At 43.1% G+C, this 57671-nt stretch carries 41 protein-coding genes; 18 read left to right on the plus strand and 23 right to left on the minus strand.

Going from position 1 to position 57671, the window contains the following annotated elements:
• The first annotated feature begins 62 nt into the window (after positions 1–62).
• Complete coding sequence (locus B3Q63_RS01825; protein WP_296173064.1) at positions 63–614, plus strand: hypothetical protein; 552 nt, start codon at positions 63–65, stop codon at positions 612–614.
• A gap of 130 nt (positions 615–744) precedes the next feature.
• Here B3Q63_RS01825 and B3Q63_RS01830 read toward each other — a convergent pair whose 3' ends face one another.
• The 5 genes from B3Q63_RS01830 to B3Q63_RS01850 form a co-directional block, all read right to left on the minus strand.
• A complete protein-coding gene (locus tag B3Q63_RS01830; protein WP_296173067.1) occupies positions 745–1494 on the minus strand; it encodes a YsnF/AvaK domain-containing protein in 750 nt (249 codons plus the stop codon).
• A 175-nt stretch (positions 1495–1669) separates the two neighbouring features.
• A complete protein-coding gene (locus tag B3Q63_RS01835; RefSeq protein ID WP_201562382.1) occupies positions 1670–2518 on the minus strand; it encodes a DUF2382 domain-containing protein in 849 nt (282 codons plus the stop codon).
• Positions 2519–3024: 506 nt separating this feature from the next.
• Entirely contained in the window at positions 3025–4206 is a 1182-nt protein-coding gene (locus B3Q63_RS01840; protein ID WP_296173069.1) for a thiolase family protein, read from the minus strand.
• A gap of 138 nt (positions 4207–4344) precedes the next feature.
• Positions 4345–5694, minus strand: coding sequence for a homoserine dehydrogenase (locus B3Q63_RS01845; RefSeq protein WP_201624697.1), 1350 nt, complete (start codon positions 5692–5694; stop codon positions 4345–4347).
• A 240-nt stretch (positions 5695–5934) separates the two neighbouring features.
• Positions 5935–6795, minus strand: coding sequence for a DsbC family protein (locus tag B3Q63_RS01850; protein ID WP_296173074.1), 861 nt, complete (start codon positions 6793–6795; stop codon positions 5935–5937).
• A gap of 413 nt (positions 6796–7208) precedes the next feature.
• Here B3Q63_RS01850 and B3Q63_RS01855 point away from each other — a divergent pair, with 413 nt between their 5' ends.
• On the plus strand, positions 7209–8132 hold the full coding sequence (locus B3Q63_RS01855) for a DUF808 domain-containing protein (RefSeq protein ID WP_296173075.1): 924 nt from the start codon (positions 7209–7211) through the stop codon (positions 8130–8132).
• A gap of 183 nt (positions 8133–8315) precedes the next feature.
• On the opposite strand, the gene B3Q63_RS01860 is transcribed toward B3Q63_RS01855, so the two are convergent.
• Positions 8316–12743, minus strand: coding sequence for an Rne/Rng family ribonuclease (locus B3Q63_RS01860; protein WP_296173077.1), 4428 nt, complete (start codon positions 12741–12743; stop codon positions 8316–8318).
• A 1263-nt stretch (positions 12744–14006) separates the two neighbouring features.
• Here B3Q63_RS01860 and B3Q63_RS01865 point away from each other — a divergent pair.
• Complete coding sequence (locus tag B3Q63_RS01865) at positions 14007–15017, plus strand: RluA family pseudouridine synthase (RefSeq protein ID WP_296173079.1); 1011 nt, start codon at positions 14007–14009, stop codon at positions 15015–15017.
• Between the two features lie 154 nt (positions 15018–15171).
• Complete coding sequence (locus B3Q63_RS01870; RefSeq protein ID WP_296173081.1) at positions 15172–15885, plus strand: HAD family hydrolase; 714 nt, start codon at positions 15172–15174, stop codon at positions 15883–15885.
• Positions 15886–16042: 157 nt separating this feature from the next.
• On the opposite strand, the gene yihA is transcribed toward B3Q63_RS01870, so the two are convergent.
• A complete protein-coding gene (gene yihA, locus B3Q63_RS01875; protein ID WP_296173084.1) occupies positions 16043–16861 on the minus strand; it encodes a ribosome biogenesis GTP-binding protein YihA/YsxC in 819 nt (272 codons plus the stop codon).
• Positions 16862–17269: 408 nt separating this feature from the next.
• On the opposite strand from yihA, the gene B3Q63_RS01880 reads away from it, so the two are divergent.
• The 4 genes from B3Q63_RS01880 (at position 17270) to B3Q63_RS01895 (ending at position 20445) form a co-directional block, all read left to right on the plus strand.
• A complete protein-coding gene (locus tag B3Q63_RS01880) occupies positions 17270–17605 on the plus strand; it encodes a c-type cytochrome (RefSeq protein ID WP_201619096.1) in 336 nt (111 codons plus the stop codon).
• 357 nt (positions 17606–17962) lie between these two features.
• A complete protein-coding gene (locus B3Q63_RS01885) occupies positions 17963–18631 on the plus strand; it encodes a c-type cytochrome (protein ID WP_281490453.1) in 669 nt (222 codons plus the stop codon).
• Between the two features lie 255 nt (positions 18632–18886).
• Positions 18887–20029: a hypothetical protein gene (locus tag B3Q63_RS01890; protein ID WP_296173090.1), complete on the plus strand. Its 1143-nt coding sequence runs from the start codon at positions 18887–18889 to the stop codon at positions 20027–20029.
• Positions 20029–20445 carry an RnfH family protein gene (locus B3Q63_RS01895; protein WP_296173092.1) on the plus strand — a complete coding sequence of 139 codons (417 nt, stop codon included), beginning with the start codon at positions 20029–20031 and terminating at the stop codon, positions 20443–20445. Before B3Q63_RS01890 ends, B3Q63_RS01895 begins: the two co-directional genes overlap by 1 nt.
• Before the next feature lie 50 nt (positions 20446–20495).
• Here the strand turns inward: B3Q63_RS01895 and B3Q63_RS01900 are convergent, their stop codons facing one another.
• A complete protein-coding gene (locus B3Q63_RS01900) occupies positions 20496–20915 on the minus strand; it encodes an outer membrane protein assembly factor BamE (RefSeq protein WP_296173094.1) in 420 nt (139 codons plus the stop codon).
• 325 nt (positions 20916–21240) lie between these two features.
• On the opposite strand from B3Q63_RS01900, the gene fur reads away from it, so the two are divergent.
• Entirely contained in the window at positions 21241–21675 is a 435-nt protein-coding gene (fur, locus tag B3Q63_RS01905; protein ID WP_201562358.1) for a ferric iron uptake transcriptional regulator, read from the plus strand.
• Positions 21676–21802: 127 nt separating this feature from the next.
• Here fur and B3Q63_RS01910 read toward each other — a convergent pair whose 3' ends face one another.
• Positions 21803–22924, minus strand: a complete 1122-nt coding sequence (locus tag B3Q63_RS01910) for a PilT/PilU family type 4a pilus ATPase (RefSeq protein ID WP_201619098.1) — start codon at positions 22922–22924, stop codon at positions 21803–21805.
• A gap of 170 nt (positions 22925–23094) precedes the next feature.
• Positions 23095–24150, minus strand: a complete 1056-nt coding sequence (locus B3Q63_RS01915) for a type IV pilus twitching motility protein PilT (RefSeq protein ID WP_149490560.1) — start codon at positions 24148–24150, stop codon at positions 23095–23097.
• A 361-nt stretch (positions 24151–24511) separates the two neighbouring features.
• On the opposite strand from B3Q63_RS01915, the gene B3Q63_RS01920 reads away from it, so the two are divergent.
• Positions 24512–25291 (plus strand): YggS family pyridoxal phosphate-dependent enzyme, encoded by a 780-nt coding sequence (locus B3Q63_RS01920; protein WP_296173103.1) that lies wholly within the window; start codon positions 24512–24514, stop codon positions 25289–25291.
• Between the two features lie 84 nt (positions 25292–25375).
• Here B3Q63_RS01920 and B3Q63_RS01925 read toward each other — a convergent pair whose 3' ends face one another.
• Entirely contained in the window at positions 25376–26653 is a 1278-nt protein-coding gene (locus B3Q63_RS01925; RefSeq protein ID WP_201619100.1) for a hemolysin family protein, read from the minus strand.
• A 290-nt stretch (positions 26654–26943) separates the two neighbouring features.
• A complete protein-coding gene (locus B3Q63_RS01930; protein ID WP_296173111.1) occupies positions 26944–28647 on the minus strand; it encodes an NAD+ synthase in 1704 nt (567 codons plus the stop codon).
• 969 nt (positions 28648–29616) lie between these two features.
• On the opposite strand from B3Q63_RS01930, the gene B3Q63_RS01935 reads away from it, so the two are divergent.
• The 3 genes from B3Q63_RS01935 to epmA all read left to right on the plus strand — a co-directional run bounded on the left by B3Q63_RS01935 (position 29617) and on the right by epmA (position 33170).
• A complete protein-coding gene (locus B3Q63_RS01935; RefSeq protein WP_296173113.1) occupies positions 29617–30792 on the plus strand; it encodes an AI-2E family transporter in 1176 nt (391 codons plus the stop codon).
• Between the two features lie 132 nt (positions 30793–30924).
• Complete coding sequence (locus B3Q63_RS01940; RefSeq protein ID WP_296173342.1) at positions 30925–32037, plus strand: 4-phosphoerythronate dehydrogenase; 1113 nt, start codon at positions 30925–30927, stop codon at positions 32035–32037.
• Between the two features lie 107 nt (positions 32038–32144).
• Complete coding sequence (gene epmA / locus B3Q63_RS01945) at positions 32145–33170, plus strand: EF-P lysine aminoacylase EpmA (protein ID WP_296173114.1); 1026 nt, start codon at positions 32145–32147, stop codon at positions 33168–33170.
• Positions 33171–33307: 137 nt separating this feature from the next.
• Here epmA and B3Q63_RS01950 read toward each other — a convergent pair whose 3' ends face one another.
• From B3Q63_RS01950 to B3Q63_RS01975, 6 genes are all read right to left on the minus strand, one after another.
• Complete coding sequence (locus tag B3Q63_RS01950; RefSeq protein WP_296173116.1) at positions 33308–33946, minus strand: NAD(P)H-binding protein; 639 nt, start codon at positions 33944–33946, stop codon at positions 33308–33310.
• Positions 33947–34237: 291 nt separating this feature from the next.
• Entirely contained in the window at positions 34238–34687 is a 450-nt protein-coding gene (locus B3Q63_RS01955; protein ID WP_021814375.1) for a YaiI/YqxD family protein, read from the minus strand.
• Positions 34687–36066: a 5-(carboxyamino)imidazole ribonucleotide synthase gene (locus B3Q63_RS01960; RefSeq protein WP_296173122.1), complete on the minus strand. Its 1380-nt coding sequence runs from the start codon at positions 36064–36066 to the stop codon at positions 34687–34689. The genes B3Q63_RS01955 and B3Q63_RS01960 overlap by 1 nt, the downstream gene beginning before the upstream one ends.
• A gap of 298 nt (positions 36067–36364) precedes the next feature.
• Positions 36365–36925 (minus strand): 5-(carboxyamino)imidazole ribonucleotide mutase, encoded by a 561-nt coding sequence (gene purE, locus B3Q63_RS01965; RefSeq protein ID WP_296173125.1) that lies wholly within the window; start codon positions 36923–36925, stop codon positions 36365–36367.
• Positions 36926–37041: 116 nt separating this feature from the next.
• Positions 37042–38007: a metallophosphoesterase gene (locus B3Q63_RS01970; protein WP_296173127.1), complete on the minus strand. Its 966-nt coding sequence runs from the start codon at positions 38005–38007 to the stop codon at positions 37042–37044.
• Between the two features lie 195 nt (positions 38008–38202).
• Positions 38203–38811 (minus strand): rhomboid family intramembrane serine protease, encoded by a 609-nt coding sequence (locus tag B3Q63_RS01975; protein WP_296173129.1) that lies wholly within the window; start codon positions 38809–38811, stop codon positions 38203–38205.
• A 590-nt stretch (positions 38812–39401) separates the two neighbouring features.
• Here B3Q63_RS01975 and B3Q63_RS01980 point away from each other — a divergent pair.
• Both B3Q63_RS01980 and B3Q63_RS01985 read left to right on the plus strand, forming a co-directional pair.
• Positions 39402–41018, plus strand: coding sequence for a hypothetical protein (locus B3Q63_RS01980; RefSeq protein ID WP_296173131.1), 1617 nt, complete (start codon positions 39402–39404; stop codon positions 41016–41018).
• 633 nt (positions 41019–41651) lie between these two features.
• Complete coding sequence (locus B3Q63_RS01985) at positions 41652–43256, plus strand: OmpA family protein (RefSeq protein ID WP_296173133.1); 1605 nt, start codon at positions 41652–41654, stop codon at positions 43254–43256.
• Between the two features lie 125 nt (positions 43257–43381).
• Here B3Q63_RS01985 and nagZ read toward each other — a convergent pair whose 3' ends face one another.
• On the minus strand, positions 43382–44452 hold the full coding sequence (gene nagZ / locus B3Q63_RS01990; protein WP_296173135.1) for a beta-N-acetylhexosaminidase: 1071 nt from the start codon (positions 44450–44452) through the stop codon (positions 43382–43384).
• A gap of 555 nt (positions 44453–45007) precedes the next feature.
• Between nagZ and B3Q63_RS01995 the strand changes: the two genes are divergently transcribed.
• Entirely contained in the window at positions 45008–47218 is a 2211-nt protein-coding gene (locus tag B3Q63_RS01995) for a carboxy terminal-processing peptidase (protein ID WP_201562450.1), read from the plus strand.
• Between the two features lie 527 nt (positions 47219–47745).
• Here the strand turns inward: B3Q63_RS01995 and B3Q63_RS02000 are convergent.
• Positions 47746–48231 (minus strand): FKBP-type peptidyl-prolyl cis-trans isomerase, encoded by a 486-nt coding sequence (locus B3Q63_RS02000; protein ID WP_149490575.1) that lies wholly within the window; start codon positions 48229–48231, stop codon positions 47746–47748.
• Positions 48232–48639: 408 nt separating this feature from the next.
• On the opposite strand from B3Q63_RS02000, the gene B3Q63_RS02005 reads away from it, so the two are divergent.
• Positions 48640–50649 carry a M61 family metallopeptidase gene (locus tag B3Q63_RS02005; RefSeq protein ID WP_296173142.1) on the plus strand — a complete coding sequence of 670 codons (2010 nt, stop codon included), beginning with the start codon at positions 48640–48642 and terminating at the stop codon, positions 50647–50649.
• A gap of 157 nt (positions 50650–50806) precedes the next feature.
• Here the strand turns inward: B3Q63_RS02005 and copM are convergent, their stop codons facing one another.
• Both copM and B3Q63_RS02015 read right to left on the minus strand, forming a co-directional pair.
• The gene (gene copM / locus B3Q63_RS02010; protein ID WP_296173143.1) at positions 50807–51634 is read right to left on the minus strand and encodes a CopM family metallochaperone; all 828 of its coding nucleotides are present in this window, start codon (positions 51632–51634) and stop codon (positions 50807–50809) included.
• A 260-nt stretch (positions 51635–51894) separates the two neighbouring features.
• A complete protein-coding gene (locus B3Q63_RS02015; protein ID WP_296173145.1) occupies positions 51895–52521 on the minus strand; it encodes a pseudouridine synthase in 627 nt (208 codons plus the stop codon).
• 637 nt (positions 52522–53158) lie between these two features.
• Here B3Q63_RS02015 and icd point away from each other — a divergent pair.
• On the plus strand, positions 53159–54418 hold the full coding sequence (gene icd / locus B3Q63_RS02020) for an NADP-dependent isocitrate dehydrogenase (RefSeq protein ID WP_281490433.1): 1260 nt from the start codon (positions 53159–53161) through the stop codon (positions 54416–54418).
• Between the two features lie 218 nt (positions 54419–54636).
• Here icd and B3Q63_RS02025 read toward each other — a convergent pair whose 3' ends face one another.
• On the minus strand, positions 54637–56856 hold the full coding sequence (locus tag B3Q63_RS02025) for an NADP-dependent isocitrate dehydrogenase (protein ID WP_296173148.1): 2220 nt from the start codon (positions 56854–56856) through the stop codon (positions 54637–54639).
• Between the last annotated feature and the right edge of the window lie 815 nt (positions 56857–57671).

Below are 57671 nucleotides of genomic sequence, written 5' to 3' on the forward strand. Positions count from 1 at the left end.
CAACATAGGCGTGAATTTACGGGCGCGCTATAGTGTTTAACATCTTTATTTGGGAGAGTGTGATGAATGTAGAATTATTAAAAAAATTGCGTACCTCTGTTGTCCTAACCGGTTTACTGGCGGGTGCCATGACGCTTAGCGCTTGTCAACAACAGCAAGAGACAGAGCCAAGTCTAGAAGACAGTATCAGTGAAGAGCAGTCTGTACCCATGTCTGCTGATCCTGCCGAGCCTAGTGATGTGGTGGTAGATGCGCCTGCCAGCGACGTAGAAGATGATACGATTGCTTCTGTTAATACCGGCGTCAATCAAATAAGTTATTCATGTTCACCTGCGCTCGCCGTTGAAGCAACGTATAAAGATACTGATAATCAGGTCATTCTTGCAACTGCCCAAGGAACAGCGACTTTAACGAAAACCAACGATGCGACTAACCCTGAAGTGTTTGAAGCAAAAACTGCCATCGATGGTGGTGAAGGCTTTATACAGTGGCGCGTGGCTCATAAAGAGCGCGAAACAGGTGTGATGCGTACGGCGGGTGCAGATGCAACCAACGTCAGCACGTATGAGTGTAAGAAAGCCGAAGATGCTGCAACTGTAGAAGATGCCGTATAAAATAGATTCATAACTTCAAAGTTTATCGGACTAAACTTAGATATAGCCCCATAAAAAAGCAACGCGGACGTTGCTTTTTTTGGGTCTAACTTTTGAAGCTCTTAGAATAAATGCTCGATTTTATATAACTTTATTCTTTATACGATGTACTATGTTCACGTTCATGGGCTAAAAACCCTTCTTCGGTAACCTCTAGCTCTTCATGCTTAACTTCTACTTGAATACTGTCGGTATGCGTATGGGTGGTTTTATTAATCTCTACTTCTTGAATCACATGAGTATCTTTGGTAATCGTCGCCACTTGACGCGATAAAATAATCTCAATTGGCTCAGCGCCCATCTCAATCTGTTTGCCATTGATCGTTATAACAGCTCTGCTATCTAACGATGGCTCCACGTGACGTAATATGTCTTTATCATCGTACTTACCTGATAATAAATCCTGACTTTCTGCATCATAATAATCAGTGCGTACAGTAATATATTCTTCTACCAATTCAATAGGTACGTCGATGGTTTTTGTGCGCGTATGCTTAGTGACCGTTACTTTGCCGACATCCAAGCGTTCTTTGTTAATGACAGGGCGTTCTTCTAATAGTTCTAGATAACCACCGTTTTTTGTGTCTTCTAGATTATTTGACAGATTATTTGCTGAATTATTGGATAAACCATCTTGCCCACTGCCCATTAGTGCTTGCTGCTGATTGGGCTTAAAAGTAGGGGAGGAAGTCGATAGGTCCGATGCAGCTACATCAGGTGCGGGTAATTTATTCTCGCCACTATGGTTGGCTATTCTATCTAAAGAAGAAGCATTCGTTGTTGCTAAGTGTGCATCTTGCTTAATTTGCTGCTGTTTCATGTCATTGTCGTCGGCGTTCATGGTCATATTCCTTATGGGCAGATATAATAATTAGGTATAAAAAAAGACCAGAGGCGAGCTCTGGTCTTATTGACTGAGCATAACACTCAGCTGCTAATTACGGTCACATAGTATGTATTCATCTTATGAAGAATTGCTTATCAAAGATGGTGGAACTATGCGAAAGAATCGCTTATTACATACCACGAGCGCGGCGTACATCTTCAGCAGTGATATCATCGCGGTCAAAAAGATTGCCATCGCGGTCAACCACGTTACCATCACCATCGATATCTAACTCTTCACGTTGAATGGTTTCAGCAATCGTTTCAGTATGACGCTCAGTTGTCTTACCGACATTTACTTCTTCAGACACATAAGTTTCTTTATTAACGCGGGCACGTTCCGCTTCTAGCTCAACTTCCACGGTTTGGTTGCCATCAATATCACCGATACGGCGGTCTGTTGGGCGGTCTACATTGGTACGCTGGATATTAGCGTGCTCTTCTTCTAGCTCGACGTCAATATTACGCTCTTCAGTCACCACATGCTTGCCGACTTTAACCAAACCCGCTACGATACGATCTTTATTGACTGTCAAGCGCTCTTCTAGAAGCTCTAGCGTATTTGGGGCATTGTAGGCATGGTCTGCAATTTCCATACGCTCGGCTTCTGGAATGCTATCAGCCACAAAGGATTGGCGATCTTTTTCATACTGCTCTTTATAGCTGTATTGATAGTCGTGATCGTATACTTCCATCGCTTCGACTTGCGCTTGCGTTAGGCTATCGAAAAATACGTCATCACCAACGATACGCGCTAGACCTGCTGGTACCAATACTTCTTTTGAGCTAAACCAACCGCCTGCATCAACGATTAGATAACGAATGCGACCCGTGGTATCTTCTACTAAAGCGCCTTCGATTTTACCGATTTTTTCTTCATTGACGCCATATGCCGTTTTGCCTGTTGGATCATAATAGTCATCACCGATAAGGTCGCGGTGAGTCGCTTGAATATCTCTTAAACGAATTAGTTGGCTCATTATTATCTTCCTTTTATATGAGTAAATTTTATTTAAATAAATTAGTAATTATTTTTTTAAAATAAAATGCGATAAACAATCGCATTACTGAGAAACTGGTAAGTTGTTGTCTTAAGCCAAGACGGCTCTAGTGGATAGCTAAATTGTTAATTTAATTAATAACTTTAGTAAATAGCCTTTCCATCAACTTGTTAATATCGTAACAGTGCAGTTTTCAATGAGATATATGAGCAAGGTAGCAAAGTGTGCACTTGAGGTAATTGCGTGTAATAGGCTGTAAAACTCACTATCACTATATAAATTTAAGTTAAGGCTTTCTTACAGCAATAAACAAATTTTCGTGATTTGTAAATTTCACGCATAAAAAAACCGCACAACCAAATGCCATGCGGTTTTTAAATACTAAGAAAATCAGTCAACGCTTAGAATTATTAACTTAATATTAAGGTCTTAAAATTTTTTAAGGCGCTAAAATTTAAGAAGTTAAAAGTTCAAATAGCCTAAAATTAAGCCAGTTCAATTGCTACAGCAACAGCTTCACCACCACCGATACATAAGGTTGCGACGCCTTTTTTGCCGCCCGTACGTTTTAGCGAGTTGATAAGCGTCACTAAGATACGCGCACCTGAACAGCCGACTGGATGGCCAAGGGCACAAGCGCCGCCTTCAACGTTGACTTTAGCGTGCTCGATGTTGAGCTCATCCATCGCAGCCATCGTTACCATCGCAAATGCTTCGTTGATTTCCCATAGGTCGACATCAGCAACTGACCAGCCTGCTTTGTCCAATACTTTTTCAATCGCGCCAACTGGAGCAATGGTAAATTCGCTTGGATGACGTGAATTAGAAGCAGCGGCTACGATGCGTGCTTGATAATCTAAGCCTTCAGCTTTTGCTTGTGACTCTTTCATCATTACGACAGCGGCCGCGCCGTCTGAGATTGAGCTGGCGTTTGCCGCGGTAATCGTACCGTCTTTAGCAAAGGCAGGGCGTAGGGTAGGGATACGCTCCGCATTGGCAAGGGCTGGCTGCTCATCAGTATCGACGCTTTGCTCGCCTTTACGAGTTTTGAAAGTAACTGGCGTAACTTCATCTTTAAAGTGACCATCTTTAATGGCTGTCAACGCACGGTTAAGCGACTCAATGGCAAAATTATCCATTTGCTCACGGGTATAGCCTTTTCCATTGGCCATTTCTTGGGCAAATTGACCCATCAGCTTACCAGTTTCAGCGTCTTCTAGACCGTCTAAGAACATATGGTCTTTGACTTCTTTATGTCCCATGCGATAGCCGCCGCGCGACCCTGGCATAATATAAGGAGCGTTGGTCATTGATTCCATGCCACCTGCAACTGCCACGTTAAAGCTGCCCGCTTTAATACCATCGTGCGCTTGCATGACCGCTTTTAGACCTGAACCACAAAGTTTATTAATGGTAACGGCGCCCGTTGCATCATTTAGACCTGCTTTACGCATGGCTTGACGAGCAGGGCCTTGACCAAGACCGGCGGTCAAGATACAGCCCATGATGACTTCATCAATATTATCAACGCTTACGCCTGAACGCTCAACAGCGGCTTTAATAGCAGCAGCGCCCAATTCTGTGGCGCTCATGTCTTTAAGTGCGCCTTGAAAGCCACCCATTGGAGTACGTGCGCCGTTTAAAATTACAATTGCATCATTTGACATTATTCTTCTTCCCTTTTAGGTTTTGAAACGAAAGTGCTGTTTTTCATCATTAAAATAAAACAGTTAAGCTAAAGCCATCCGCTTAGGTACTAATAGCGGTCTGGCTTAATGAGTCATACAGCTTAAGCGCTGGATAAATTACGCCAGCTCATCTAAGCGGATACGCACTACTTTATCAGTAATAGTATCGAGCTTTTCGATTTTTTCAATGGCAATATTCATCTGACTTTCAACCACAGGCAGCGTCAAGATAATTACCGGCACTTGACCAAGTTTATGGGCAGGTTTTTGTAAAATGGCATCGATATTGATACCCGCGTCGCTTAAGATGCGCGTGATATCAGCCAATACCCCAGGATTGTCATGCGCATGCACACGCAGATAATAACCGGTAATCATTTGCTCAGCGCGCAAGATAGGCGTGTCTGATAATTGCTCTGGGATAAAGGCTAGATGTGGCACATGGTGACCATTCGTGCTTTCATTGTTGCTATCTTTACTACCAAGAACACGAACCAAATCCATCACATCAGCCATCACCGCAGAAGCGGTTGCACCGGCACCTGCGCCATCGCCGCAATAGAGCGTTTGTCCAAGCGGGTGAGAATTGACCAGTACCGCATTTTTTACGCCATTAACGTTGGCAAGTAGGGCATTTTGTGGAATAAGCGTCGGGTGGACGCGCAGCTCAATACCAGCCGTACTATTGTCACCTGAGCCATCGCCTTCACGGCGTACAGCAAAGCCTAGATGCTTGATACGATAGCCAAGCTCTTCAGCGTAGTTGACGTCCTGTAAAGTAATAGCGGTAATCCCTTCACAGTAAACTTTATCAAACTGTAGTGGAATACCAAAGGCAATAGAAGCAAGTAACGCTAGTTTATGAGCAGCATCAATGCCTTCGACGTCGAAAGTTGGATCGGCTTCAGCATAGCCAAGCTCTTGCGCCTCGGTCAATACATCGGCAAACGGGCGACCTTTATCGCGCATTTCGGTCATGATAAAGTTGCCAGTACCGTTAATGATACCCGCTAACCACTCAATCTTATTGGCAGCAAGGCCTTCGCGCATGACTTTAATAATTGGGATACCGCCTGCCACAGCTGCTTCATAAGCAACATGGACATTGTGGGCTTCCGCAAAGGCAAAAATCTCATTGCCGTGTTCAGCGAGCAGCGCTTTATTGGCGGTGACCACATGTTTGCCGTTTTTGATGGCATGCATAATCACGTCTTTAGCCAGCGTCGTACCGCCAATCACTTCGATGACAATATCGACATTGTCACTGGCAGCGGCTGCCATCAAGTCACTGTTTTGAATAATGTTCGGGTCGATATCATCGCGCTGACGACGGGTACCGACTTCGGTAATCACAATATCGCGTCCGCTACGGCGTTTTAACTCATCTAAATTATCATTGATTAGGTTGATCACGCCCGTTCCGACGGTGCCGAGACCAAGTATCGCTAGTTTGATGGATTTGCTCACAGTATCCTCAAGAGATTATAGAGTTGGATAAGAATGCTTCTATACAGGCTCTTACATAAAAACGCTGATATAAAAGGGTTGATATAAAGAGTGCTGATATAAAGAGTGCTGATATAAGGAAGAACGGTATAAAAATATACGACTAATATCGCCAAGCGCTTTATCGTATCATACCGACAAGCGCTTGTGGCGTCTACCCAAACTCACTGTCGCCAAAGTCAATAATATCAGGGCAAACGACTAGCTGGCATCAATCGCTGTTTGTGCCAATTGTGCAGCCGGTAAATAACCACCGATTTGTTGTCCAGACTCGGTAAAGATAGCGGGTGTACCACGGACGCCCAGTGCCATACCAAGCTCGATTTGCGATTTTACCGGACTATTACAGCTAGGGGCTTGGACGTTAGCGCCCATTTTTGCCTGATTCATGGCGGCAATACGATCTTCGCTACACCAGATGGCTTCCATTTTTGGAATACTGCCTTCGCTGCGCGGCCATGCCAAATAACGCACTTCAATACCACGCGCATTGATGTCATCTATCTCTTCATGAAGCTTGGTGCAATAAGGACAATCGGCATCAGTAAAGGAATACACGACAGATTTGGTTTCGCCTTTAGCAGGATAAATAATCATGTCTTTTTTGTCGACTGCTTTTAGCGCTTCTTGCGCGGTTTTGGCAACCAAAGCGCCACTGATATCAACCGGCGCTTCTGCGCCAACGGCGATAATTTGCCCTTGGATAATATGTTTACCAGATTTATCAGTAAAGAAAGACGGTAAGCCCGATGCCGTTACCCAGTAAATATCTTTCATGTCCGTTGGTACGGCTGAAAGAATGTTTTCTTCAATGCCTGAAGCTTTTAAGTTTGCTTGTAAGGCTTTTACCACTGCTGAATCACTATCGGCTGCCACCTGCGCGGTACTGACTTTGGCTTCTGCACTATTGACGATGCCTGTATTACTGGTTGCATCAGCCGCATTATTAGAGCAGCCCGCCGCAACCACAACTAGCAACGCACCCATCGTCATACGAGATAAAGGCTTGCGAGAAAATGCATCACGAGTAACAGTGGTTTTAGAAAAAGAAGGTAAAAACATAGGGTGTTTCCTTTAGGCAGTCGTGCCTAAGCAAGATATAGATATAAAAAAGAGGGTAGTAAAGGGCAGTAAAAAGTATGTAAACGCTTGCCGCATATTCACTAGATTTTGTTATCAGGGCGATATATTGCAATGGTGATATACAATTTATTGATAATAAAAGGTAAGTGGCAATCACTGTCATATTAGCATATTTTTATAAATAACCACTAAAGGTGAGTTTTAGCATTGTCAAATCTACAATTTATAGATAAATGTTACAAGAGGAGAAATAAAATACATTTGCACTATTTCATCTCGGCTTATGTCTAGGTAGGCTACTATTTATAACCGTTTCTTATAAGCTATCTCTCAATTAAACTATGTCTCAATTATTTACTAAAACAATTTTTCTAATTTTCTAAGGAGCCCGTATGGCAGGTGCCAGTTTATTAACCCTACTTGATGATATCAGTGTGATATTAGATGACGTGTCGGTCATGACTAAGGTCGCCGCCAAAAAAACCGCGGGGGTGTTGGGTGATGATTTGGCATTGAATGCTGAGCAGGTCACCGGCGTCAAAGCAAATCGTGAACTGCCCGTCGTTTGGGCGGTCGCCAAAGGCTCATTTATTAATAAGCTTATCTTGGTGCCAGTGGCAATTCTTATCAGTGCCATTTATCCGCCTTTAATTACCTTTTTGCTTATGTGTGGTGGTCTATTTTTAGTTTATGAGGGTGCTGAAAAGGTTATTCACCGCTTTTGGCCGCATGCCATACCTGATGATGAAGAACAAAATGCCCGTCGACAAGCCAATGCTGATGAAACGGTCGATTTGGTTGCCTTTGAAAAAGAAAAAATCAAAGGGGCGGTACGTACCGACTTTATTTTATCGGCAGAAATTATCGTCATTGCGCTAGGCGCGACGGCAACGGCTACTTTATTACAGCGCAGCTTGGTGCTGTCTATTTTAGCCATTGGTATTACCGTTGGTATTTATGGTTTGGTCGCTGGTATCGTTAAAATCGATGACGTGGGCCTACATATGATGGAGAAAGACGGCAAGTTTACTCAAAAAGTCGGCAAGGTTTTATTCGCGGCAGCGCCTAAATTGATGAAGTTTTTATCGATCGCTGGTACTTTGGCGATGTTCTTAGTCGGTGGTGGTATCTTGGTACACGGTATTAATTTTTTACACCATGAAGTTGAAGATATCGCCCATTTAACGGGCATTTTTGAGAGCTTTACCACGGCGTTATTAAATGGTGTTATCGGCTTTATTATCGGTGCGGCTATCGTTGCTCTATTGACGGTAATTAATAAAATACGCAATAAAGATGCGACTTCTGCACATTAATCTTATTCTCAAAAACGCTGAGTCTTCAAGGTTTTGACTACTAAAGGGTCGTATTTATAATAAGCACTGTTGATAAAAACCGCTATTGATAAAAAACTACATTGAACAAGATATAAAAAGCCCCAAAGTTGCTAAGAACTTTGGGGCTTTTACATTTTATAAAAGACTATTTATAAAAGGCGATTAGCTTTCGCTATCAGTATCATCAGATTCTAATTTTTCCGCCTGCGTTGGCTTCTTATGCTCAGTCTTCGGCTTACGCGTGCGCGCCTTAGGTACTTTTGGCGTGGTTAAATTAAACATGCCTTTTTGTGGCAACAACTGCTCAGCCACATTTTCAATCATGTTTTTATAACTGGCGATGGTTGTTTTTGACTTCGCCGCCTGAATTTCTTCTTTTGTTGCTGGCTCTGATACTTGTTCAGTTGGCTCAGGCGCTTGCTCAGTTTCGCTTTGCTCGACATCAGAAACGCTGGTTTCAGTATCAGCATCTTTAACCTCAGCATCTTTAACCTCAGCATCTGCTGTTTTGACTTCTTCCGCCTTCACTGCTTCAATATCAGATTGCGCTGCGTTTCCTTCTTCTAGTGCTTGCTCAACCTTTAACAGCTGCTCACTATCGGCGCTGACATCGTCTGTCTGACCCTGATTTGCAAGCGCATTTGCTTCTACTTTATGGGCATCTACATGAGCATCTACATGAACATCGACGTCGCTGTCGGCAGCTAAAGCGTCATCTGCAGGCGCTTCAGAAGTGGTAACTACAGCTACTTCCCGATAGTCAGGATGCTGACCGCGTGGGTCGTTGCTTGCCCGTTTGCTAATAGCGCGTGGTTCAACGGCTGTTTTACCTTGTGCGGCGGCAAACTGACTGACCGCTTGCGTCATCTTCTCAAAGCGGGCGATATAATCTGCTGCTAAAGGCTGATAACCATAGTTGCTAAAGTTAAAGTCTTGATTGGCAGCTTCGCCAGTCACTACTTTAGGCTCATTACTGCTATCGACTTTAACCTTGTCCTCGTCAGTAGTAGCGGCTTGCGCTTGCTCAACATGCAAGGCAATGGCTGCATTAAAGCAGTTGATAACGCCCTCTGCTGCTAAGCGCGCTTGCGCCTCTGGTAGCGTCGCACGGATAAACTCACCAACCGTACCACGGATAGCTGGCATATTTACAGCAGTTGGCTTGTCTTGCTGATTTGCCTGAGGTATTTCAGCGACCGATGTTTTAGTTATCGGTGTTTGAGCCTGCTGACGACGTACCACACGTGGGTCATTGCTGGCTTGACCAAACTTATTGGCCGTCACATAGCGCTTAGCAAACAAGGCGTCATGGTTAAGCTCAAACGCTGGTTGCTTGCTATTGCTGGCATCGTCAGCATTAGCATCAGTGGCAACATCAGAAGCAGTTTCCTGAGCTTTCTCTGTAGCTGCTTCATTTTCAGCAGTAGCATCTACTGGCTTTTGACTTTCCGCTAGCTTTTGGCTATCAGCTGGACGGTCAGTCTGGGCATCACTGCTATTAGACGTTGCTTGCTCATCTGCACCTGCTTCTTTAGCAGCAACTTTTTTAGCGGCGACTTTACTGTCGTCTACAGAATTAGTATCAGACATTTGCACTTTAGCTTCAGTAGCGCTTGGTTGTGCTTGGTCTGCTTTTGGCTCTGCTATTTTTGCTTCTTCTAGATGAACTGCATCACTGTTAACAGCTTCAGCTATATCAACTTGCTTACTGTTTTTTTCACTGTTATCAACCGAGTCATTACTGCTTTTAGCAGCTTGACTGTCAGTCTTTTGCTCAACGGCTTCCTGCTTATCCGCATTTTTCGGAGTACTGTCTTCTTGACTTGCTTTCTGCTTATCAGCTTCATTGCTAGCTTTCTCAGCGCTTTGCTTTTCAGGCGCTTGGCGAGTAGCTGCTACAGATTTACTGTCATCTAAAGATAAATGTACCACTTCTGGCGACTTGAGTTCCGTGGCTGCTTCATTGACCTGTAATATAACTTCGTTAGGGTCTTGGTTGCGGCGTGAGCTAGCTTGGTTTTTACCATTGCCACTATTAGCCTCTTTAGTGCTTAGCTGAGCATTTTGTTGTGCATTATCAGCGCTTAACGTCTCACCGCGCTCAAGTTTGCCGCGTGAGTGACGTTGGCTATTTGATTTACGCTTAGCACGAGTTTGCTCATCTGCAGCATTGGTATTTTTGTCGTCAGCGTCGGTGCGCTCATGACGCTCATTGCCTTTGCTATTTTCGTTGCTCTCATTACCATTGCGAGCGCTGTCTTGACGATTATTACGATTACGGTCGTTAGGGCGTCTGTTATCCTGCTGACGTTTATCTTGGCTGTTCGATTCTTTGTTATCAGCGCTACTTATGCTGCTGTCTGTCGTATCGCTAGCGACGTTATCACTCGTTTCATCTGACGGCTCTTTTCTTTGGCGCGTCTTAGAAGGGCGTGATTTACGTGGCTTACGTCTTCTTCTTTCTTCAGCATCGTTATTGTCATCAGCTGTGTTGTTAGACGTCTGCTGACGATTGGCGTTTGACGGCTGATTACTGGCTTGTTGATTGCTCTCTTGCGGCGCAGCTGTCGCTTGATTGTTATCAGTAAGCACACTGTTATCAACTTGCCCAAACGAGCCTAAGCTTTGCGCGCCAGTATTGACCAGTGCTTCAATGGCTTCAGCGGCATCACGACTACTGACGCTATGAGTGGTCTGTGCCTGCGGCGCTTGTGCAAATAAATTGGACAACCAAGCAACGGCTTGCGGTTGGGCAGCAGCAACAGGAGTTGTTTGGGTTACTACTGGCGCAGCTGTAGCCGCAACAGCCGGTGCACTTTGTGTCGGCGCTTGTGTCTGCGGCGCCCGTACTGATGAAATATTGCTAGCATTGGCATTGCTACGATGATCATTGCTATGACTGGTCGTATTCTGCTGCTGGCTCGGCGCACTCTGTTGGGTATTGGCGCTCGTATTCGCTTGACTGTTATTACCGTTATTATTACTGCTGTTATCGGCTATTTGGCGTGGCTGGCGCGTCGGCTGCTGCTCAGGACGCTCTTTTTCAGCGGTTTGCCAGTCAACTTCATAACCCAAATCGCTATGTTCTTGGGCTGTATCCGTAATACGCTCATAGCTTGATGGGGCAAAGCCGTCACGGTTAAAGTGTAGCTTAAAGTTTGGCGATTCTAAATGCGCGTGCGGCAAGATAGTAATACGCGTACCACTGTCTTGTTCCAGGTAAACCAAGGCATCGCGCTTTTCATTTAATAAGAAAGCAGCGATATCCGTTGGTACTTCTGCCTGTACTTCGCCTTGACGTTCTTTTAGGGCGATTTGCTCAATTTGACGCATAATAGATAGTGACAGCGAACGCAAATCACGAATCATGCCATTACCATGACAGCGTGGGCAAATATAACCAGTCGATTCTTCTAGTGATGGACGCAGACGCTGACGGCTCATTTCCATCAAACCAAATTTAGAGATATCACCGAACTGTACGCGAGCACGGTCATATTTGGTCGCATCGACTAGACGTTTTTCAACTTCTTTTTGGTGCTTATTGTCATTCATATCGATGAAATCAATGACAATCAAGCCGCCCATATCACGCAAGCGCAATTGACGGGCAATTTCATCGGCGGCTTCTAAATTGGTATGATAAGCAGTTTCAGCAACGTCTGAGCCTTTGGTCGACTTGGCTGAGTTAATATCGATAGACACCAAGGCTTCAGTCTGGTCAATAACGATTGAGCCACCTGATGGCAAACGTACTTCACGTTGATAGGCCGTTTCGATCTGTTTTTCGATATTAAAGCGCGAAAACATTGGCTCATAATCGGTATATTTACGTAGCTTTTCAGCTTGTTTTGGCATCACCGCGTCGATAAAACCTGCCGCTTCGATATAAGCGTTTTCGTTATCGATCCAAATCTCAGCAATATCATCGCGCAGATAGTCACGCACGGCACGCGTCACGACGCCTGCTTCTTGATGTACCAAACGCGGTGAAGGATATTTTTGATTTTGTTCTTGAATAGCTTGCCAGATATTAAGCAAGTGATTTAAATCGTGTTGCAAGTCTTCTTGGGTTTTGCCAATACCGGCGGTACGGATGATAACGCTCATGCCTTTTGGCAAATCTAAACTACCAAGCATACGCTTCATATCTTCGCGCAATTTACCCGAGATTTGACGTGAGATACCGCCGCCACGAGGATTGTTAGGCATTAACACCAAATAACGACCTGCTAGTGACACATAAGTTGATAAAGCCGCGCCTTTATTACCGCGCTCTTCTTTTTCAACTTGGACGATGAGCTCATCGCCTTCTTTGATCAGTTTTTTGATGTTTTCATCGCGTGGATTGCCGCTTAAATATTCAGCAGAAATTTCACGAATCGGTAAGAAGCCTTGACGCTGTGAGCCATATTCGACAAATACCGCTTCAAGCGATGGCTCGACGCGGGTCACATGACCTTTATAAATGTTAGATTTTTTTTGTTCGCGGGTACGGTTTTCTAAATCGAAATCATAAAGATGATTGCCTTTACAAAGGGCCACACGGATTTCTTCGTTTTGAGTAGCGTTGATTAAAATGCGTTTCATATTGGTATCCTATGAGTACGCAGAACAACGACGAGACAGGCTTTAGGGCAGGGTAGCAAGTGTGGCTAATAATACAATTAGCCTGGGCAGACGTTAATGAGCGGTAGAACGTAAAGCATAAATGCAGTTAAGCGCGCGGGCTTTTCGCAATCGCTTTTTGACCTAAAATGTATTAGCGATAAGGTATGCTAATGTCGGTAACATTCATATAGATAAGATAGGGTGTAAGGCTACTATCTATAGAGTTATTATGAATAGGCTTGTTCTAATGATTAATGCAGGAGCAAGTCAGTGGTCTTTTATTAGCAGTCGTCTTATCCAGTTTGAGGGTCAGCGCACGTTGTAAGGGTGGCGGTGGATAATGACTGAGAGTCAAGAGGTCACAGGTACTAAAAAAGCATCGTGCTGTCACAGTAATCAATCAAGGTCTAGCAATAATATCGCTGTCATTAAGGACTATTATATAAGTGTTATCGTATAAAATAGTGCCGTGCAGCGGTTATCCTTTTAGGTGAAGCAATTGGTCATTCTTTATTTATCGTTCTTTTGGGTATAACGTCAATATATCTGGGGTATCTCAAAGCTAGGTGGCGCTGCTTTCGTCATCAGCGGGGCGTACTTGGCAAACAGAATAAATGACCGGCTTATCGGCACGGTGTCTCTTGTCTATTCTACTTATCGTCCTCTGTTTGACCACCAATACTCAGGCAGCTATCGACAATCAGTTAATGATACTCGATTCTGGCTCTAAACGACCCATACTTGCTCATCTGCGCGCCTAAAGGACTGGATGATAAATAATTATGTATGATCATAAATAGTTATCAAGGCAAGTCGTGGTTATGCGGTAGTGAGTAAATGTTATGTTGTTATCGTTTGATAAAATTGTTTTAAAAATCTATCAAAGCGATGTTGTCTAATGTCACAATATTCTGTAATGATAAACAATCTTATGCTGATAACTTATCTGGTACTAATACTGTTTTGTACTAATAAATGTCAGCGTTGTTCTTACAATTTATGGGGCATTATAGGGTATATCAAGGGATATAACACCCTTAAAATCAGATGAAACACACAAGCTTGGCAGATTTTATAGCAGGCAGCGCTTAACTAACCAGTACTGACCAGCAGTAAAAATGGCGCTACACTGTCTGTAACAACGATGAATTATTGTCGCAGCCTCTGCTTAATTGGCGCTCAACATGCTAAACTATAGCAAATCTTTATGTAAATACCTAACTAAAAATGACAAATGACAAAATGACAAACGACGAACCTATCCACGAAGCTCCGGCTATCTTTAATAGCAAAACGCGCCCGCAAAGTGCCGATGACGAAATTAGTAACTTTGAAAAGGTCAACTACCTTGAAGTCACTCGCCATCAGCATGATCAGCGCTTGGACAACTTTTTGCTCAATCGTCTAAAAGGCTTGCCTAAACCGCATATCTATAAAATGATTCGCTCTGATGAAGTGCGCGTTAATAATAAACGTTGTAAAGCGCATGACAGATTGCAGCGTGAAGACGTGGTGCGTATTGCGCCTGTTCAGCTAGCCACCCGCGATAAACCTATTATCAGTACCGAATTTGCCAAAAGCTTATTGGCACGTGTGGTCTACGAAGATGAAGGTTTAATCGTATTGAATAAACCATCGGGCATCGCCGTTCATGGCGGTAGTGGTTTAGATTTTGGCGTTATTGAAGCCATGCGCGAAGTGACGGGCAAAAAGTACTTAGAGCTGATTCATCGTATCGATAAAGATACCTCAGGTCTGCTGATGATTTCTAAGAAACGCTCAGCGCTAAAAGCCCTGCAGCAGCATCTGGTCGACAAGACCATCCAAAAGCACTATCTATGTATCGCCAAAGGTCAACCTGCACTGAACGAGCAGCGTATCGATGCGCCATTATTGCGCTATACATTGGCTAGTGGTGAGCGTCGCGTGAAAGTAGATGCACAAGATGCGCAAGCTAAAGAAAGCCAGACAGATATTATCGTTCATGGTCGTTTTATGCTGGCCAATCAGCCAGTCAGTTTGATTGAAGCTAAGCCACTGACCGGTCGTACTCATCAAATCCGTGTGCATTTGGCACATATTGGTCATGCTATCTTAGGTGATGATAAATACAACGTGCATGACAAGTCTGGCGTGCATCGTCTGTGCTTACATGCGTGGCGTTTGGACATTCCCGGCTATGAGAGCATTACTGCGCCATTACCAGATGAGATGGTAGCTTGGTTACCAGCAGACATTAAACTACCTGAATAAGCTTAAAGGACTGATATTCCATTCTCAGTTTTTATATTAATATTCAGTATGAAGCACAAACGTCACAGTGACTTATAAGGGCATGTTTTAGCCAAATAAGTGACCGTGACGTTTTCACATCCGCCATTTACGATGAATCGTTAAGGGTTAGTCCATGACAACAGCATCACTCGCTCATACATTAGCAACCGCTAATACTTCTAAATTAGCAGCCGAGCATCACTTAGCAGATAAAACGCTGATTATTTTTGATTGGGATGGCACTTTGATGGATTCGATTGGCTTAATCGTTGAGTCAATGCACGTAGCAGGCGAGGCGCATGGCTTTACCACCACCGATCAGGCCGTCAAAGACATCATCGGGCTGAGCTTGATGCATGGCATTGAGATTTTATACCCACAAGCAACCGCTGCGCAGAAGCTAGCGATTCAGCAAAGTTATGCTGATTATTATATTCCGAACAGCCACCGTACGCCGTTCTTTGCGCCTATCGAAACTATGCTGCAAAATTTACAACAGCAAGATAAGCAGCTGGCGGTCGCCACTGGTAAAAAAAGAAAGGGTTTAGATCGGGTATTAGATGGCTCTGACAGTCATCATTATTTTGCCATCACGCGCTGCGCTGATGAGTCAGGCTCAAAACCTGACCCGCAAATGCTGAGCGATATTTTAGACCATACCCAGCAGCCAATCTCGCAGGCGGTATTTATCGGCGACAGTATTTATGATATCCAAATGGCCAACCGTTTGGGCATGACCAGTATTGCGGTCAATTATGGTACGGCGTCGAGTAGCGAGCTTGCTGCCCAGCAGCCAACTTATCAAGTGGATACCCCGCAAGCATTAGCTGAGCTATTGTGTGCTTAAATAAGCATTCGTTTAAATGGTAAAAGATGGTGATAAAAATCAAAAAGGGTTTATCGTTATTAGCGATAAACCCTTTTTGGCTGAAACTGTAACTGGTTAAAAACTGTAACTGATTAAAAAGTAGGACTGGCGAAAACCATGAGGTTTACTCGCCGTCTTATTCAGTACTGCCCTTTTGAATATTATCTTGTTCAGCACTATCTTTTCCAGCACTATCTTTCCCAACATTGCCTGTTTGAGCAGCGTCCTTTGCAATCGCGTCTTCTAGCTCAGCGCCTTCTAGCAAAGCGAAAGAGGATTCAATAATTTTATTGGCATCAAGCTGATACTCATACCAGTTGCCCATGACGCCTGCCAATTCATCAAGCCCTTCTTTTCTTAACGCTGAAAATAGCTGAATGGTACAGTTTAAGCCCAATTGCTTCAGTCTCTTACGGGTATTCAGCAGCGCGTTTTTAGAAGCACCATATTTAAGCTTATCGGCTTTGGTTAGCAGGATATGCACTGGCAGATCGCCATCTTTTGCCCAATGCAGCATTTGCTCATCAAAAAATTTAAGGGGATGACGGATATCTGACATCAGCACCAAACCTGCAAGGCTTGAGCGCGATACGAGATATTCCTCTAACTCAACCTGCCATTCTTTTTTCATCTCAAGCGGTACGGCCGCATAACCGTAACCTGGTAAATCAACCAAACGTCTATCACTATCGCCAATACTAAAAAAGTTAATCATCTGCGTACGGCCAGGCGTCTTAGACGAGCGTGCCAATTGGCGCTGATTGGTCAGTGCATTAATAGCGGACGATTTACCAGCGTTTGAACGTCCAGCAAAGGCAATCTCTAGCCCAACATCAGGTGGACAAAGGCGAAAAGTTGGCGCAGACATTAGAAATTCAGTTTGCTGAATGCGTTGACGGGCTTTGGTATTAAAAGCCGCGTGTTCAGCGGCGACATCTTTGAACGGGGTACTCATAAGTGACTCATTAATCTTGAAAAATTGGATACGGTAATAAAAGTTTTTGAATTAAGCAGTGCTTACAGCAGCGTATGGAATAGGTGCGCTGGAAAAATAAGACTTCAATCATATAAGGGTTTTAGGATACTGCCTATTCTATACTATTACGGCGCTTAGTTATTGAAATAACGGCCATTACCCTTATATTAATTACAACCTATTGGCAGCATAGTCTTAAAATAGCTTTCAAGTAAATTGGCTCTTAGGGCAGTCTTCTGCTTCATCAGCAGCCGTTAACAAAGCTAAACTATATTTATATATATTAAAACGACATATATTGTTACAATCTTTAGTAAGACAGATTAAATGAAAGACGTTTAATAAAATTATTGATTAAGCGAATGAAGAAACGATGTGAGGTGTCCCATGTTCTCAATCACCACAACAGTTGCCAAAAGCTATCGCTTATTAGCCAGTACGGCAACCGCGCTCATAATTGGTACCGCGATGCTAAGTACTGCCAGTGCGGCTGATATTGCAACGTCCTATAATAACTCATGTGCCGCTTGTCACGATAGTGGCGCGCTCAATGCCATCAAAAAAGGCGACAGTGCCAAATGGCAACAGCTTATCAAACAAAAGGGCATGCCAGCGCTGATTAAATCGGTGAAAAGTGGCATGATTCAAATGCCCGCCGGTGGATTGTGTACAGATTGCAGCGATGATGATTACCGTAAACTTATCGAATATATGAGTAAATAGCGCTCAACTCGTGCCTAGGTCATGCCTAAGTTATAAAGCTATCCATCATTGTTTATAAAAATATATAAGGCGCAAGGTTGCTAAACCTGTTGCGCTTTTTTGTTTTTATGAAGCGGGTGATTAGGATATGAATAGAAAAAATCCCCAATGCTACGATTAAGTAGGCAAATAGTAAAAAGTCTTGCTATAATAATCCAAAATAAACCCTGATATTAGTAAGTGCTTTCGGGCTGCTTGTGATAAAGACCGCAGAATATATGGCTTAGCTGGCTAAATGATGGCTCTGTATATCTTTCGTCTTTAAATAATACAATCATGCTAGATAATGCTTACGCCGAGTTAGTAGGATTTGTATCAATGAAAAAGTTAATCGCTGCCGCCAGCTTATGTGTTGCAAGTTTCAGCGTACAAGCTGCTATCACTGTTCCTGAATATGATCTTAACGCTGGTAAACAAGTCGCCGAAACGGTCTGTGCTGCTTGTCACGGTGTTAATGGTGTGAGTCCTATACCAGCCCAGCCAAATCTTGGCGGTCAAAACGTGAAGTACTTATACAAACAATTGGTTGATTTTAAATCGGGCTATCGCAAAAACGGTATCATGCAATCACAAGTTGCCAATTTATCTCAGCAAGATTTGGCCAACGTGGCAGGATATTATGCGAGCCAAAAACCTTGGGGTGTAGCATTCGGTAATCCTGCAACCACACAAGAAGCGACTAAACTGTTTTTAGGCGGTGATAAGACACGCGGTGTCATTGGTTGTGCAGGTTGTCATGGTCCAGATGCAGCGGGTAACGCTTGGGCTGCATTTCCACGTTTAGGTGGACAGCATGCTGAATATATCGCTACTCAATTAAAGCTTTTCCGTGCGGCTGGTCGTGTAGATGATATCGACAGCGATGAGCAAAAACGTGTCAACGATGCGGCAAAAGAAGGTGAGATGGGCATGATGCAAACCGTTGCTTCAAAACTATCTGATCGCGATATTCGCATCTTGTCAGATTATGTGAGTGCTATCCACTAATTCGTTGCATGTTTAAATGAAATACTAACTTATGTACTTTCATGCAGCCGTTATGCTTTAGCTATTAAACCCCGATTTCGGGGTTTTTTTATAACTGTTAGTCCTTATATAATTTGCATAATCTTTTATAAAGCTTGTACAAGGTAAGTCGTCTGTATACACAGCTATATATAAAGCTAATAGAAACAATATCGGCGCTTATCAGGGCTTTATATCATTAAATGTTATTCACTTTGAATCGCTTGGATTTAAATTATGATGATTCGCTATGCTTCTTACTTTATCGCCGCGCTGCTGCCGCTATTACTGTTTCGTTGGTTTGCACCCGCATCTATAGGTGAGATCGATTTTTGGTTGCTTTGGCTGTTAGCCATGGTGCTGGTCTCATTACCGGTCGTGTATGCTGAGATTGCCTTGGCCTATCGTAGTGCCGAGGCGCCTTTAGCGGGTATGCAAAAGCTTACTCGCGAGGCAGATGCCAGCTCTTTATGGCGCGGTTTTGGTTGGCTCGCCGCATTGGTGTCCATTATTATTGCAGCGTTGGTCATATCTGGTGCAAGTACTGGTATTTTAGCCGCTCTAACCGAATTAAATAGCGCACCTGATGTGCCAAGCTTTGCTATTGCCGCAGGCTTAATGGTTATTGCTGTCTTATTAAGCTTACTGGGCGTCGCACCTTTACCGATTGGTTTGGGTTTAATGCTGATAGGCTTACTGCTAGGAGTGGCAAACGGTTTACCAAATGTTGCTTTTGCGATGACCGATGTCAGCTTAAGCGAGTGGGCACGTGCTGTTGCCTTGGCATTGGTCAGTGTGGGTGCAGGTACTGGCTTATATTGGTTTGGTCAGCATTTAGTCAGCAAGCAAGCCGTTACTGCGGTAGGGGTGGATAATCATAACGCCCAAAAACCTTCTCGTCATCATGCTACGCAAGAATATCGGGCAACCAAGCTTGTCCTACCGATTTGGATATTACAGCTGGTGGTTGGTGTTGTCGCATTATTTATCAGCGGTATGGCATTGCCACCGATTGGGCAGCTGCTATATTGGGTCGGCGTATTGTTTGTGGCCAGCTACTTAATACACTATAGTACGCAGCAATTGGCGCATAAATTTGGCTTGCTGGTCAGTGTGCTATTAACTTTTGTGCTAGCCCTGCTGCTAGTAGTTGCGATACCGACCAATTGGCTGGTTGGCATTTTGGTGATTATCAGTAGTATCGCCGTGTTATTACTGTCAGTTTTTGCCGGTTGGCAGATGAAAATCAGCCATTTGCGTAAGTCTTTAAACTTTGGCAATGAAGCTTTTTATAATTTATGGCGGGTAGCGATACGCTTGATTGTGCCTCTAGCGTTACTGTTAGCGTTAATCGGTTGGGTACTGCAGTGGTTAAGCTAATGAACGCTGCTAATAGCCATGCAGCTAATAATCATGCAGCTGATAACGGTGAAGCTAGCAACAGTGAAGCTAACATTAATATGTCTCAAGCTGAACAGCGCAATTTGATGACGGTATATCTGGCGTATGCCGAAGAAGCAGAGCGTCAGCATTACCTAACCGTTAAAGTCAGTCAAGGTATTAGTCTGTATGAGGCTTTGGCGCAAGTGGGTTGGCTGACACAGTTCGAAGAGCTGGCAAAATGGTGCGAACAAGTGGCTGATATGACGACGCCAACGGCTAAGCGTTGGCGTGTCGGGGTATATGCGCAAAAACAGCCACTAAATTATATATTGCAGCCTTTTGATCGGGTAGAGGTATATCGCAGCTTAAGCGCTGATCCTATGTCTCAGCGCAAAAATAAATCTCGGGGTTAACCGTCAGTCGCTATGATTTGCTAGCTAGTCGTTATGGTTTGCGAGCAGATTTACGATGCCGGTAAGGTGTCGATACCTTCGATACGAGTTACTATACCATTATCATCAAAATAGACAATTAAGTGCTGGCTGGCATTTTTAACATCGGCGATACCTTTGCGGCGACCTTCTGTCCCTGCTTTATAATCGTAGATATAATCCCAGCGCTTAGGCTCTAATGTATCTTTAATTGCCGGACTGCCAAGAATATAAAGTACCTGATTTTGATTCATACCCACTTGTAGTTTTTGTGCTTGGGTTTGGGTAATGGCGGTACCTTGTGGCAAATCAATCTTATACACACTTAGTAATGAGCAGCCAGACATAGCGACAGCGGCACTAAGCATACTGGTAATGGCAATCTTGCGTACTGCGCTTGCAGAGCTTAACGAACGAAAATTAAATGTCTTTATCATGGTAAGATGACTCATAAAGAATGGGTTAGGCGCAGCTAAGAACCGATAAGGCTGGTCTTGCAGGCAATCTTGGACAAATGATACGTCATTTACTTGCAATTGCCTACCACTTACGACATTATTTACCAAACGCTATCTGGCGGTATTTATTATTTATATTTTAAATTCATAGACTTGGCGTCAAATTTTTATAAAAAATTGCTCTAGAAATTCGCCTAAGAGTGGCTAGGTTTTTATGGCTGATATTTTTTTATCCGCTATTATTACTCATGATTAATGATTTTTAACTCGTGTTTTTTTGAATTTATTTGCTAAGACTTTCATAGTCAGAAGGGATATTATGGCTTCTTTTACCAATCAAGACTTACGTAAAGCGGGTTTGAAAGTAACGTTACCGCGTATCAAAATTTTAGAGCTGCTTGAAAGCGCAGAGCTGCATCATATGAGTGCAGAAGAGGTGTACAAGGCACTGATTGAGCAAGGTGAGGATGTGGGTCTCGCCACCGTTTATCGCGTGCTGACGCAGTTTGAGCAAGCGGGTATCGTTGAGCGTCATAACTTTGAAAACAATCTATCGGTATTTGAGATTACCCAAGAAGAGCATCACGACCATCTGGTTTGTGATGTCTGCGGTAAGATTATCGAATTCCATAATGAAATCATCGAAGAAGAGCAGACCAAAGTGGCGGCAGAGCATGGCTTTAAGCTATCGGGTCATTCTTTAGTGCTCTACGGTATTTGTGACAATCAGGCTTGTAAAGACAACGCAAAATAAGCGTTTCAAAAGAATAGCTGATACTGCTAATTTTAAAGCCATAAAAAAGCCCTCACATTCGATGAGGGCTTTTTTATGGAAAATACTGAATAAGTTAATAAGTAGGATCAAGCTAAGTAATATAAAACTAAGTAATATCTAGCGATAAACTATCAGCGCCTTCATCTAAATTGGCGGTGCCATTTTTATTGCTCAATTTGATTTTTAAGCGCAAATCATTAGGAGAGTCGGCGTGCAGAATGGCTTCTTTATAGGTGATTTCGCCCTGTTCATATAAGTCAAACAGCGCTTGGTCAAAGGTCTGCATACCACTCTCGCGTGAGCGCGTCATCACATCTTTGATTTCATGAACCTCGCCTTTACGGATATAGTCACTAATTAGCTGTGAGTTTAATAAAATCTCAATAGCAGCGCGGCGTCCTTTGCCATCAGGCGTTGGAATCAGTTGCTGGGCGATAATGGCTTGTAAGTTCAGCGATAAATCCATAAACAACTGATTATGGCGACTGGTTTCAAAGAAGTGAATAATACGGTCAATGGCTTGGTTGGCGTTATTGGCGTGTAAGGTAGCAAAGACCAAATGCCCGGTCTCAGCATATTGAATCGCGTAGCTCATGACCTCACGGTTACGAATCTCGCCAATCAAAATTACATCAGGCGCTTGGCGTAAGGTGTTTTTCAGGCCCGCTTCAAAAGAGTGGGTATCGATACCGACTTCACGCTGAGTAATGATACAACCGCGATGCTTATGGACAAACTCGATAGGATCTTCGATGGTAATAATATGGCCATGTGAGTTCTGGTTACGGTGCCCAATCATTGCCGCAAGGGTGGTCGATTTACCCGTCCCTGTTGCACCAACCAACAAGATAATACCGCGCTTTTTCATCGCCAGCTCTTTTAACGCTGGTGGCAGGCGCAGCTCTTCGACTGTTGGGATTTTATTCTCAATTTTCCGTAAAATCATTCCCGCCATGTCGCGCTGTATAAAGGCACTAACCCGAAAACGCGCTTGCTGAGCTTGGTCTGTAATCGCAAACTGACACTCATTGGTTTCGTCGAATTCTTTTTGTTGGCTTGGCGTCATCACGCCTTTAACCAATCTCATGGTTTGCTCAGCCGTTAACGGCGTTTTACCCACGGGCAGAATTTTGCCATTAATTTTCATGGATGGCGCAACGTCAGCGGTAATAAAAAGGTCAGAGCCGTTTTTATTGATCATTAACTGTAAAAGTTTATCAATGTCCATAACGTACCTACACTTGGAATATATAGATTAAAAGGTGCTTCAATAAACTTTTAAAGACTGCCAATAACGACCATTAAAAATGAATAAAGCCGATTAAAAATCTATGATTGTCAATTTGTAATGTTATTAAAACTTAGTGCTATAAAGGTTTAATACTTTGAAAAACAGTACTAAATAAACGCCTCAGGCTGCTTAGCATAAGGCCGTGCAACATCTTTGCTAATAGTACCTTTTGAGACAAGGTTCTTAAGTGTTTGGTCAAGGGTAATCATGCCATCACCAGCACCCGTCTGAATAGAGGAGTACATTTGGGCGATTTTATTTTCACGTATCAAGTTACGAATAGCAGGCGTGCCTAGCATAATCTCATGCGCGGCAATTCGTCCGCCGGTTTGACGACGCAAAAGAGTCTGTGAGATGACCGCTTGCAACGATTCTGAAAGCATCGCTCGAATCATGTCTTTTTCAGCAGCAGGGAAGACGTCAATCACACGGTCAATGGTTTTTGCCGCTGAGCTGGTGTGCAAAGTACCAAAGACCAAGTGTCCCGTTTCTGCGGCTGTCAAGGCTAAGCGAATAGTCTCAAGGTCACGTAGCTCACCAACAAGGATAACGTCTGGATCTTCACGTAGGGCAGAGCGCAACGCAGGCTCGAAACCTAAGGTATCGCGGTGGACTTCACGTTGGTTAATCAAGCTCTTTTTAGACTCGTGGACAAATTCAATCGGGTCTTCAATGGTTAAAATATGCTCTTTACGCGTTTCATTGATATAGTCAATCATGGCCGCCAGCGTGGTAGACTTCCCTGAACCCGTCGGACCTGTAACCAATACTACGCCGCGTTTAAAGTCAGACACACGTTTGAAAACCTCGCCCATACCCAAGTCTTCCATGGTAAGGACTTTAGAGGGAATGGTACGAAAGACCGCGCCTGCGCCGCGATTTTGGTTAAAAGCGTTAACCCGAAAGCGCGCTAAATTTGGAATCTCAAAAGAGAAATCGGTCTCAAAAAACTCCTCAAAGTCGGCGCGCTGCTTATCATTCATGATGTCATAAATCAGCTGATGCACGACCTGATGGCTCATCTCTGGCATATTGATACGGGTCATCTCACCATCGACACGAATCATCGCTGGCATACCGGCTGAAATATGTAAATCTGAGGCTTTATGCTTGACCGTAAAGCGCAGCAAGTCTTCGATGCTTAAATTATTCTTTTCAGCCATAATCGGATATTCCTATCAATAAATAAGGGTGAGCCAAAAAGCGTATAGAATGTATAACGGATACTTATTCTATAACGCCATCTAAGCCAATCATCTTAAAAATATGTTGATCTTCGCTGTATTTGTTACCATTACTACTGTCTTTAGTAGTAAATGTTAGACCATGTAACAATATCATAACAAGACTATGGCTATTTAACCATCTACTATATAAATAAAATGCAAAAATAGTTCAGTAATTCTTGGTTTTATGAATATTGATTTATTATTTCTCTATAAAAAGAGTATTTATCAAAAGTTAAAATGACCTATAAAAATAATGATCTAAGACAATAGTATCCTTTATCCCTGTGAGCCTTTTATGAACGATATCTCTAAGCAAACCCATAAAAATAATATTCCTACTGTTGTGACTGCATTTGATACGCAAACTGAGGAAGATAACATCGAGAATATAAATCTAATTGAAAGTTGGCAGCAGGTTAATAAGCAGGTGGCGCAGGCCTGTGCCCAAGCGCCAAGGCAGAATAATGAAGTCACTTTACTGGCGGTATCTAAAACCAAGCCTGCTGAGATGGTTGCGACATTAGCGCGGCAAGGGCAGCGTGATTTTGGTGAAAATTATCTGCAAGAAGCGCTTGAAAAAATAAAAGTTTTGCGAGAACAGCCAGAATGTGAACCTATCATTTGGCATTATATTGGTAGTATTCAGCGTAATAAGACGCGTGATATTGCCGAGCATTTTGATTGGGTGCAAACGCTGGAGCGCGAGATTATTGCTAAGCGTCTTAATGAGCAACGCCCAGCCGAGCTGCCGCCGCTTAATGTTCTGATACAAGTCAATATCGATAATGAAGACAGCAAGTCAGGATGTTTGCCAGCCGAATTGCCCGCATTGATATCTGCCATTAAACATTACGAGCGCTTGCAACTGCGTGGTTTGATGATTATTCCGGCAAAAGCCAACACCGATGCCTTTGCTCGAACTAAGCAGCTATTTGAAGATATCAAGCGTGAGCATCCAGAGTTACCGCAGTGGGATACGCTGAGCATGGGCATGAGTGGTGACATGGGTGAAGCTATTGCCAATGGCTCGACCATGGTGCGCGTCGGCACGGCAATATTTGGGGCGCGTGTCTGATTTTGAGCTTGTCATTAATTAACGGTTAAACCATTAAGCTCATGCTAAATCAAATTATAGAATACTAAATATGAGCCGCGCTTGTTACTTAACCGCTTCTTCAAGTTTGGTGACGAGTAGCTGGGTAATTTTAAGATTGTCGGTAGCGATAATCTCAAAACGATAATTGGCATATTCGATGGTATCGGTTTTTTTAGGAATTTTGCGCAGCATATACATCATAAAGCCGCTGATGGTTTCATAGTTCTGACTGCGCGGTAAATTGACAATATCTAGCGCCCGAATGACGTCTTCAATCGGCGTCATACCATCAATAAGCCAAGAATTATCCGTACGCTGCACGATAGGTTGCTCTTCAACGGTCACCAGCTCACCCATCACAATACTCATCACATCGCGTAAGGTAATGACGCCAACCACCAAGCCATATTCATTGACGATAACCGCAAAGTCAGCACCAGTCGATTTAAACATCTCTAAGACTTCAAACAAAGACAAGGTATCGGGTACAAATAATGCCGGTTTTAATAGCGCTTTGTCAGTTAGGCTAACCTCTTGCTGGTTAAGTACCAAGGCTAAAAAACTGCGCGACTCTACATAACCGATGATTTGTTCTAAATCATCTTCCTCACAGACCAAAAACTTATTATGCGGCTGCGCAATCATCACCTCGACCACTTCCTCTGTACTGGTCTTGCTATCAAAATAGACGATATGCTCACGCGGATTCATCACTGAGGTCACGGTACGCTCTTGCATCTCAAAGATGTTTTCGATCAAATGATGCTCTTGTTTTTTGAGCACACCAGCTTCAGCGCCAGCGTCCATTACCGCATAGATATCTTCTGGAGTAATGTCGTCTTGGCGAATGGTTGATATATCAAAAAGCTCAAAGATAAGGTTTGCGGCGCCATCAAAGACCCAAATAACCGGCTTAAAGATAAAAGTCAGTGCCATCATAGGGCGTACCAGTCGCACAGCAAAGATTTCTGCATTAGACATCGCCAAGCGCCTAGGCATCAAATCAGCAAGTAGGGAAAATAAACTGGTAATAAGGACAAATGAGATGATAGATGCCGCCGCTTCATGCTTGATGAGCAGCTGCAAATAAGGGCTAATGGCGGACTCACCAACCGCACCGGCTGAAATGGCGACGGCGTTCAGCACAACTTGCACCACAGTAATAAATCCACCAGGATTTTCTTGCATATGCAGGACATCAAGGGCGCGGACTTCGCCTTCTTTTGCCATGATTTGGAGCTTAATCTTGCGACCAGCAGCGATGGCAATCTCGGCGGCAGAGACAAAGGCACTCAAGGTAAGTAATAAAAGAAGGAAGATAGTAGCGGTGATCAAACTCATGACGGACTCGGATAAAAATAGGTAGGGTAGTTAAATTAAAAACAGTAGTTGGAATAGGGTGAAGTAAGAGATTATGTATAAAAACTTGGGGCAAGTAGCAGATAATGAAAATTATTTATCAATAAAAACTAAAAAAGCTGGGTAAGCACCCAGCTAATTATAAAACACTTGAATAAAGTTATATAAAAACTTAAATCTATCCAACCTTTTAGTTTGTAATTTAAATAGAGGTTAATCTAAAAAATAACAGCATATCTAAAAGCTTGTAATGATAAATCAGTAGTTAAAGCTTAGCCTTTTATTGACCATTTATTCACCAGTGGGAAACGACGCTCGCGACCAAAGGCTTTATGGCTAATCTTAGTGCCAATCGGTGCTTGCGAGCGTTTATACTCGCTGTTATCAACCATTTTAATAACCTTGGCGACCAAATCAGCATCAAAGCCTTTATCGACAATATCTTGATAGCCCATATCTTCATCGATATACGACATTAAGATACCATCTAAAACATCATAGTCAGGCAGGCTGTCTTGGTCTTTTTGATCAGGACGCAGCTCAGCCGATGGCGGGCGCGTAATCACACGCTCAGGGATAACCGGCGTATCTTCTAAGCGGTTACGGTAGCTTGCAAGTTTATAAACTTGTGATTTATAAACGTCTTTGAGCACATCAAAGCCGCCAGCCATGTCACCGTATAACGTTGAATAACCAACCGCTAACTCTGATTTATTACCCGTAGTGATGACCAAATGACCAAATTTATTAGACAATGCCATTAACACCACACCGCGTGCGCGCGCTTGGATATTCTCTTCGGTAGTATCAGCAGGAGACTTATTAAATAGTGGCGCTAAGGTATGGCGGATACCTTCAACCGCATCAAAAATTGGGCAAACGGTATAAGAAACATTTAAGCGACGTGCTTGTGCTTGCGCATCTTCTAAGCTGATTTGTGAAGTGTATTCGTACGGCATCATCACCGCATAGACTTTATCAGCGCCCAGAGCGTCGACGGCAATACACAAGGTCAAGGCTGAATCGATACCGCCTGATAAGCCAACGATGATGCCAGTAAAGCCTGAAAGATTGACATAATCACGTAGACCAACGACCAGCGCTTGGTACATCTCTGACTCACGGCTCAATGATAAAGGCGCTTTTGCTTGCGTATCAAATTTTGCCGTCTTCACATTAAATGTCGCTAGCATAAGCTGATTCATAAAGCGTGAGGCTTCGTGAGCTACGCTGCCATCGGCTTGGATGGCCATAGAGCCGCCGTCAAAGACCAAGTCATCTTGACCACCAACCGCGTTTAGATAAACGATAGGCAAATTGTTTTCGCGACTACGTTTGGCCAGCATAGTTTTACGGTTGTCTTGTTTTTCAATCTCAAACGGTGAGGCGTTTAGGCTCACAATCAGGTCAGCGCCTTGTTTTTTAAGCTCGGCAATTGGACCTTTTTCCCATAAATCTTCACAGATAAGCAGACCGATGGTAATGCCTTTATAGTCAAACAAGACTTGGTTGCGACCTTTATCAAAATAACGGCGCTCATCAAATACGCCATAATTTGGCAAGATTTGTTTATGATAAAAGCCTTTTTGATGACCATTATGCAAAATCGCAGCCGAGTTAAAGGTGCCATGATGGTCGACATGCGGATAGCCCACAATCATCACGATATCATCGATATCACTTAAAGACGACAGCGCGCTTTTGATACGACCTGAAAGACTAGGACGTAGCAATAAATCTTGTGGTGGGTAGCCCAATAATGCTAACTCTGGGAAGATAATAACATCAGCGCCTTGCTCACGGGCTTGTAGTGCAAGCGTGCGCATTTTTTCAGCGTTAGCAGTGATATCACCAACCAAAAAATGCGATTGGGCTAGCGCAAAAGTCACGCTGTCTTGCGGTTTAGATGCCGTATTGGCGTCATTTGAGGCAGTAGAATTGGGGTTGTCAGTATCTTTTGCAGTGTCTTTTGACATTGTTATTGTTCCTATCAATAGGTTGTGTAAATGTGTTGAATCCGTCTTGGTTTCAAATAAAACCAAATCAAAGTAATTTATAAAAGTAACGCAAAATATAAGTGTTTAATCAGGCACTCAAAACACGACGCTTAAATAGTGAGTCGAAATAATGAGCGCCAAGCTTGGATAGGCATCAATATAATGCTTATCGACAATACCAAAATATGCAGCGCCGCTCTAAATACCAGTGATTAAGACAGTCTAGAGTAGGGTGGCAGATGAGGATTGCAAGAAGTAATTTTCAAAACGCCAAGGCTGATAATGCTAAAAACCTATAAGGTCATACTAACTTAACAGCATTCGAGCGTTCAGATTAATCCCTTTAGTATAACATCAATTGTCCGTACTAATAGAACTGAGCAGTGATTTAGCTGGCAAGATATCACAGCAGAAGTCACTAAAAAGGCGATAGATAGCCGTTATTCTACAAGGATAAATCTGCTTGGGAATTTTTGCGTGCAAGCACCGATATTCACTGATAATGCGTACGGATAAATGTAAGTAAAGATTACAACATAGTCTTATTTATTGGGTTTATTTTATTGCATAATAAACCGTTACTGTCGGCGGGTTACCTCATTTAAGCGCAGGTAAATATCAAATTGACGCTATTTTAATCAGCCAAAAATATTTTTATAAATTAATGCTGTTTTGACAGTCAAATATGATGTTTATAAAGGTGCTGTATGGTACGGTAGCTGTATTGCGCGCTGTATTGTCAGCAATTTTTCTACACCGCAGTTATGATGAAACTTATTACCCAATATTCATTATTACCTAACACTGACCACTTAACATACTCGCTAAGGGATACCAATAATGGACATGGTCTGTAACGCACATGCTCTGTAATTTTTATCCACCTATTTATAAACGTTACAGCAAAGCCGGATTGGCTTTTTGCTGCCTGCTCTTGGTTTATACGCTATGATTGAAAACTGGACAAAAGAATTTCTTATTCAGCGCTTATTGGCCATTACCTTATTGGTGGTGCTGTTCGTATTATGTTTCCAGGTCGTACAGTTCTTTATTGTACCAGCGCTATGGGCAGCGATTTTAGCCTACGTGACTTTTCCTATTTATAATTTTTTTCACCAAAGAGTTCGATTCAGCTCAAACTTTAGCGCCGCTATTATGACGGTGAGCATCACGCTTATGATTGGTGTGCCGCTCGTCGTTGGTATCTTTATTTTGCAGCAAGAAGCGTTAAGCCTTATTAGTAATTTAGTCTATCGCATCAAAGTGGGCTATTTGGATGTGCCTGATTCTGTCAAGGATTTGCCCATCATCGGTCAGCAAGTTAAAGATGTGCTATGGAGAATCAATAAAAACCCTGAGGGGACGCTAGAGGCTTTTCGTCTTTGGGTTCAGTCGCATCTTTATTATGGCAAAGTTGCTTTCGATGTCGTCTTCAGTGGTTTGGCCAAACTTGGTATGGCGTTGATGACGTTGTTTTTCTTTTATCGCGATGGCACCAGTTTGGTACGTCAAATCCGTCAAGCGCTGCGTAATATCATTGGCAATCGTATCGATGGTTATATTGATTCGGTCGGTACGACCACGCGCGCGGTCGTCTATGGTATCGGCTTGACCGCATTGGCGCAGGCATTACTCGCGGGTATTGGTTACTATTTCGCTGGCGCCCCAAGTCCTATCTTACTCACCATTGTGACTTTTATCATTGCCTTAATTCCCTTTGGTACGCCATTTGTTTGGGGCGCGGTATCGATTTGGTTATTGAGCCAAGGACATACCGTAGAAGGGATTGGCTTAGCGCTTTGGGGTATACTGGTTATCAGTTGGGTTGATAACCTTATCCGTCCTATCGTCATTAGCGGCGCGACCAAAATTCCTTTTATCATTATTTTTATCGGGGTATTGGGCGGTTTAACTGCGTTTGGTTTTGTTGGCTTGTTTATTGGCCCTGTGGTATTGGCAATCGGCCTTGCCGTATGGCGTGAATGGATATCGCAGCATAAGAATGAATTATTTGCCCAGCAAGAAGGGATGTTGGTTGACGGTCCACTGCAACCTAAAATGACTGAGCAAAAAGCTACTGAGCAAAATAAAGACGAAAATACCGTTTCTACTGACCAAACATAAGGTTAAAAAGAGAAGCGCATAGAGTTTGATAATAAAAAACACACTGTCCTAATGATGCGATGGTTGATAAGAAACCTTTATAAATAGGGATATTTAAAGATGCCTAATGCCAGCACTACGAATAACGATAATATGCGTCCTCTGACCATTGTTTCTGATAGCAATATCGCTAGCCTTAATGAGTTTTTTAATGCATCAACGCTTGGGCAAGAGACGAAGCGTATGGTGAAGATTTTTGCCGTCGCTGGACGTGATATCAATGCCCAGTTGCTAGCCGAGTGTCAACCTGATGTACTATTGATACGTTCGGTGACGCCAGTAGGCGCGTCGCTATTGGCAGATAATAACAGTGTGAAGTTTGTTGGTTCGGCGACCATCGGTACCGATCATGTCGATCAAGATTATTTGGCAGCGCGTAATATAACATTTGCCAACGCCGCTGGCTGTAGTAAGCATTCGGTTGCGCAGTATGTATTAACCGCTGTCTTAACCTTACGCCCGCAGTATTGGCAGCCATCGATGCCGCCCGTAACCTTAGGTATTATCGGACTGGGCAATATTGGCAGCACCCTTGCGCAATATGCTCATGATTTAGGTTGGCAGGTATTGGGTTACGATCCGCTGCTGCCTGCATCGAATATTAATAATGCCAGCTTTGGGCAGGTAATTAGCCAAAGTGATGTTATCAGCTTGCATGTGCCGTTAACCGATAAAAAAGATAATGCTAATCCTAATGGCAGCGACTATCCAACCCGGCATTTAATCGATAAAAATGCCTTAGATGTGATGCCAGCAGATACTTTGTTAATCAATAGCGCGCGCGGACCGGTTATTAATGCGCATGACTTAGTAGCTGATATTGAACGTACGGGTCGCCAAGTGGTGCTCGATGTTTTTGAGCATGAGCCAGAAATTGCTGAGAGTTTATTGTCTAAACTTGCGATTGCCACAGCGCATATCGCAGGCTACACGGTCGAAGGTAAGCTACGAGGTACGCAAATTATTTATGATGCGCTCTGTGAAAAATTGGCGGTCACACCAGCACAATCTATGCACACGCTATTGCCGCTCAATATGTTTTTATGGTCTGAGCTCAAGGCGCATCCGGAGAGACTGATTAAGTTTTATAATATCATGCAAGATGATGCTGCATTACGAAGTAAGTTAGCTGATGGTCAAGTAAAGGGTGCCGACTTTGATCAATTGCGCCGAGATTATCATTTACGCCGTGAATGGCAGGCGTAAAATTCAGGTGTTTTTAAAAGTTAGCTGGTTTTAAAAGTCAGGCAGCCTTAAAACTTAAAACATCATTTTAAAATCTATTTTCTATCCTTAAATTGCAGTAAATAATAATGACTCAAGCAAGTAATTCCTTTTCTAAATCTAGCTATGCGCCGACCATGACCGTATCAATGGCACAAAAGCGTGCGCAATTCATGAGTGCTATTCGGCAGTTTTTTGCCACGCGTCACGTGCTCGAAGTGCAGACGCCCTTGTTATCGCAAGCAGGCAATACCGATACCTTTTTGCAATCAGTAGCGGCGCAGGTCACTTATCAAGATAAGCCTTGTACCTATTATCTGCATACGTCGCCTGAGTTCGCCATGAAGCGGCTACTTGCCAGCTGGCAGATGCCCATTTATCAGATTTGTCCGGTATTTCGTGATAATGAGATAGGCGTCCGTCATAATATTGAATTCACCATGCTCGAGTGGTATCAGCCGAACTACAGCTTAGATGATATGGCTGCTGAATTGGGCGAGCTATTAGAAGCGCTTTATGGTTATCCGATTGTGCTGAGTCATTACCGTTACGTCGATGCCTTTATGGATTTCGTTGGTATCCATCCGTTAACGGCCAGTATTGCGGCGCTACAAGCAGTGGCCGAAGATAAGGGTTTAACAGGGTTTGATTTTAATAGTGCAGAAAATGGCGCTACCAATAGTGAAGAAGATATTCGTCAAAGCTGGTTAGATTTACTATTTAGTCATGCCGTCGAGCCAAATTTGGGTCATGATTTGCCGACGCTGATTATAGAATATCCCCCTGCAACTGCGGCATTGGCAAAAACGGCTAAGGATAAAGACGGTAATACAGTTGCTAAGCGCTTTGAGCTTTATATTAATGGTATTGAGATTGCCAATGCTTACGATGAGCTGGCAGATGGGCAGGCGTTAAGAGCGCGCTTTGAGCGCGACAATCAATTGCGTCAGCGTCATAACTTGCCACAAATGCCAATTGATGAGCATTTATTAGCAGCGTCTGATGATTTAATACCTTGCAGCGGTATCGCAGTCGGTATTGATAGATTGCTGATGGTTATTACAGGCGCTAGCAGATTAGAGGACGTGATTCCTTTTCCCAGTGGCTTGGCTTAATTGCTTGCTAGTAGATTTTGACATAGCCGCCAATGATTAAAAAAAACCATAATAGAAAAGCGCGTAAACCGGAAGGCTTACGTGCTTTTCTATTCTTGTACTGTTTTTTATAATGCTGCAAAGCTGCATATTGTTTCTTACAGTTTAGCAAGCGCTGCATCAATTGCAGTTTCACCATTATGCATGCTAAAGACTTTCTTATTGGTATTATCAGCATTGAGTACAGCTGCCAACGTCGTAGCCACATCTGCAATTGAGTTTTCACCCGCATTGTCATCATTAATAGTGATTTTACCCGTTGCTGCACGCTCTTTTAACGCACCTGCTTGCACGATAGTGTAATCAAGGCTGCTATTATTAACCAACCACTGATCGGCGTAATGCTTACAGATATAGTATTCTTTTAAATCGGCAATACCAGGCTGATTCCATTTGCTGGTATCTAATGAAAATACTGTACTAAGCATGATATAGCGTTTGATACCTTTATCTTCTGTTGCCTGCATGGTTTTAACCGCGCCATGTAAATCAACTTCTAAGACATCTTTACCACCTGAACCGGCGACAAAATAAACGGCATCGATATCTTGCTCGATTTGCTGTTGAATAGCATCTTTTTCTGCGGTGATATCCAAATCTAATTGGCTGTAATTGTCGTCATTAAAGAGTTTTTCTTCCTGACGGGTGGTGCCAATCACTTGATGGTTATCTGCTAATAACTGCTTAACCAAATCTGTACCCACTCGACCACTGGCGCCAATCACTAAAATTTTCATATTCATTCCTATTTTTATATACGTTTTATATACGTTATCGTTATTTTAAAATTTATCGTTTAAAAACCATTTGTTTAAAAACCGATTGTTTTGAAAGCTGCATATAGCGTAACAAGAATGATGAGCACACTTCGTTATGAAGCGTGCCGTTTGCATAGTGTTTAGTTATGGAGTGTATACGGTTTGCAAGCCTGTTATTTATAAAAGCTGCTATTCATAAGAATAAGAAAGTTAGAACAAAGGTTAGAAAGGGTAGTTGCCAAATAATGCATAAGAAAATTAACGCACCAATTAACGTACTAAGCGATTAAGACCATCGGCAAAGGCTTTTTTATCGCGGTCGCCATAAGGTTTCTGGCCACTCATTTCTTGCAGCTCGAGCACGCCCGTGCCGCGCATGGTATCCATAAAATCGCGCATATTAAGCTTTTGCTTGATGTTATTTTTATCATACACCATACCGCGGGTGGTTAAAACCATACCGCCTTTATCTAAAATATCATTGGCCAAGGGAATGTCGCTAGTGATGGCTAAATCGCCTGGCTGTATTTGCTCAACGATATAATCATCGGCTTTATCAAACCCTGATGGCACCACTGTCATCACGAGCAGCGGTGATTTGCGCAGTTTGATTGGCTGATTGGCGACAAATATCGCCATGGTTTGGGTACGTTCAGCCGTTTTGATAATCAAATCTTTGGCAATCAGAGGCACCGAATCAGCATCTACCCAAATCTGCATTATTTCTGAGCCTTATCTGTATTTGAAAGCTGGTCGTTTGATAGCTGGTCTATATCTCCTAAACCCTCTGGTTGGCTCTCTTTAACATTGATAGCAGCATCTTCTACAGCTTGGTCAGTTTCCGTGCTGGCTGTTTGCTCTGGTGTTTTTGCTTGGTTCTCGGTAACCGTAGGCGCTAACTTTTTATCAAGACCAACTTTATTAGGCAACACAGCAACCAGCTTAGCGAGGGCAATATCTAAGTCAGCAACGTCATTTGGCATCAAGGTAATATGCGCAATTTTACGATCCTCGCGCTCAGCCTTATGGTAGCTATGATAATGGGCACCATCGATATTGAGCACCGCGCTGATATCAGGATATTGACCCAAAACATTCAACATAATCGCTGGGTGGACGTTGTCAGTATCGCCTAAGGGCAGATTGACCACCGCGCGAATATGGTTCTCAAACTGACTGGTAATCGCGCCTTCGATACTCCAATGTCCAGAGTTATGGACGCGTGGGGCAATCTCGTTGGCCAGCAGATAGTCGTTACCACGAGTATCTTTGCTCACAAACAGCTCAAGCGCCATCACACCGACATAACCTAAATGATTCATCACCGTGGTAATCGCATCGGTTGCTTGTTGGAACAAATGGCTGGTACCAACGGCAGGCGCGCGCGTTTTGGCCAATATGCCGTTATGATGATGGTTTTCGACCAAATCATAGCAGCGTACTTGACCGTTTTGGGCGCGTGCAGCAATGATAGATACTTCACGGCTAAAGTTAATAAAGCCTTCTGCAATGAGGGGAGCAGGCGTTGGCGTTAGTGCGCCTTTACCACTAACCGCATCCTTAAGCTCATGCCAAGCAACGGTAATATCACTTTCTTCTTTGATGACAAACTGACCTTTGCCATCATAACCACCGCGGCTGGTCTTTAGGACGATAGGCAATCCTAGCTCGTCGCAAGCTTGCTTTAATTCTGCTTCAGAATTAACCACCATAAATGGTACGGTGGCGATATCAAGCTCATTGAACATGCCTTTTTCTTTTAAGCGATCTTGGGCGATATCAAGGGCAATCGGTGGCGGAAACATGCCTTGCTTGCTGCCAGATTTTGACAGGCTGGCCAATTGCTCAACGGTATCAGTAGGCGTATTTTCAAACTCTAAGGTAAAGACGTCAGCTGCGGCAATAAATGCTTCTAATTGCTCGCTATGAAAAACTTTTCCGTATAGGCTGGCCGGACAGTCGGCATTGTCTTCTAAAAATACGCACTGATAACCGAGCGGCATGGCGGCTTCGGCGAGCATCATACCAAGCTGACCACCGCCTAAAATACCGATGGTACGAATGGTTTGGGTTACAGGATAAGCGTTCGCTGTAGTCATGGCAGGCTCTTTACATTAAAAATGAATAAGGGATTTTGAATACTAATATCTAAAACTTACGGGATAAAACTTATGCGATTAAAATAGGAAAAGGTGCACTTTATGCACCTTGTATTTAGTAAAACGCATCTGAGTAAAAATATCAAGTTTAGAACATTGCTCGTTAATTTGGTATTCAGGTTTGATATTGAGAGTTAAAAACCAGATGATTGCGCTTAATATTTCTTGGTTAATATTGCATTTCTGCTAATGGTACTTTTTGTCAAAACTTAACGCCATCTGGCTGAGTTTACTTACTTTACTGATTGATAATACCGGGTGTTGGGCTGGCAAGAATGGTATCGGTTTGCGCTTGGCGCATACTATCAAGCTTCGTCGCAATTGTTTCATCATGCAATGCTAACACCTGAATAGAAAGAAGGGCAGCGTTATAGGCGCCAGCTGCACCAATCGCTAAGGTTCCAACAGCTACGCCTTTTGGCATTTGTACGATAGAAAGCAGGCTATCCCAACCACTGAGCATTGATGATTTAACAGGGACACCAAAGACAGGTAGCGGCGTTTGACTGGCACACATACCGGGCAGATGCGCGGCACCACCAGCCCCAGCGATAATCACCTGCAAGCCGTTGCCTTTGGCGATTTTGGCATAATCAAACAATCTATCAGGGGTACGATGCGCTGACACCACTTCACATTCAAAGGCGATATCAAAGTCGGCAAGTAGTTGCGCCGCTGCACTCATGGTTGCCCAATCAGACTGCGAGCCCATGATAATACCTACTTTTGGCTGACCAGCAGGAGAGGTAATTGGGCTGCTTTGCTCAACAGGGGTAACGGTAGCCGATGGGGTGCTCATGCTTTGATATCCTCAAAAGGACCATCATACAAAAGTTTTGCTGCCTTCGTAAAGCCAAGTTTGCTGTTTAATGGCAAAGCTGGCTAAATAACGCTGATTTTATGCATTTATCTTTTTTATGCCTTTACCTTTGGGTCTTCATCATGGCGATATTGTACGAAGTTATGGGCTTTAAGCGGTAATGGCTGCTCGGTATCAAGCTGATAACAGGTTAAATAACCGCTATCAATCGCTGCCGAATAATCGGTACAAGCAACCTGCGGGCTAAGGGGTTGCGGCGCGCCTGTTAGCCAATAATGACCGACGAATACCGGTTTATGAGTTTTAAGGGCAAATTCGATATTTTCCGCTAAGGCATCGCTTGGAATTTGTGCCAGTCCTGAGCTTGGCGCACGGGCAATTTCATGAATAGTGCGTTTATTAAGCTCATCAAGCCACCAACGCACGCGTACTTGCGAGCGCGCTGCCCCATCTTTGTCGACCATGACTAAACCATCAGGTAACGCCGTTTCTACGCCTTTTAGCACGCGCTCAAGCGCTTCATAAGCAGGGCTATGCTTTTGCGCCGTGGCGACAACGGCGTCAGGCGTCAAGCAATTATCGGCAGTCAATAGCGGCTTTAATACCGCCATGCTATCGACATCCCAGCAAGCGTGTACAAAGCAAGCATAGTCAGTTTCAAGCCACAATGGAATCTCATAAAAGCGCTGCAACCAATATTGATGCGCTTCTGAGCCAAACGGTACTTCGGCTAAAAAGGTTTCATGCTGGCGCACATGAACATCACTATGCGAGCGTAAATAGCGCTCAGGTTGCTTTGGGTCAAGCATGGCAAAGGTGAGCGCATTGTATTCATGATTGCCCATCACTGCGTCGGCAACGCCTGCATCTAGCATAGCAAAGACTATCTCTAGCGAGGCTACTTGCTGTGGCCCACGGTCAATGAAATCACCAATAAATAGCGCCCGATGACCAGCTGGCGGTACAAAATAGGTGCCATTATGAACATAGCCTAACTGCTTTAGGAGTCCGACCAACTTGTCAGCATAACCGTGAATATCACCAATAACATCTATAATCATAATAATTATCAAATTCTTAAATGTTTTATTAAATATAAGTTTGCGCAAGATACTAAGCAATACCAAGCGATCTAAATAGCGATATAAATGAAGCATTACTTGGCTATTTAAACTGCGTTAATGAACTAAGCTTCGATTTCAGTTTTTTTACTAAAATTGAATACTGAGCTTTATGACTGGGTTTTGATAGCACCTCTAAAACCCAGGAGATAAGAGCGCATTTAAAAAGTGCGGTAGTACCTGAGGTTCTAAAATAATTGTCGCAATTACCCCAAACGCGCCGCCCCACATATGTGCCATATGATTGATATTAGAGCCACCGCGTTTGTCCGCATAAATACTATAAGCGACGTAAGCGACCGCAAATAATATCGCTGGGATAGGGACAACAGCAAATAGATAAATCTTTTCCCATGGTGCCAGCAGAATAAAAGCAAATAAGACCCCCGATACACCGCCTGACGCCCCGAGGCTTAGGTAGCTGGCACTATCTTTATGTTTAATATAGCTTGGAACCATCGCGACAACGATAGCCAATACATAAAAAACCACGAAACCATAACCGAATAAAAACGACTGATATAAGCGTTCGATAGCACGACCAAAAAAGTATAGGGTAAACATATTAAACAGCAAATGCATCCCATCAGCATGAATAAAACCATGCGTCACAAAGCGATCCCATTGACCATTTTTCACCGCTGGCGGATAGAAAATAAATCGATTAAACACGGCTTTGTTTTGCCATGCCAATAAACTGACAATAACGGTGATAATAATAATAAGCGTCGTATGGTTAAACAAAGGGGAATCCTTAGGCCGAGCCTGATAGATGGCAATGATATAAATCGTAACGCTTAAAGCCCAAGTGTCTTGGCTCAATAACAACTACTATTAATGATAATAACGCTAAAACGGTAAATAGCTACTATAAACAACTAAATATGAGTAATGATAAAGCATTCAGGCATGATATTAGCAATAATAACAGCGATGCTCAGGCAAAAAACCAATACACGACAAAATTATGCTTTAATAATCGTTTATATTAAATAATATAACAGCGTAGCAGGCGGAATGAGTAATGCTTCGTATACTGACCGTAACGATTCACGACAGCATAAAGACCAAACATAATAGTTAATAATAGACCTGAAAATTAATAATAAAGGTCTGGCAGTCGTTTAGGTTTATGGCATTAAGCGTTGTCAAACTCATTGTTATTTAATTTATAGTCATTTAAAAAGTAATGAAAGTTATAAATGATAGGCAATTTATATACCAATATTGCTTGTTACGCGTTCAGCTTCCTACAATTTTTAGAATATAAAGTTAAATTAAAAAATACATCTCCGTTATATCCCCTAAATCAACGCCGACAGAGGCAATAACTTATGAATATTATCGACCAATTAGAACAAACGGTGACCTCAGCGGTGTTGGGTGGCTATAGTAATGACGACCATACTAATCAGGCTGATAATGGTAATGTGTCCCAAGTCAGCTTATTAGAGCAGTTTTATGCCATTTTAGCGGCGCGTTTGGCGTTACCACAAGTTTACTCGCAGTTACTGCGTGATGATCAGCCGATTGCTAATGATAATATGATAGAGACGCCGTTATTTGAGCAGTTATGGCAAGCACCGAACGCGCGCCAAGTTATTATTCAAGAGCTTGCGGCTACCCATCATATTGATGAGCTCACCACCACACAGCTTATTATGAATGCTGCACCGCTGGTTTATCGTGAGCTCAAAATAATGGCAAATGGGCAGTTCTTGCCGGCATTTTTGCAAAGCCAGCAACCCACATTTCGCCATTATCTGCCGATATGGGCGGCACCAGTGATTACCGCGGCGCAACATGCTGAGGATGAATTGTTTAATGCTCAAAGCACGCTAGCTGAGATAGCTGCTACGCCTGTTTTATTAAATAAGCATGATGCCACTGAAGCAAGTAGGATAAATCCTTCTGCGAACTTGATAACAGAACCAAATACGGCAGCAGAACTTGCTAATGAAAGTTTTGATAACAGTCTAAGTACAGCGGCTATCGATACGGGTGCTATCCATGCCAATCCAGCGGCCCATCATCTAGAAGAAAACAGCAGCCTAAAACGAGAAAAAGTACGTACCCGCAACCAACGCAATGATTTATTGATTCGGGTGTTTTTATTATTGGCGGCAGTGGCAGCGATTGGGCTGGTATGGGCATTGTTAATTAGGCCTAATAACGCACCGCCTGTAGAACCAGTGGTGACAGCGCCCACAGTCATACCGCCTGTGGCTGAGCCGCCAGCGCAAGTATCAACGCCCGTTGCGCTCATCGTTGGCGTCGATAATGGCGGCAATCTATATACTTGTAGCGCCTCTGTCGGTGACGCCGCGCTCCAAAGTACGCTGCAACAAGCGCTTAATAGTAGCTTTGGTGAGCAGGCGGCTAAGTGTCAATTTACGGTGCAAGAAGGCGTGGCCAATAATATTGCCAATATGCCTATCGAGGCGCTACCCAATATTTTGACCTTATTAAGAGCGACTCCATTTGCTCGTTTACAGCTGCAAAATGACCGCATGACTTTGGAGGCACCAGATAGTATGCAGCTGCAAAAATTGGCCACCGATATCCGTACTTTGGTACCGGCGATGATGGTTGATAGCACCGCGCCGCTACCATTACCTAATAATGATGGCAGTATGGGAGCAGCTGATATGGCGGCCATGAATGGTGCCAATAATCAGTACGATGCGAATAACAATATTAATGATAATGTTAACGGTAATAATGATTACCAAGCCGCGGACGACGATACGGGGGATAGCGTGATGCCAGCGCCTAGCCGTAATAATGACTTTAATAATCCGCCGATGTATGACCAACCTAGCAATAACGCTGCTATGAATAACGACCGCCCAGCATCAAAGCAACCACCGGGACCTTTTTCAGTATCGGAAGTCGATGATATGGCAAACAGTGTTATCGTGGCTGAGCCTGCCCAAGTTAGAAATAGATAGAATATTTATAACAAACGCGTAGAAAATAAAAAGCTAAAAGGAGTGTAGTATCAATGATTGACGGCACTCCTTTTTTATTTGCCGCTAAATAAAGAGCATAAGAATAAAAAAATATTATAGTGAATTAACTTTAAAAACAGATCTGGAAAAACAGATACAGTGCGACTGGGATGAATTTTTCGTAGCCTCTGTGATAGCAGCAAGCAAGGAAAATTTATACCAGTCGCCCATAACTATTAACGCATCGTTTTTATTTTGAACTGACTATACCTGAAACAGTTAATGCAAATTTCTATTTAACTTACCAACCACATTGAAAATTAAGCGATTAGCTGTTCATATGTTAGTAATTTATACTTTCTAAGCATTGCAGTTACGAGTAACAACCGAAACATTACTTATCGTAGCAATTGCACAACAGCCTGTCGATTGTGAACACATACTTAATACTTTTATAATAACAAAAGTTGAATCTAGTTATGGCTGCTATCTAATACTATTAACTTAGTATTAATCGCATGAGCTTATATTAAATAGCCGCCATAAAATATCAATATCAACGCTCTACTTTTTGAGAATGCATGCTATATAAAACAAGCCATTTAAAATAACAATTCATTGAGGAATGACATTATGGATATTATCAGTCACTTAACGCGGACGGTTAGTCCAGCAGTGCTAGGAGATGACCGCACTCCTGCTAAGAAAAATTTACTTGAGCAGTTTTATGCTATTTTTGCCGCGCGCCTAGCCGATAACGATACCTATAATCGTTTTGCTAATGAAAATATCGCCCGTGATGATCAAGGATTTTATGATCGGGTATGGACAGATGGCGCGCACCGTGACCAAATCGCTCGTGAGCTTGCTGTTAAACATAATGTTGACGCTACTGCTGCGCGCGGTTTAATTGCGATGGCCGCGCCACTGGCCTATCACGAAATCAAAAGCTTGGCAGGAACGACGCCTGTACCGCAGTTTTTAAATGACAATCTTGCCAGTTATCAGCATCATATCCCAGTATGGGCAAGTACTGTTCTGCCTGCTGGTATGATTGCGGCTGCACCCGCTGGTGCTCGCGTTTCTGATACGGTCAGCACTGACCCTATCCGCCGCGAAGAGGAAGAAAAAGGCAGCTTTATGAAAGCGCTGCTACCGATTATTGGACTAATTATCTTGGGTGCGTTAGCGTGGGCGCTACTAAGAGGTTGCCAAGACAATCCTGAGCCAGTCGGCAAGCCTGTTGCTACCGAGCAGCAAGCCGTTAACGATGATGGGCAATCAGTGGTTGCTGCGGATATCGAACCTGCGTCATTGCGTATTGCGACTGGTGAAAACAGTGAGCTATACGCTTGCCGTATGAACGTTGGTAATGAGACGCTACAGGGCAATGTTATGGACGCTCTGACCGCCACATTTGGCGATGAAGCCAATAATTGCCGTGCGGATGTCGATGATAACTTCTCAATTGATATGCCTGCTGCCGCTCAGCTTGCATCTATATTACCTATCGTCAAAAACGTACCGAATGCGAGTATGTTAATCAAAGGCGATACGATTACCGTTAATGCGCCTGACGCTGCGGCATTAGATAAATTGGTTGCAGATTTACAAGCGGCTGCGCCAGCGATGACCGTCAAGCCAGAAGCGCCATTAGATGCCCAAGCTGAGATTGATAATAGCCTAACAGCTTCTCAAGCAGCGATGGATAACCTTGGCCAAAATCCTGACCCTCAGGATGTGGCTCGTGCGCTCAGCCTACAAGTGGTGAACTTTGAAGTAGATAAAGCCGTTATTCCTGATGCCAATAAAGCGCTATTAGATCGCGCTGTAAAACTGATGGAACAAGTGCCAGATATGAAGCTGATGATTATTGGTCATACTGATAAAACTGCTGATGCTGCTTACAATATGAAGCTGTCAGAAGAGCGTGCCGAATCTATGAAAGATTATTTGGTCGCGCAAGGCGTTGATCCAACTAAGCTGATGACTAAAGGTATGGGTGAGACCGATCCTATTGCTGAAAACGCCACTGAGCAAGGTCGTTTCCGTAACCGCCGTATTGAGTTTGTGGTCTATGATGAGACAGCAAATGCAAACGATGGCATGGCGATTAGTAACAGTGCCCTTGACCCAGACTTAAATCCATTAGACAGTGATAATGATGATCTAATGCCTGATGCTGATGATGCCAGTCGTGGTACGGCATTAGACCCACAAGCAAGTACCAGTAATTAGTATCATTTTAGACGCGCTTATGGACAACCAGTAAGCTTTAAGTGGAATTTGAATAGCAAAAAAACCGCATCTTGATAAGGTGCGGTTTTTTATGTTGTTAAATCAGCTTTGTTTTGTTAGCTGCATTATTTATAAGCAGTAGGGTCTTTTAAAACCGCTTGCGCTTCTGTTTGAACCGGAAAGAAAGTCTGTAAAACGTTATCTTTTGCTTGTTGCCAATAATCAAACTGCTGGCATGTTGACTCAAGGTCACCTTGCCAAACAGGTATCTGTCCACACATGGTCTTGATGCGTTTTTGGTCAGGATAGGGCAGCTCTTGTGCTGCTGCCGCAGCTTCGTGAGCAGCAACGCGGTCATTACAGACCAAGGCAATATCGCAGCCTGCTTCAATCGCCGCTTTGACACGGGCGCTAACATCGCCTGCTGCTTGTGCGCCTGCCATCGATAAATCATCAGAAAATAACACCCCATCAAAATTAAGCTGATCACGAATGATGTCTTTGAGCCAAATTTTTGAAAATCCTGCGGGTTTATTATCGACTTGGGAAAAAATCACATGCGCTGGCATTAAGGCATCAAGCCAAGGCAACGTCTGCGCAAAAGGCTGCATATCACTATTCATAATCTCATCTAAGCTACGCGTATCTATTGCTTCTGCCACATGTGAATCAGGGGCGATGGCACCATGACCGGGAAAGTGCTTACCGGTGGTCGCCATACCGGCGTCTTTCATGCCGCGCATAAACTGGCTGGCCAGTGCAATAATCGCTTGCGGCTCATGATGAAAGCTACGGTCGCCGATGACTTGGCTGATACCGTCTCTATCGAGCACCGGCGCAAAACTTAAATCAATGCCGACTGCCAATACTTCGGCCGCCATCAAATAACCGCAGTCGTAAGCAAGGCTAAGGGCGCGGCTAGGGTTTTCATTAAATAACTCACCAAGTCTGCCCATCGCGGGCAATGGCGTAAAACCGTGACGTAATCTAGCAACGCGCCCACCTTCTTGGTCAACGCCAATCAATATATCGGCATTGTGATAGCGTATATCGTCACATAAGGCGCGCACTTGCGCCGCGTCTGCCACATTACGGGCAAATAATATTACCCCGCCCACTTGTGCTTGTTTGATTAAACTGACATCTTCAGCAGTCAGTGCGGTACTATCGATATCAATCATTAAGACGCCGTACATTGCGTGATCCTTATTAGGCTATACCTTGTTATATTATCGTTTATGGTCAAAAAAACATTTAAGCTCAAAAAAGCGCTAAGCCATGAGCTGCATTATTTATCGTCATTATTCGCTATCGCTGTTTAGTGCCATGTTGGTTATATTATGACAGTTATTATAAGATGAGCATAATGTCGCGGCTTAATTGATTTAAAACAGCTATGTTGATGAGCTATCTGGTATTTATTTAGTTAGAGCAATAAATAGGTGTGATAGAAAGTTCGTTCGTTGGCTCATAAGACACAGCGTCATGGCGGGTAAGATTATTTATACAGTTTGAGACAGCAGCGTATTTATAGCCATGCTAGTATTGATTGATTTTTTAACGATAAAACTAAAATAACTATCATGTGTTTGCACGCTTTTAATGCTAGCGTATCGCATGGTTTAATGGTAAATATAATACAGTTAAAAACAGTCAGATTTGTGGATAGCCGTTTATTAGATAACTTTTAATATGAATAACAACTAAGCATATTTTGCATACTTTTCACTTAAAATAATTAGGTATATATGATGAAAAAACAACCAGCACAGTGGTTACTCAGTGCAGCGTCAGTGGGTATCGCTGGTCTTATTCTCACCCAAAGCTATGGCACCGCAGTGGCTGATAGCAATACTGAAGGCTTTAAGGCCACCCCTGAGCAACAGGTCACCACCCGTCAGGTAGCGGCATTGCTGGATCGTAGCCATTATCTCAATCAGCCGCTCGATAGCGCAACGGGTAGCGAGATTCTATCCATGTATATCGATAGCCTTGATCCAAACCATACCTTGTTTTTGCAATCTGATGTCGATGAATTTAAGAAAAAATATGCCGATGAATTTGGTGCCCGCTTAAAACGCGGCGACTTATCTGCTGGCGTAGAAGTTTTTGAGCGCTATCGTAAACGCTCTAATGAATACTTCGCGATGGCAAAGAAGCTGCTAAACACAAATCTTGATTTAACCAGTAAAGATAGCATTGTACTTGACCGCGAAAAGCTCAGTCATTTTAAAACCAAAAAAGAGCAGCGTGATTATTGGACGCGTCAGTTAAAGTTTCAGCTGATGAGTATTACTTTGGGTCAAGAAGATGAGAAGGCGAAAGAAAAAGTCTTTTTAGACAATCCTGATATCACGCGCGGACAAGATTTGGTGCGTAATGATGAGCGCACGCCAAGTGAGATTTTGCTCAATCGTTTATCACGCCAGCAAGAGCAGTTTACCCGTCTAAAAAACGACGAAATCATGGAAACCATCTTGAACACGGCGATGCTGACTTATGATCCGCACAGTAATTATTATGCGCCGATTCAAGCCAATGAGCTGCAAATTCAGTCCAGTTTACAATTAGAAGGTATAGGGGTTTCTATTCGCCCTGACCGTAAAAACCCAGACTATACTCGCATTGTGACCTTGGTTGACGGTGGTCCAGCGGCAAAGTCTGGTCAGATTAAACCTAATGATTTGATTATCGGTATCGCTAAAGACGGCGAAACCATGACCGATGTGGTCGGCTGGTCAACGCGTGAAATTGTCGGCTTGATTCGTGGTAAGCGCGGCACTTCGGTGACTATTAAAGTACGTCAACCAAATACCCCAGACGCTAGCGCCCGTAACGTAACCGTAGTTCGCGATATTATTCAACAAGAAGAATCTGGCGTCACCCAGCGCGTCGTTGAAGTTCAGCGCCCTAATATCGATAAAACGCCCAAACGTATCGGCGTCCTTGAGATACCAAGTTTTTATCTCAACTATCGCGCCCGTCGTAACGGCGAAGAGTACCGTAGCGTCAGTGTTGATACTGAAAAAGCTCTTAAAGAGTTGAATAAAAAAAATATCGACGGTCTAGTGGTTGATTTACGTAACAATCCAGGCGGCTCGCTCGATGAAGTTGCCAAGATGCTTGGCTTCTTTATCAAGAGCGGTCCGCTAGTGCAAATTCGCGACAATCGCGGCAATATCCAAGTCTATCGTGATGACGATGGCGGCGAGCAGTTATATGATGGCAAGATGGTCGTTATTACTAACTTAGCATCGGCATCTGCCAGTGAGATCTTTGCTGCAGCGATTCAGGATTATGGTCGTGGCTTAGTCGTCGGCAGTACAACGACGGGTAAAGGCTCGGCGCAGATTCAGCTTGATAGCTTAGCATTGGGCTCAGCAACTTTAACGCAGCGTAAATTCTATCGTATCACCGGCGGTAGTACGCAGAATAAAGGCGTGGTACCTGATGTTGAATTGGTTAATATCTATGATGATGCAACCTTTGGCGAGCGCGCACAGAAAAAAGCCTTGCCGTGGGATACCATTAAAACCGCGCCTTATAAGCCTGAAGGTAAATTTTCTGCCAATACGTTAGCGACGCTAAACCAGCAATCAAAAATCCGTCAGCAGAAAAACCCGCAGTTTGTTTATCTATCAACGCTAAACGATATTCGTAATATGGAAGATGAGAAAAAACCAATTCCGCTTGATATCAATAGCCGCCGTGCCAAGATGCAGCTGATAGAGAAGCGTTCATTGGAAGCTGAAAATAAGCGTCTTATTGCAACAGGTGAGCGTCCTTATGCCAATTGGAATACTTATCAAGCAGCGATGGATGCAAAATTTGAAGAGCGTAGTCAGATGAAAGAAAGTGAACGTCCTGAGCTACCTGAAGACGAAGCCTTTATTAATGAAGCCGCTTATATCATGCTCAGCGCTGATGCAAAAGTACTCGCTAGCCCAGAAGAAAAGCTATAGCAAATAGTATCTTTTAGGCTATCTCTGTTGTCACTAAAAATACGTGTAAGCATATGCTTACACGCATTGACGTTTAGACCTCTTACTAACCTTGGGTCAATCTGCGATTATAACTGTACGGCACGATTGAACGAAAAGGTTCATAGGTACTAGGGATTGGTATCTTAAAGGTCGCATCAGGGATAGGTGGTTTGCTGATTAGGGATGATAAGGCTGGAAGCCTGAATGTTATAAGATGCTCCGGGATTAAGTATCTAATAACATTAACATGGATGGTTAGTGATAAAAGCCGCATAATGCTTGTTGTTATGCGGCTTTGTTACGTCTGCAATCTCGATAATGCTTGTGAGAATAGTCTTTTCAGAAAACTTGTATGACAAAAATTTGTTAAAATCAGCTTACAAAAAAGGTCAGTAGATTGCTCTACTGAGCTTTTTTAGTTAGACGACAACACTATCGTTCATAACTAAGTATTCGCCTAACTATATTAAGCATACTAACGATGGTACGCTAAACTCAAAAAGAGATTAGTGCTCAACGCCACCAGCGCCATGGATATGGCCATGGTTTAATTCGTCTTCAGTTGCTGCACGTACTTCTTGGATTTCAACGTCAAACGTTAAACGCTTACCAGCCAATGGATGGTTTGCATCAACAGTCACTTCTTTGTCATTTACATCAGTAACGGTCACTAGCATAACTTGACCGCCAGCTTCTGACTGAAATTGCATACCAGGCTGGATATCTTCAACGCCTTGGAAGTTTTCACGTGGTACATGCTGTACCGCTTGTTCTTGGTATTCACCGTAACCATCAGCAGGCTCTACAACGGCATTGACTCTTTCGCCAGCAGATTTGCCTTCTAGTTGTTGCTCAAGACCTGGGATGATGTTGCTATGGCCATGCAAATAAGCAAGCGGTTGACCTTCTGGAGACTGGTCAAGGATGTTACCTTCGTCGTCTTTTAGAGTGTAGTTGAACTTGACGGCAGTGTCTTTTGCGATAGTAGTCATAAATTATCCTAAATATGTCGATATTAAAATTTAAATACGGTTGGAATAAACCTAAAAAAGCCAATCAGCCAGCCAAATAGCCACGTCATTAGTCAATTATCATCAGTTTATTAGGGTAACTTTAGCAGTTAGCATCTTTAATTGCGATGCCTCCTATCGGTTTCAAGGTTAAAAGCATAAAAAATGCCAATTAATCGGCGAATTAATGTAAATAAATATGATTTTTACGCTCTTTAGCGATTTCTTCTCTCTTTAATATAAGTAGCGTAAGGTTTGCCAGTTGCGTTTTTGCATAATGACTCCTACCATAGAGACGATCATAACAATAATAATAGTAACGAATAAATAGTAATGACTAATAATAGTAATGACTAATAATAGTGACGATTATAAGGATAAGAAACAATTATGACTGCATCTTCTCAAGCTTTACCTGCTAGTACTTTGAACAGCACTTTAAATCAGCAAACCGCTCCTATCTCTTACCAATTCGACTTTGCACGCTTTTTTGAGCATTTGGTCGATGTAGCGCTGACCTTTACCGCTGATACTGACGCGCCAAGTTTGTGGTTGCCAGCATGGATACCGGGTAGCTATTTAATGCGCGAATTTGCCCGTAATATCACCGCGGTGCACTATGAAATTTTAGATAGCCAAACTCTAAACAATCAAACATTAGATGGTCAACTCACGGACAATAATCAAAAAACAAACACGTATCGCGCGCAGAAAACAGATAAAAATACTTGGCAGCTGCCACAAGTGCGAGCAGGGCAGAGCATACATGTCCATTATGAAGTGTATTGTTATGATTTATCGGTACGTACTGCGTATGTCGACCAGCAGCGTTTATATGGCAATTTTACCTCGCTTGCTTTAGCGATTGAAGGACAAGAGCAAAAAGCGGTAGAGGTTGATTTAATCGTGCCAGCGGTATTTTTAGTCGACAAAGATGCCAGTCATGTGCGCTTGGCCTGTGGACTTGAGGCAGTACAATCACAAGGTGATAAGCTGCGAATATATAATCTACAAGCAGACAGCTATCACGAGCTTATCGATTATCCGTTTGAGATTGCTGAACAAGATAGCTTTGATTTTATTATTCAAGATGATAAGCACCAGACGATTGGCCATCATTTTTATCTTGCCGGTAAGCATAGCGCCAATATGGGACGCTTGCAGCAAGACGTCACGCAAATCTGTCAAACTTATCTAGATTGGCTCGGCGATGCGCCATTTAATGATTACACCTTTATGACCTTTGCTAGTGGTCAGGATTACGGTGGTCTGGAGCATATCAACTCGACCAGTTTGATTACCCCGCGGCGCGATTTGCCCAATGCTGATGAGCCAAAAGTGCCAAGTGCCGATTATCAACGCTTTTTGGGCTTATGCAGCCATGAATACTTCCATGCGTGGTGGGTAAAAACTGTCCGTCCAAATGTGATGTTGGATGTGGATTTACGCCGCGAAGCCTTTACGCCATTGCTATGGGTGTTTGAAGGTTTTACCTCTTACATCGATGATTTTATGTTGCAAGCTTCAGGCGTCATCGATAAGGCAAGCTATCTTAAATTACTCGCCGAACAAATCAATCGCTATTACCAAACCCCTGGGCGCGCGCATCAAAGCGTTGCTGAATCGAGCTTTGACGCTTGGATTAAGCTCTATCGCAACGATGAAAACACTGGCAATGCAGGTATCAGTTACTATAATAAAGGCGCATTGGTGGCGTTATGCTTAGATTTAACCTTACTTGCAAAAAGCGCAGGTCGTTATCGTTTGTTTGATGTCGTCAAAGCCTTTTATAGTCAAGCAAAGCAAAAGGATAATAAGCGTATCGGTATCAGTAGTGCCGATATGGGGGCAGTTATCGGGCAGTTTATGCCATTAGCGGATTGGGAAGAGTTTGAGCGCCGTTATGTTAATGGCGTTGAGGAGCTGCCCCTAGAAGCGCTGCTCACAGCAAATGGTATTAAAATTTACCCTAATACCAAAGAGACGGCGGATAAACATGTGCCATGGGGCATGCGCTGTAGTGAGACGCCACTGGGTCTTAAGGTTAATCGCGTAACACGTGATAGTATCGCTGCTAAGGCTGGCATTTCAGCCCATGATGTCGTCGTCGCAATCGATGGTATCAAAGCGGATACTAAGCAATTAGCAACGCTTAGTAAGGCCACACGCGCTGTGGAATGCCATTTATTCCGCCGTGATGAGCTGATGACGGTGAAAGTATTATCTAAATCTGATTTCGCTGATAAAGACGCGCATGACGATAATGAAAAAGCATTTCCACATAGCGTCAGCTTACGTCTAGCAAGGGCTAGTACCGATTGCGAAGGTGATGGTGAATATGCAGACTATGCAAATACTGAAAACGCTTGGCTTAATGCGATAGCGCGCTATAAAAATTAATAGCTAGAGTAGCTAGGCAGGTTAAAAGCGATTAGACATTTAGATATTAAAAAACCCTTGCTAAGTGACGCAGCTTAGCAAGGGTTTTATATTTTTAAGGCTTAAAGCGTTATCAGCAAAAATTAGGCAGAAATGCTACTACCCTAAATATTTACTCTTAAGACTTAGCGTTCTCTTTAATCTCTTTTTCATCTCCAATAACGGCTTCAGCATTATCATTAACCGTCGCTTTATTGGCTTTATGAGCCGTAATCCAATTTTGCATCAGCGCAATCTCAGGCTGCTGGGCATCGATGATGTCTTCGGCTAGCTTACGCATCTCTTCATCCGTACCGTACTGAAGCTGTACTTTAGCCATATCTACTGCGCCAATATGATGCGGCAGCATACCGCGCGCAAAGGCCATATCAGCCTCAGGTTCGGCAATACCAAGCATCATATCACTATGCATGGTATTCATCCCTTTAGCGTAAGCCGCTTGCATGGCCTCGGTATTGGGTTTGGGTTTGGGCGCATCAGGGTGGCTAGCCAGCCATTTATTCATGATATCGATTTCAATTTGCTGTGAGTCGATAATGTCTTGGGCAAGTTTGCGCATGGTCTCATCGGTCCCATACTTCAGCTCAATCTTTGCCATATCGACCGCGCCGCGATGATGACCGAGCATCCCTTTGGCAAAGGCGGTATCGGGATCGTTATAACCCATACCAACCATCATCTCATTATGCATACTGGTCATCGACTTTGTATAGTCTTTTAGCATATCCGTCATTTGTGCTTCGTCTACTACATCGCCACTCGCAGACATATCATGGCCAGCATGGGCGTCCATATCGTCAGCCGCTTCAGACGGCTCAGTCGTGGTTGTTATTGCTTCTTCTGCCGGCATTACCTCGGTATCCTCTGTTACGGGCTGGCAAGCACTCAGCAGCAACGCCGCAGAGATACTAGTGGCAAACAAGGTAAAACGACGAGAAGCAATCATGATATATCCTTACTATCAATAAAAAATAACAAACCAGACAAACAATAAGCAAGCTGCAGGCGATATCCGCCATATTAAATACAGATATCGCCCAAAGATAATATGGTTTTGTAGCTTAGCAGATAAACCTTGCTCATTCGAGACGCTATGTTTAACAAGTCGTAATATCTTTAACAAGCTCAATAGCAAAATTGATTAATAGGTACTTGAAGTGAGTAGGCATTAACAAGCTATAAGGTTAAACATCTAATTAATAACGTCTAATCTATAACGCCTAATTGCTGACAACGCTCACGACTTAAATGAATACGCACAAATTCGCCAACGCCAAGCGACCCAAGCTCGAATCCAGCCACTGACCAACGAATAAGACGCAAGCAAGGTAAGCCTACATGCGCGGTCATACGCCTAACTTGGCGATTTTTACCTTCATAGATGGTCAGCATAAGCCATGAAGTCGGCACACTTTTGCGCTCACGAATAGGTGGATCGCGTTGCCATAGCGCAATCGGTAAATCCGCTTCATCAACCAGTAGCGCCGTTGCCGGTAAGGTTTTGCCATCTTTTAACTGGACTCCAGCAGCCAATTGCTTTAGTTGGTCAGCACTTACCAGACCTTCTACTTGTACCAAATAAGTCTTACCTTGTTTTTGCTTATTTTGCGCAAAATTCTTGGCAGCAGGCGGCTGGGTAATGGCTTTATTAACCCGTCCGTCACTGGTCAAAATCAACAAGCCTTCTGAGGTGGCATCCAGTCGACCGGCGACGCGAAGAGATTTATCGGTGAAATACTCCGATAGGGTACTGTGATCATTATTGCTATCATCACGAAATTGACTTTGTACTCCGTAAGGCTTGTTGAATAGAATCAGGCTGGAGGTCGACATAAAATAGCGTTTCCCAAAGATAAAAACTGAATGTAGGGTAAATAGAATTAATATTAAAAGAGTAAGCTTCTGATACAACATGAGCATAATGTAAGGCTATTCTTATAATTATCTATAACCATGTTATGATTGTGGTATTTATCATAATGATAACTAAAAATGGCTCATGCAAAACAAAAATTATCAAGCACGCTTTATCTTAGTACAATGGCTAAGACAGCTTGCGGTTTTTTGTATGACTTAATTCGCAAAATCTGAAAAATTTCATGCATTTTTTTTGTCATTTTACTTATTGTAATAACATCTGATTTTTTCGATAAATGACCAAGCAATTTTTGCAGTAGCTTTAGTTTTTACATAATTATTAAAATAAGTATTAATCATATCATCAACAATATCTTTAAGTATTACTCTTAAAACTATTATACATCACCTAGCCAAGCATGTCGGCTTAGCTATATTCTGCTCAGTACGCTCTGCTCAATATGTTCTGCTCAAATAATTAGCGTTTAACTCGCTATGCTGCTTAGCTAAAGTCAAAAGCAAAACATAAATAGCTAGCGAAGATAACAGAATGCCAATGATGCCATGATGCTTGCGCTATCTACTATAAAAATACAATTAAGGAGTTTGACCCATGCCATATGAAAAGGTAATCGTCCCAAGAGACGGCGAAAAAGTAACCGTTAATGCTGATTTAACCCTAAACGTACCCAATCATCCAATTATTCCCTTTATCGAAGGCGATGGTATCGGTGTGGATATCACACCGGTGATGATTAAAGTCGTCGATGCCGCGGTATCAAAAGCCTATCAAGGCAAAAAGTCCATCGTTTGGATGGAAGTATATTGCGGCGAAAAAGCCTCGAAAATTTATGATGGTGAATATCTACCGACCGAAACGCTTGAGGTTCTTCGCGAATATGTGGTGAGTATCAAAGGTCCATTGACCACGCCAGTTGGCGGCGGTATGCGTTCGCTAAACGTCGCGCTACGTCAAGAGCTTGACCTATACGTCTGTCAGCGTCCAGTACGTTGGTTTGAAGGCGTGCCAAGCCCTGTGCATAGCCCAGAATTAACAGACATGGTGATTTTCCGTGAAAACTCAGAAGATATCTATGCGGGTATCGAGTGGAAAGCGGGCAGTGATGATGCCAAAAAAGTCATCAAGTTTTTGAAAGAAGAGATGGGCGTGACCAAAATCCGTTTTTCCGATGACTGCGGTATCGGTATTAAACCTGTCTCAAAAGAAGGCTCGCAGCGTTTGGTGCGTAAAGCCATCCAACATGCTATCGATAATGACTTACCAAGTGTCACCCTCGTGCACAAAGGTAATATTATGAAATTTACAGAAGGCGCGTTTAAAGAATGGGGCTATGAGCTTGCCGCTGAGCGTTTCGGTGCTGAATTGCTCGATGGCGGTCCTTGGATGACGATAAAAAATCCAAAAACGGGTAATGAGATTGTCATTAAAGACGTCATTGCCGATGCTTTTTTACAGCAAATTCTCATGCGCCCTGCTGATTATTCGGTTATCGCAACGTTAAACTTAAACGGTGATTATATTTCTGATGCGCTGGCCGCAGAAGTGGGTGGTATCGGTATCGCACCGGGTGCCAATAAAGGTGGGTCAATCTCTGTCTATGAAGCAACTCACGGGACAGCGCCTAAATATGCTGGTCAAGATAAGGTCAATCCAGGTTCATTGATTTTATCTGCTGAAATGATGCTACGCGATATGGGTTGGACAGAAGCTGCCGACCTTGTGATTGATGGTATCAAAGGGGCGATTAAGAATAAAACCGTCACTTATGACTTTGAGCGTTTGATGCCAGATGCTGTTTTGCTCAGCAGCTCTGAGTTTGGTCAAGCCATTATTAAACATATGGATGCTTAATTGGCCAATAAGTTAAGAAACTTTGGTTAGCTGAGTTTTACCCAGTTATATTTTAAAAAGCCATCTACAACAATGCAGGTGGCTTTTTTTATGGTTATCTATTTATTTAGCCATAAAAAAACACCCCAAAAGTCTCAGACCTTTGGGGTGTTTGATTCATGCTGACTTAGCAACGTTTACTATGTCAGTTTAGAGCCAACTATTCAGTTTAGAGCCAATTACAACGAAGCAATAGTCTCGTTGAATAAGGCACTTGGACGCATGGCTTTTTCAGCTAAAGCTTCATCTGCCAAGTAGTAGCCTTTTAGATCCATAGGCTTGCCTTGAACCGCATTCATCTGTTCAATGATAGCAGCTTCATTGCTTTCAAGGTTTTGTGCCAATGGCGCAAATTGTGCTTTTAGCTCGCTATTTTCATCTTGTGCTGCCAGCTCTTGAGCCCAGTACATAGCCAGATAGAAATGGCTACCACGGTTATCCAATTCGCCCGTTTTACGTGAAGGCGACTTGTCATTTAACAGCAGCGTTTCAGTGGCTCTATCAAGGGTATCGGCCAATACTTTAGCTTTGGCATTGCCGTCGTTTTTAGCTAAATGCTCTAAAGACTCAGTCAAGGCTAAGAACTCACCGAGAGAATCCCAACGTAGATGGTTTTCTTCAAGCAATTGTTGCACGTGCTTCGGTGCTGAACCACCTGCGCCTGTTTCAAACAAACCGCCGCCCTTCATTAGTGGGACAACTGATAGCATTTTAGCACTGGTGCCTAATTCTAAAATTGGGAACAAGTCAGTTAAGTAATCACGTAAAATATTACCGGTAGCAGAAATGGTATCTAGACCGCGAGCAACGCGCTCTAAGGTATAACGCATCGCACGAACTTGAGACATGATTTCGATATGTAGACCGTCAGTGTCATGATCTTTTAAGTAGGTTTGTACTTTTTTGATCAGCTCGTTCTCATGTGGACGGTAAGGGTCTAACCAAAAGATAACTGGCGTATCTGATTCACGGGCACGGCGTACGGCAAGCTTCACCCAATCTTGGATCGGCTCGTCTTTAACCTGACACATGCGCCAGATGTCACCTTTCTCAACACGCTGCTCAAGCAATACTTCATTGGTTTCTTCGTCAACGATACGAGCTATGCCCGAATCACTTGCTTCGAAGGTTTTATCGTGCGAACCATATTCTTCTGCTTTTTGCGCCATCAAACCAACGTTAGGTACGGTACCCATCGTGGTTGGGTCAAAGTTGCCATGCCATTTACAGAAATTAATCATTTCTTGGTAAATACGTGCAAAAGTAGACTCAGGCATGACTGCTTTACAGTCATACATTTTGCCATCAGCGCCCCACATTTTACCGCCTGAACGGATCATAGCAGGCATAGAAGCATCGACAATCACATCACTTGGTGAATGGAAGTTGGTGATACCTTTTGATGAATCAACCATCGCTAGACGTGGACGATGTACTTGGCAAGCATGTAAATCGCGCTCAATCTCTTCACGTAAGCTGGCTGGTAATTCGGCAATTTTTTCGTACAAACTTGCCATGCCGTTATTGACGTTAATACCTAACTCGTCAAATAACGCGCCATGCTTATTAAAGGCATCTTTATAATAGGTTTTAACCGCGTGTCCAAAGACGATAGGATGCGAGACTTTCATCATGGTGGCTTTTACGTGTAGTGAAAATAAGATACCGGCTTCACGGCAATCTTCCATTTCACGCTCATAAAATTCAAGCAGCGCTTTTTTGCTCATAAACATCAAGTCGATGACTTCTTTATCGAGCAAAGCAATGCCTGATTTGAAAACATTAACCGTGCCATCTTCAGCCACGCGCTCCATACGTACGGTACGGGCTTTATCTAAGGTAATCGATTGCTCGCCGTCATAGAAGTCGCCACTGTGCATGTGTGAAACGTGCGTTTGTGACCATTGCTTCCACTCACCCATAGAATGCGGGTGCTTGCGGGCGTAGTTTTTCACTGCTTTTGGCGCACGGCGGTCTGAGTTACCCTCACGTATGACAGGGTTTACAGAGCTGCCTAGGCTTTTGCCGTAGCGACGACGGATTTCTTCTTCTTCTTCCGTTTGCGGCTCATCTGGAAAGTTAGGAATCGCGTAGCCTTTGCTTTGTATCTCTTTAATTGCCGCTTTTAATTGCCCCACAGAGGCACTAATATTTGGTAATTTGATGATATTGGCGTTTGGATCTTGGGTTAATTGACCAAGCGCAGCTAGGTTATTAGGAACGCGCTGCTCTTCCGTTAAGTATTCTGGAAATTCAGCCAACACACGCGCTGCAACAGAGATATCACTGGTTTCGACTTCGATGCCTGCTGTTTGGGTAAATGCTTTTACAATAGGCAAGAATGATAAGGTTGCAAGCGCTGGGGCTTCGTCAGTTTTTGTATAAATAATTTTTGACATGTTAGTAGAGTATTCCTTGTTGTCATTAATGAGGCCAATAAAGCTGAGGTATTATTTAACAGCTCTATACAGCCTGCATACAATAATGGGCTACGGGTTGGTTCAAATACATCAAGTGTCGTCGTTTATTGCCATTCTAGAGTGTCAAGACTGCTAGAAAAATCTTTCATAAGCAGTGACTGACCTTTCTTAGGTTGGCCTTTGTTAAAAAGTCGCTGTAGCAAGCACTTATTTTATTAAAGGTCATCTTGACCATTTACTTCAAAGCTCTCAGACTAAAATGGTCTGAGAATGTATGACTGACGCCACATTATAGTCGATCCACTATAAATTCGATATGATGTCAATCTTGTACATTGAACTAAGTATACTATTTTCGCTCATATCCTATGTATCTGAATTATATTAAGCTAGTAATAGCCTTATTCTACCAGTCATCAGCGTCGATATCATCTTTTGCAGACAATTTGCACGCTTTTAATACTATTTTCTGCACACATGAGCTTATTTCTGCAACAATGGACTTGTTATAGTGGTTATTCTCCAATAAAGCGGTTCTTTCAAATAGCCATTTTTTTAGCGTTTATTGCAGTCCAAACCAAATCTGTACTTAAGATTAGTTTTCAGCCATAAAAATAAAACAGTCATTAACAAATAAGCCATTTGGTCAGCTGCTTTGCTGACGATGGCTTTTTTTGTGCTGTTTTTTTTAAAACTTTTCGATAAAGGTGTTTCGACAAGGGTGTTTTAAGAGGACGTTTTAAATATAAACAAGTTCTCTTTTTTTGAGGATTAGATAGTGAGGATTGGATAAA

This window comes from Psychrobacter sp. UBA2769 (genome assembly GCF_002352555.1).
In the GTDB taxonomy this organism is placed as follows: Bacteria; Pseudomonadota; Gammaproteobacteria; order Pseudomonadales; family Moraxellaceae; genus Psychrobacter; species Psychrobacter maritimus.

Bases quoted from the DNA above. Each gene is read 5' to 3' on its own strand.
- B3Q63_RS01825 (WP_296173064.1), top strand. From the start codon at position 63: ATGAATGTAGAATTATTAAAAAAATTGCGTACCTCTGTTGTCCTAACC.
- B3Q63_RS01830 (WP_296173067.1), bottom strand. From the start codon at position 1,494: ATGAACGCCGACGACAATGACATGAAACAGCAGCAAATTAAGCAAGAT.
- B3Q63_RS01835 (WP_201562382.1), bottom strand. From the start codon at position 2,518: ATGAGCCAACTAATTCGTTTAAGAGATATTCAAGCGACTCACCGCGAC.
- B3Q63_RS01840 (WP_296173069.1), bottom strand. From the start codon at position 4,206: ATGTCAAATGATGCAATTGTAATTTTAAACGGCGCACGTACTCCAATG.
- B3Q63_RS01850 (WP_296173074.1), bottom strand. From the start codon at position 6,795: ATGTTTTTACCTTCTTTTTCTAAAACCACTGTTACTCGTGATGCATTT.
- B3Q63_RS01855 (WP_296173075.1), top strand. From the start codon at position 7,209: ATGGCAGGTGCCAGTTTATTAACCCTACTTGATGATATCAGTGTGATA.
- B3Q63_RS01860 (WP_296173077.1), bottom strand. From the start codon at position 12,743: ATGAAACGCATTTTAATCAACGCTACTCAAAACGAAGAAATCCGTGTG.
- B3Q63_RS01865 (WP_296173079.1), top strand. From the start codon at position 14,007: ATGACAAACGACGAACCTATCCACGAAGCTCCGGCTATCTTTAATAGC.
- B3Q63_RS01870 (WP_296173081.1), top strand. From the start codon at position 15,172: ATGACAACAGCATCACTCGCTCATACATTAGCAACCGCTAATACTTCT.
- yihA (WP_296173084.1), bottom strand. From the start codon at position 16,861: ATGAGTACCCCGTTCAAAGATGTCGCCGCTGAACACGCGGCTTTTAAT.
- B3Q63_RS01880 (WP_201619096.1), top strand. From the start codon at position 17,270: ATGTTCTCAATCACCACAACAGTTGCCAAAAGCTATCGCTTATTAGCC.
- B3Q63_RS01885 (WP_281490453.1), top strand. From the start codon at position 17,963: ATGAAAAAGTTAATCGCTGCCGCCAGCTTATGTGTTGCAAGTTTCAGC.
- B3Q63_RS01890 (WP_296173090.1), top strand. From the start codon at position 18,887: ATGATGATTCGCTATGCTTCTTACTTTATCGCCGCGCTGCTGCCGCTA.
- B3Q63_RS01895 (WP_296173092.1), top strand. From the start codon at position 20,029: ATGAACGCTGCTAATAGCCATGCAGCTAATAATCATGCAGCTGATAAC.
- B3Q63_RS01900 (WP_296173094.1), bottom strand. From the start codon at position 20,915: ATGAGTCATCTTACCATGATAAAGACATTTAATTTTCGTTCGTTAAGC.
- fur (WP_201562358.1), top strand. From the start codon at position 21,241: ATGGCTTCTTTTACCAATCAAGACTTACGTAAAGCGGGTTTGAAAGTA.
- B3Q63_RS01910 (WP_201619098.1), bottom strand. From the start codon at position 22,924: ATGGACATTGATAAACTTTTACAGTTAATGATCAATAAAAACGGCTCT.
- B3Q63_RS01915 (WP_149490560.1), bottom strand. From the start codon at position 24,150: ATGGCTGAAAAGAATAATTTAAGCATCGAAGACTTGCTGCGCTTTACG.
- B3Q63_RS01920 (WP_296173103.1), top strand. From the start codon at position 24,512: ATGAACGATATCTCTAAGCAAACCCATAAAAATAATATTCCTACTGTT.
- B3Q63_RS01925 (WP_201619100.1), bottom strand. From the start codon at position 26,653: ATGAGTTTGATCACCGCTACTATCTTCCTTCTTTTATTACTTACCTTG.
- B3Q63_RS01930 (WP_296173111.1), bottom strand. From the start codon at position 28,647: ATGTCAAAAGACACTGCAAAAGATACTGACAACCCCAATTCTACTGCC.
- B3Q63_RS01935 (WP_296173113.1), top strand. From the start codon at position 29,617: ATGATTGAAAACTGGACAAAAGAATTTCTTATTCAGCGCTTATTGGCC.
- B3Q63_RS01940 (WP_296173342.1), top strand. From the start codon at position 30,925: ATGCGTCCTCTGACCATTGTTTCTGATAGCAATATCGCTAGCCTTAAT.
- epmA (WP_296173114.1), top strand. From the start codon at position 32,145: ATGACTCAAGCAAGTAATTCCTTTTCTAAATCTAGCTATGCGCCGACC.
- B3Q63_RS01950 (WP_296173116.1), bottom strand. From the start codon at position 33,946: ATGAAAATTTTAGTGATTGGCGCCAGTGGTCGAGTGGGTACAGATTTG.
- B3Q63_RS01955 (WP_021814375.1), bottom strand. From the start codon at position 34,687: ATGCAGATTTGGGTAGATGCTGATTCGGTGCCTCTGATTGCCAAAGAT.
- B3Q63_RS01960 (WP_296173122.1), bottom strand. From the start codon at position 36,066: ATGACTACAGCGAACGCTTATCCTGTAACCCAAACCATTCGTACCATC.
- purE (WP_296173125.1), bottom strand. From the start codon at position 36,925: ATGAGCACCCCATCGGCTACCGTTACCCCTGTTGAGCAAAGCAGCCCA.
- B3Q63_RS01970 (WP_296173127.1), bottom strand. From the start codon at position 38,007: ATGATTATAGATGTTATTGGTGATATTCACGGTTATGCTGACAAGTTG.
- B3Q63_RS01980 (WP_296173131.1), top strand. From the start codon at position 39,402: ATGAATATTATCGACCAATTAGAACAAACGGTGACCTCAGCGGTGTTG.
- B3Q63_RS01985 (WP_296173133.1), top strand. From the start codon at position 41,652: ATGGATATTATCAGTCACTTAACGCGGACGGTTAGTCCAGCAGTGCTA.
- nagZ (WP_296173135.1), bottom strand. From the start codon at position 44,452: ATGTACGGCGTCTTAATGATTGATATCGATAGTACCGCACTGACTGCT.
- B3Q63_RS01995 (WP_201562450.1), top strand. From the start codon at position 45,008: ATGAAAAAACAACCAGCACAGTGGTTACTCAGTGCAGCGTCAGTGGGT.
- B3Q63_RS02000 (WP_149490575.1), bottom strand. From the start codon at position 48,231: ATGACTACTATCGCAAAAGACACTGCCGTCAAGTTCAACTACACTCTA.
- B3Q63_RS02005 (WP_296173142.1), top strand. From the start codon at position 48,640: ATGACTGCATCTTCTCAAGCTTTACCTGCTAGTACTTTGAACAGCACT.
- copM (WP_296173143.1), bottom strand. From the start codon at position 51,634: ATGATTGCTTCTCGTCGTTTTACCTTGTTTGCCACTAGTATCTCTGCG.
- B3Q63_RS02015 (WP_296173145.1), bottom strand. From the start codon at position 52,521: ATGTCGACCTCCAGCCTGATTCTATTCAACAAGCCTTACGGAGTACAA.
- icd (WP_281490433.1), top strand. From the start codon at position 53,159: ATGCCATATGAAAAGGTAATCGTCCCAAGAGACGGCGAAAAAGTAACC.
- B3Q63_RS02025 (WP_296173148.1), bottom strand. From the start codon at position 56,856: ATGTCAAAAATTATTTATACAAAAACTGACGAAGCCCCAGCGCTTGCA.